The sequence below is a fragment of the Paracoccus jiaweipingae genome, from assembly GCF_044335505.1.
GTDB lineage: Bacteria > Pseudomonadota > Alphaproteobacteria > Rhodobacterales > Rhodobacteraceae > Paracoccus.
Map to the genome: position 1 here is coordinate 612187 of NZ_JBISBS010000001.1, position 55141 is coordinate 667327.

The 55141-nt window shown below is 65.9% G+C and carries 55 protein-coding genes and 1 pseudogene (2 of these 56 running past the window's edge); 36 read left to right on the forward strand and 20 right to left on the reverse strand.

Features of this window, described 5'->3' with window-relative positions:
• From ACFXP9_RS03075 to purN, 6 genes are all read left to right on the forward strand, one after another.
• Positions 1 to 746 carry the 3' portion of a Zn-dependent hydrolase gene (locus ACFXP9_RS03075; protein ID WP_397205785.1) on the forward strand. The gene continues 484 nt to the left of window position 1, outside the view, so 746 of the gene's 1230 nt are visible here — the last part of the coding sequence; the start codon falls outside the window, past its left edge; it ends in the stop codon at positions 744 to 746.
• Positions 747 to 761: 15 nt separating this feature from the next.
• On the forward strand, positions 762 to 2216 hold the full coding sequence (hydA, locus tag ACFXP9_RS03080; RefSeq protein WP_397209968.1) for a dihydropyrimidinase: 1455 nt from the start codon (positions 762 to 764) through the stop codon (positions 2214 to 2216).
• Positions 2217 to 2330: 114 nt separating this feature from the next.
• Positions 2331 to 3812, forward strand: a complete 1482-nt coding sequence (locus ACFXP9_RS03085; RefSeq protein WP_397205365.1) for an NCS1 family nucleobase:cation symporter-1 — start codon at positions 2331 to 2333, stop codon at positions 3810 to 3812.
• Positions 3813 to 3865: 53 nt separating this feature from the next.
• Positions 3866 to 4153 carry a DUF1330 domain-containing protein gene (locus ACFXP9_RS03090; RefSeq protein WP_397205363.1) on the forward strand — a complete coding sequence of 96 codons (288 nt, stop codon included), beginning with the start codon at positions 3866 to 3868 and terminating at the stop codon, positions 4151 to 4153.
• A 124-nt stretch (positions 4154 to 4277) separates the two neighbouring features.
• Positions 4278 to 5324 (forward strand): phosphoribosylformylglycinamidine cyclo-ligase, encoded by a 1047-nt coding sequence (purM, locus tag ACFXP9_RS03095; RefSeq protein ID WP_397205361.1) that lies wholly within the window; start codon positions 4278 to 4280, stop codon positions 5322 to 5324.
• A complete protein-coding gene (purN, locus tag ACFXP9_RS03100; protein WP_397205359.1) occupies positions 5321 to 5908 on the forward strand; it encodes a phosphoribosylglycinamide formyltransferase in 588 nt (195 codons plus the stop codon). Before purM ends, purN begins: the two co-directional genes overlap by 4 nt.
• Before the next feature lie 70 nt (positions 5909 to 5978).
• On the opposite strand, the gene ACFXP9_RS03105 is transcribed toward purN, so the two are convergent.
• Complete coding sequence (locus tag ACFXP9_RS03105) at positions 5979 to 6608, reverse strand: thiamine phosphate synthase (RefSeq protein WP_397205357.1); 630 nt, start codon at positions 6606 to 6608, stop codon at positions 5979 to 5981.
• 83 nt (positions 6609 to 6691) lie between these two features.
• Here ACFXP9_RS03105 and ACFXP9_RS03110 point away from each other — a divergent pair, with 83 nt between their 5' ends.
• From ACFXP9_RS03110 to ACFXP9_RS03120, 3 genes are read left to right on the forward strand one after another with little or no spacing between them, the layout of a single operon-like run.
• A complete protein-coding gene (locus ACFXP9_RS03110; protein WP_397205355.1) occupies positions 6692 to 7429 on the forward strand; it encodes an RNA methyltransferase in 738 nt (245 codons plus the stop codon).
• A 43-nt stretch (positions 7430 to 7472) separates the two neighbouring features.
• Entirely contained in the window at positions 7473 to 8621 is a 1149-nt protein-coding gene (ctaA, locus tag ACFXP9_RS03115; RefSeq protein WP_397205353.1) for a heme A synthase, read from the forward strand.
• Positions 8618 to 10102, forward strand: a complete 1485-nt coding sequence (locus ACFXP9_RS03120) for a carboxypeptidase M32 (protein ID WP_397205351.1) — start codon at positions 8618 to 8620, stop codon at positions 10100 to 10102. The genes ctaA and ACFXP9_RS03120 overlap by 4 nt, the downstream gene beginning before the upstream one ends.
• Positions 10103 to 10163: 61 nt before the next feature.
• On the opposite strand, the gene ACFXP9_RS03125 is transcribed toward ACFXP9_RS03120, so the two are convergent.
• From ACFXP9_RS03125 to ACFXP9_RS03155, 7 genes are read right to left on the reverse strand one after another with little or no spacing between them, the layout of a single operon-like run.
• Positions 10164 to 11519, reverse strand: coding sequence for a cytochrome P450 (locus ACFXP9_RS03125; RefSeq protein ID WP_397209970.1), 1356 nt, complete (start codon positions 11517 to 11519; stop codon positions 10164 to 10166).
• Positions 11516 to 12712: a hypothetical protein gene (locus ACFXP9_RS03130; RefSeq protein WP_397209972.1), complete on the reverse strand. Its 1197-nt coding sequence runs from the start codon at positions 12710 to 12712 to the stop codon at positions 11516 to 11518. The genes ACFXP9_RS03125 and ACFXP9_RS03130 overlap by 4 nt, the downstream gene beginning before the upstream one ends.
• Complete coding sequence (locus tag ACFXP9_RS03135) at positions 12697 to 13380, reverse strand: M48 family metallopeptidase (protein ID WP_397205783.1); 684 nt, start codon at positions 13378 to 13380, stop codon at positions 12697 to 12699. The genes ACFXP9_RS03130 and ACFXP9_RS03135 overlap by 16 nt, the downstream gene beginning before the upstream one ends.
• Positions 13380 to 13964 (reverse strand): DedA family protein, encoded by a 585-nt coding sequence (locus ACFXP9_RS03140; protein WP_397205345.1) that lies wholly within the window; start codon positions 13962 to 13964, stop codon positions 13380 to 13382. Before ACFXP9_RS03140 ends, ACFXP9_RS03135 begins: the two co-directional genes overlap by 1 nt.
• The gene (locus ACFXP9_RS03145) at positions 13955 to 14356 is read right to left on the reverse strand and encodes a hypothetical protein (RefSeq protein WP_397205343.1); all 402 of its coding nucleotides are present in this window, start codon (positions 14354 to 14356) and stop codon (positions 13955 to 13957) included. The genes ACFXP9_RS03140 and ACFXP9_RS03145 overlap by 10 nt, the downstream gene beginning before the upstream one ends.
• Positions 14353 to 15534, reverse strand: a complete 1182-nt coding sequence (locus ACFXP9_RS03150; RefSeq protein WP_397205341.1) for a vWA domain-containing protein — start codon at positions 15532 to 15534, stop codon at positions 14353 to 14355. The genes ACFXP9_RS03145 and ACFXP9_RS03150 overlap by 4 nt, the downstream gene beginning before the upstream one ends.
• 3 nt (positions 15535 to 15537) lie before the next feature.
• Positions 15538 to 15702: a hypothetical protein gene (locus ACFXP9_RS03155; RefSeq protein ID WP_397205339.1), complete on the reverse strand. Its 165-nt coding sequence runs from the start codon at positions 15700 to 15702 to the stop codon at positions 15538 to 15540.
• Between the two features lie 307 nt (positions 15703 to 16009).
• Here ACFXP9_RS03155 and ACFXP9_RS03160 point away from each other — a divergent pair, with 307 nt between their 5' ends.
• Positions 16010 to 17131, forward strand: a complete 1122-nt coding sequence (locus ACFXP9_RS03160; RefSeq protein WP_397205337.1) for a Ppx/GppA phosphatase family protein — start codon at positions 16010 to 16012, stop codon at positions 17129 to 17131.
• Positions 17131 to 17889: an RlmE family RNA methyltransferase gene (locus ACFXP9_RS03165; RefSeq protein WP_397205335.1), complete on the forward strand. Its 759-nt coding sequence runs from the start codon at positions 17131 to 17133 to the stop codon at positions 17887 to 17889. Before ACFXP9_RS03160 ends, ACFXP9_RS03165 begins: the two co-directional genes overlap by 1 nt.
• Here ACFXP9_RS03165 and ACFXP9_RS03170 read toward each other — a convergent pair.
• Both ACFXP9_RS03170 and miaA read right to left on the reverse strand, forming a co-directional pair.
• Positions 17850 to 18890: a helix-turn-helix transcriptional regulator gene (locus tag ACFXP9_RS03170; RefSeq protein ID WP_397205333.1), complete on the reverse strand. Its 1041-nt coding sequence runs from the start codon at positions 18888 to 18890 to the stop codon at positions 17850 to 17852. The genes ACFXP9_RS03165 and ACFXP9_RS03170 overlap by 40 nt on opposite strands.
• A gap of 200 nt (positions 18891 to 19090) precedes the next feature.
• Positions 19091 to 19987, reverse strand: a complete 897-nt coding sequence (miaA, locus tag ACFXP9_RS03175; RefSeq protein ID WP_397205331.1) for a tRNA (adenosine(37)-N6)-dimethylallyltransferase MiaA — start codon at positions 19985 to 19987, stop codon at positions 19091 to 19093.
• 88 nt (positions 19988 to 20075) lie between these two features.
• On the opposite strand from miaA, the gene pyrH reads away from it, so the two are divergent.
• From pyrH to ACFXP9_RS03220, 9 genes are all read left to right on the forward strand, one after another.
• Positions 20076 to 20825, forward strand: coding sequence for a UMP kinase (gene pyrH, locus ACFXP9_RS03180; protein WP_397205329.1), 750 nt, complete (start codon positions 20076 to 20078; stop codon positions 20823 to 20825).
• An 18-nt stretch (positions 20826 to 20843) separates the two neighbouring features.
• Complete coding sequence (locus tag ACFXP9_RS03185) at positions 20844 to 21638, forward strand: ion transporter (RefSeq protein WP_397205327.1); 795 nt, start codon at positions 20844 to 20846, stop codon at positions 21636 to 21638.
• Between the two features lie 120 nt (positions 21639 to 21758).
• Complete coding sequence (frr, locus tag ACFXP9_RS03190) at positions 21759 to 22322, forward strand: ribosome recycling factor (RefSeq protein ID WP_397205325.1); 564 nt, start codon at positions 21759 to 21761, stop codon at positions 22320 to 22322.
• An 83-nt stretch (positions 22323 to 22405) separates the two neighbouring features.
• Positions 22406 to 23071 (forward strand): polyprenyl diphosphate synthase, encoded by a 666-nt coding sequence (gene uppS / locus ACFXP9_RS03195; protein ID WP_397205781.1) that lies wholly within the window; start codon positions 22406 to 22408, stop codon positions 23069 to 23071.
• 2 nt (positions 23072 to 23073) lie between these two features.
• A complete protein-coding gene (locus ACFXP9_RS03200; protein WP_397205323.1) occupies positions 23074 to 23889 on the forward strand; it encodes a phosphatidate cytidylyltransferase in 816 nt (271 codons plus the stop codon).
• Positions 23890 to 23892: 3 nt separating this feature from the next.
• Entirely contained in the window at positions 23893 to 25065 is a 1173-nt protein-coding gene (gene dxr, locus ACFXP9_RS03205; protein ID WP_397205321.1) for a 1-deoxy-D-xylulose-5-phosphate reductoisomerase, read from the forward strand.
• Positions 25058 to 26392 (forward strand): RIP metalloprotease RseP, encoded by a 1335-nt coding sequence (gene rseP, locus ACFXP9_RS03210; protein ID WP_397205319.1) that lies wholly within the window; start codon positions 25058 to 25060, stop codon positions 26390 to 26392. Before dxr ends, rseP begins: the two co-directional genes overlap by 8 nt.
• 105 nt (positions 26393 to 26497) lie before the next feature.
• Positions 26498 to 28843, forward strand: a complete 2346-nt coding sequence (bamA, locus tag ACFXP9_RS03215; protein WP_397205317.1) for an outer membrane protein assembly factor BamA — start codon at positions 26498 to 26500, stop codon at positions 28841 to 28843.
• Positions 28844 to 28852: 9 nt separating this feature from the next.
• Positions 28853 to 29689 carry an OmpH/Skp family outer membrane protein gene (locus tag ACFXP9_RS03220; protein WP_397205315.1) on the forward strand — a complete coding sequence of 279 codons (837 nt, stop codon included), beginning with the start codon at positions 28853 to 28855 and terminating at the stop codon, positions 29687 to 29689.
• A gap of 153 nt (positions 29690 to 29842) precedes the next feature.
• Here the strand turns inward: ACFXP9_RS03220 and ACFXP9_RS03225 are convergent, their stop codons facing one another.
• Positions 29843 to 30793 carry a nucleoside hydrolase gene (locus tag ACFXP9_RS03225; RefSeq protein ID WP_397205313.1) on the reverse strand — a complete coding sequence of 317 codons (951 nt, stop codon included), beginning with the start codon at positions 30791 to 30793 and terminating at the stop codon, positions 29843 to 29845.
• Positions 30794 to 30902: 109 nt separating this feature from the next.
• Between ACFXP9_RS03225 and ACFXP9_RS03230 the strand changes: the two genes are divergently transcribed.
• The 4 genes from ACFXP9_RS03230 (at position 30903) to ACFXP9_RS03245 (ending at position 34527) form a co-directional block, all read left to right on the forward strand.
• Positions 30903 to 32726 carry an ABC-F family ATP-binding cassette domain-containing protein gene (locus ACFXP9_RS03230; RefSeq protein WP_397205311.1) on the forward strand — a complete coding sequence of 608 codons (1824 nt, stop codon included), beginning with the start codon at positions 30903 to 30905 and terminating at the stop codon, positions 32724 to 32726.
• Between the two features lie 207 nt (positions 32727 to 32933).
• Positions 32934 to 33611 carry a 50S ribosomal protein L21 gene (locus tag ACFXP9_RS03235; RefSeq protein WP_397205309.1) on the forward strand — a complete coding sequence of 226 codons (678 nt, stop codon included), beginning with the start codon at positions 32934 to 32936 and terminating at the stop codon, positions 33609 to 33611.
• A gap of 3 nt (positions 33612 to 33614) precedes the next feature.
• Complete coding sequence (gene rpmA / locus ACFXP9_RS03240) at positions 33615 to 33887, forward strand: 50S ribosomal protein L27 (protein ID WP_397205307.1); 273 nt, start codon at positions 33615 to 33617, stop codon at positions 33885 to 33887.
• A 97-nt stretch (positions 33888 to 33984) separates the two neighbouring features.
• Positions 33985 to 34527, forward strand: a complete 543-nt coding sequence (locus ACFXP9_RS03245) for a GNAT family N-acetyltransferase (RefSeq protein WP_397209975.1) — start codon at positions 33985 to 33987, stop codon at positions 34525 to 34527.
• 54 nt (positions 34528 to 34581) lie between these two features.
• Here ACFXP9_RS03245 and ACFXP9_RS03250 read toward each other — a convergent pair whose 3' ends face one another.
• Positions 34582 to 35094 (reverse strand): hypothetical protein, encoded by a 513-nt coding sequence (locus ACFXP9_RS03250; RefSeq protein WP_397205303.1) that lies wholly within the window; start codon positions 35092 to 35094, stop codon positions 34582 to 34584.
• 118 nt (positions 35095 to 35212) lie between these two features.
• Here ACFXP9_RS03250 and ACFXP9_RS03255 point away from each other — a divergent pair, with 118 nt between their 5' ends.
• Complete coding sequence (locus ACFXP9_RS03255) at positions 35213 to 35626, forward strand: SufE family protein (protein ID WP_397205301.1); 414 nt, start codon at positions 35213 to 35215, stop codon at positions 35624 to 35626.
• Here the strand turns inward: ACFXP9_RS03255 and mnmA are convergent.
• Positions 35623 to 36786 carry a tRNA 2-thiouridine(34) synthase MnmA gene (mnmA, locus tag ACFXP9_RS03260; RefSeq protein WP_397205300.1) on the reverse strand — a complete coding sequence of 388 codons (1164 nt, stop codon included), beginning with the start codon at positions 36784 to 36786 and terminating at the stop codon, positions 35623 to 35625. The two genes, ACFXP9_RS03255 and mnmA, sit on opposite strands and share 4 nt — an antisense overlap.
• A 161-nt stretch (positions 36787 to 36947) precedes the next feature.
• On the opposite strand from mnmA, the gene sciP reads away from it, so the two are divergent.
• The 4 genes and pseudogenes from sciP (at position 36948) to recG (ending at position 42493) form a co-directional block, all read left to right on the forward strand.
• The gene (gene sciP / locus ACFXP9_RS03265) at positions 36948 to 37235 is read left to right on the forward strand and encodes a CtrA inhibitor SciP (protein ID WP_397205298.1); all 288 of its coding nucleotides are present in this window, start codon (positions 36948 to 36950) and stop codon (positions 37233 to 37235) included.
• Between the two features lie 93 nt (positions 37236 to 37328).
• Positions 37329 to 38039 (forward strand): annotated as a pseudogene (ctrA, locus tag ACFXP9_RS03270) (response regulator transcription factor CtrA).
• 148 nt (positions 38040 to 38187) lie between these two features.
• Positions 38188 to 40392 carry an NAD-dependent DNA ligase LigA gene (gene ligA / locus ACFXP9_RS03275; protein ID WP_397205294.1) on the forward strand — a complete coding sequence of 735 codons (2205 nt, stop codon included), beginning with the start codon at positions 38188 to 38190 and terminating at the stop codon, positions 40390 to 40392.
• Positions 40385 to 42493, forward strand: a complete 2109-nt coding sequence (gene recG / locus ACFXP9_RS03280; RefSeq protein WP_397205292.1) for an ATP-dependent DNA helicase RecG — start codon at positions 40385 to 40387, stop codon at positions 42491 to 42493. Before ligA ends, recG begins: the two co-directional genes overlap by 8 nt.
• 368 nt (positions 42494 to 42861) lie before the next feature.
• Here the strand turns inward: recG and ACFXP9_RS03285 are convergent, their stop codons facing one another.
• On the reverse strand, positions 42862 to 43293 hold the full coding sequence (locus tag ACFXP9_RS03285; RefSeq protein ID WP_397205290.1) for an iron-sulfur cluster assembly scaffold protein: 432 nt from the start codon (positions 43291 to 43293) through the stop codon (positions 42862 to 42864).
• Between the two features lie 123 nt (positions 43294 to 43416).
• On the opposite strand from ACFXP9_RS03285, the gene hisI reads away from it, so the two are divergent.
• Positions 43417 to 43773 (forward strand): phosphoribosyl-AMP cyclohydrolase, encoded by a 357-nt coding sequence (gene hisI, locus ACFXP9_RS03290; RefSeq protein ID WP_397205288.1) that lies wholly within the window; start codon positions 43417 to 43419, stop codon positions 43771 to 43773.
• Positions 43774 to 43813: 40 nt separating this feature from the next.
• On the opposite strand, the gene gluQRS is transcribed toward hisI, so the two are convergent.
• Positions 43814 to 44650: a tRNA glutamyl-Q(34) synthetase GluQRS gene (gluQRS, locus tag ACFXP9_RS03295; protein ID WP_397205286.1), complete on the reverse strand. Its 837-nt coding sequence runs from the start codon at positions 44648 to 44650 to the stop codon at positions 43814 to 43816.
• Entirely contained in the window at positions 44632 to 45966 is a 1335-nt protein-coding gene (gene trmFO / locus ACFXP9_RS03300; protein ID WP_397205283.1) for a methylenetetrahydrofolate--tRNA-(uracil(54)-C(5))-methyltransferase (FADH(2)-oxidizing) TrmFO, read from the reverse strand. The genes gluQRS and trmFO overlap by 19 nt, the downstream gene beginning before the upstream one ends.
• A gap of 78 nt (positions 45967 to 46044) precedes the next feature.
• Between trmFO and ACFXP9_RS03305 the strand changes: the two genes are divergently transcribed.
• Positions 46045 to 46668, forward strand: coding sequence for a hypothetical protein (locus ACFXP9_RS03305; protein WP_397205281.1), 624 nt, complete (start codon positions 46045 to 46047; stop codon positions 46666 to 46668).
• Positions 46669 to 46722: 54 nt separating this feature from the next.
• Here the strand turns inward: ACFXP9_RS03305 and ACFXP9_RS03310 are convergent, their stop codons facing one another.
• The 3 genes from ACFXP9_RS03310 to ACFXP9_RS03320 all read right to left on the reverse strand — a co-directional run bounded on the left by ACFXP9_RS03310 (position 46723) and on the right by ACFXP9_RS03320 (position 49086).
• A complete protein-coding gene (locus tag ACFXP9_RS03310) occupies positions 46723 to 47355 on the reverse strand; it encodes a 50S ribosomal protein L25/general stress protein Ctc (RefSeq protein ID WP_397205279.1) in 633 nt (210 codons plus the stop codon).
• Positions 47356 to 47482: 127 nt separating this feature from the next.
• Complete coding sequence (locus tag ACFXP9_RS03315; RefSeq protein ID WP_397205277.1) at positions 47483 to 48646, reverse strand: alpha-hydroxy acid oxidase; 1164 nt, start codon at positions 48644 to 48646, stop codon at positions 47483 to 47485.
• 65 nt (positions 48647 to 48711) lie between these two features.
• A complete protein-coding gene (locus ACFXP9_RS03320) occupies positions 48712 to 49086 on the reverse strand; it encodes a hypothetical protein (RefSeq protein ID WP_397205275.1) in 375 nt (124 codons plus the stop codon).
• 103 nt (positions 49087 to 49189) lie between these two features.
• Between ACFXP9_RS03320 and ACFXP9_RS03325 the strand changes: the two genes are divergently transcribed.
• From ACFXP9_RS03325 to ACFXP9_RS03340, 4 genes are all read left to right on the forward strand, one after another.
• Entirely contained in the window at positions 49190 to 49774 is a 585-nt protein-coding gene (locus ACFXP9_RS03325) for a TetR/AcrR family transcriptional regulator (RefSeq protein ID WP_397205273.1), read from the forward strand.
• Between the two features lie 69 nt (positions 49775 to 49843).
• Positions 49844 to 51781 (forward strand): DNA primase, encoded by a 1938-nt coding sequence (gene dnaG / locus ACFXP9_RS03330; protein ID WP_397205271.1) that lies wholly within the window; start codon positions 49844 to 49846, stop codon positions 51779 to 51781.
• Between the two features lie 184 nt (positions 51782 to 51965).
• On the forward strand, positions 51966 to 53906 hold the full coding sequence (gene rpoD / locus ACFXP9_RS03335) for an RNA polymerase sigma factor RpoD (protein WP_397205269.1): 1941 nt from the start codon (positions 51966 to 51968) through the stop codon (positions 53904 to 53906).
• Complete coding sequence (locus ACFXP9_RS03340; RefSeq protein WP_397205267.1) at positions 53896 to 54339, forward strand: BLUF domain-containing protein; 444 nt, start codon at positions 53896 to 53898, stop codon at positions 54337 to 54339. Before rpoD ends, ACFXP9_RS03340 begins: the two co-directional genes overlap by 11 nt.
• Before the next feature lie 20 nt (positions 54340 to 54359).
• Here ACFXP9_RS03340 and ACFXP9_RS03345 read toward each other — a convergent pair whose 3' ends face one another.
• Positions 54360 to 54908, reverse strand: a complete 549-nt coding sequence (locus tag ACFXP9_RS03345; protein ID WP_397205265.1) for an NADPH-dependent FMN reductase — start codon at positions 54906 to 54908, stop codon at positions 54360 to 54362.
• A 123-nt stretch (positions 54909 to 55031) separates the two neighbouring features.
• Here ACFXP9_RS03345 and ACFXP9_RS03350 point away from each other — a divergent pair, with 123 nt between their 5' ends.
• Positions 55032 to 55141: the 5' end (the start) of a DNA recombination protein RmuC gene (locus ACFXP9_RS03350; protein ID WP_397205263.1), read on the forward strand. Its footprint extends 1372 nt past the window's final position; 110 of the gene's 1482 nt are visible here — the first part of the coding sequence; the start codon lies at positions 55032 to 55034; the stop codon falls past the right edge of the window.

Consider the following 55141-nt stretch of genomic DNA (forward strand, 5'->3'; position numbering starts at 1 on the left):
ATGAACTGGCGCGCATCGGCTATGCCGGCGACGAACCGGTCGGCCAGCGCAGGATGCACGCCATGTTCGAACTGCATATCGAACAAGGCCCCATCCTGGAAGCCGAGGGCAAGGATATCGGCATCGTCACCCATGGGCAGGGCTTGTGGTGGTTGCAGGTCACGCTGACCGGCAAGGACGCCCATACCGGCAGCACCCCCATGGGGATGCGGGTGAATGCGGGTCTTGGGCTGGCGCGCATCACCGAACTGGTGCATCGCGTGGCGATGGACAATCAGCCCGACGCGGTGGGTGCCATCGGGCATATCGACATCCTGCCCAACAGCCGCAATGTCATTCCCGGCAAGGCGGTCTTTACCATCGACATCCGGTCCCCGCATCGCGACAAGCTGGACGGCATGAAGGCCCGGATCGAAGCCGAGGCCCCCCGCATTGCCGCCGATCTGGGCCTGGGCTTCGAGATCGAGGCCGTCGGCCATTTCGACCCCGTCACCTTTGACGATGGCTGCGTTTCGGCGCTGCGTCAGGCGGCGCAGGATCTGGGATACAGCCATCGCGACATTGTTTCGGGGGCAGGTCATGACGCCTGCTGGATCAACCGCGTCGCGCCGACGGCAATGGTCATGTGCCCCTGCGTCGACGGCCTGTCCCATAACGAGGACGAGGAGATCACACCAGAATGGGCGCGCGCGGGGGCGGATGTGCTGATGCATGCCGTGCTGCGCAGTGCCGAAATCGTGGATTAAGCAAGGGGGAAAACCATGAGACAGGTCATCAGGGGCGGCACCATTGTCACCGCCGACCGAAGCTATGGCGCCGATATCGCGATCGAGGGTGAAAAGATCGTCGAAATCGGCCCGGATCTGCATGGCGATACGGTCATCGACGCCAGCGGCTGTTACGTCATGCCCGGCGGGATCGACCCGCATGTGCATCTGAAAATGCCGTTCATGGGCACGTTTTCCGCAGATGATTTCGAATCCGGCACCCGCGCCGCGCTGGCCGGTGGCACCACAATGGTGGTCGATTTCTGCCTGCCCGAACCCAACCAGTCGCTGCTGGATGCGCTTAAGGTGTGGCAGGATAAATCCGGCGATGCCTGCTGTGATTATTCCTATCACATGGCGGTCACCTGGTGGTCGAAACAGGTGTTCGACGAAATGGCGCAGATCGTTGACGCCGGGATCAACAGCTTCAAGCATTTCATGGCCTACAAGGGCGCGCTGATGGTCGATGATGACGAAATGTTCGCCTCGTTTCAGCGCTGCGCCGCGCTGGGGGCGCTGCCGCTGGTTCACGCCGAAAACGGCGATGTGGTCGCCACCATGCAGCAAAAGCTGCTGGCCGAGGGCAATACCGGCCCCGAGGCCCATGGCTATTCCCGCCCGCCCGAGGTCGAGGGCGAGGCCGCCAACCGCGCCATCATGATTGCAGATATGGCGGGGGTGCCGCTGTATATCGTGCATACCAGCTGCGAACAGGCACACGAGGCCATCCGCCGCGCGCGTCAGAAAGGAATGCGCGTCTACGGAGAGCCGCTGATCCAGCATCTGGTGCTGGATGAAAGCGAATACCAGCATGACGACTGGGACCATGCCGCGCAGCGGGTCATGTCGCCGCCCTTCCGCAACCGGTCGCATCAGGACAGCCTGTGGGCCGGGCTTCAGGCCGGATCGCTTCAGGTGGTGGCGACTGATCACTGCGCCTTTACCATTGACCAGAAACGCTTTGGCATCGGCGATTTCACCAAGATCCCCAATGGCACTGGCGGGCTCGAGGACCGGATGCCGGTTCTGTGGACCCGCGGCGTGGGCACGGGTCGGCTGACCATGAACGAATTTGTCGCCGTGACATCGACCAATATCGCCAAAATCCTGAACTGCTATCCGCAAAAGGGCGCGGTTCTGGAAGGGTCGGATGCCGATCTGGTGGTCTGGGACCCGCAGGCGCGCAAGACCATTACGGCGGCCCGCCAGCAATCGGTGGTGGAATATAACGTCTTCGAAGGGGTCGAACTGACCGGGCTGCCGCGTCATGTGCTGACCCGCGGCGCGCTGGCGGTGCGCGACGGGCAGGTTCAGGTTCGCCCCGGCCATGGCCGTTTCGTGCCGCGCCCGCCCAATGCGCCGGTCAGCGCCGCGCTGTCGGAATGGAAGGCGCTGACGGCCCCGCGTCAGGTTCAGCGCTACCCCGCCAATATGCCCGCCTGTGTCTGAAGGCGGCCCGCCCCGGCACCGCCCGTGCCGGGGCATTTCATTTGTTAAGACAAGGCGATAACACCAGCAACGATCCGGCCAACCGGACGTATCCAACACGGAGGGATTATTCCAATGGCACAGCCATCATATACGCCGGACGCGTCCGGCATCATTCATCAGGACATGACCGGGCTGGACCCTGACCTGTATAACCACGATCAGTTGCCGACCACGGCGGCTGAACGCAGCTGGGACTGGCTGGCGATCTCGGCGCTGTGGGTGGGGATGGTGGTCTGTATCCCGACTTATATGCTGGCCTCGTATCTGATCGGCGCCGGGATGAGCTGGGATCAGGCGGTCATGACCATCCTGATCGCCAACGCCATCGTTCTTGTGCCGATGATTCTGGTTGGCCATGCCGGCACCCGATACGGCATTCCGTTCCCGGTGCTGCTGCGGTCCTCTTTCGGGCCGGTTGGCGCGAAAATCCCCGCCGTTGCGCGCGGCGTGGTGGCCTGCGGCTGGTTCGGTATTCAGACCTGGGTTGGCGGTTCGGCCATTTTTGTGATCCTGAACACGCTGACGGGCGGGGCGCTGGCGGGTGATCCGCTGCCGGTGCTGGGGATCAGCTTTGGCGAATTTGCCTGTTTCATCGCCTTCTGGCTGCTGCATATCTGGTTCATCACCCATGGCACCGAATCCATCCGCTGGCTGGAAACATGGGCCGCGCCCTTCCTGCTGGCGATGGGGTTTGCGCTGCTGATCTGGGCCTATACCCGCGCCGGCGGCTTTGGCGAGATGCTGTCCACCCCCAGCCAGTTCGACCCCGGCCAGCCCAAAGAGGGCCAGTTCTGGGCCGTCTTCTGGCCCAGCCTGACCGGGATGATCGGCTATTGGGCGACGCTGGCGCTGAACATCCCCGATTTTACCCGCCATGCGCGCAGCCAGCGCGATCAGGTGCTGGGGCAGGTGATCGGGTTGCCGCTTCCGATGGCGCTGTTTGCCTTTATCGCCTCGGCGGTGACCTCGGCCACGGTGGTGATTTTCGGGCAGGCCATCTGGGATCCGATTCAACTGGCCGAAAAAATGGGCGGCTTTTCCATCATCATCGCGCTGTTTGCACTGATCGTGGCCACGCTGACCACCAATCTGGCGGCAAATGTCGTGGCCCCGGCGCATGGCTTTGCCAATCTGGCCCCCAGCAGGATCGACCTGAAAAAGGGCGGCTATATTACCGCCGGGATCGGACTGGCGATGTTCCCCTGGGTGCTGATCAACCATATCGTCGGCTGGCTTGTGGCCTATTCGGCGCTGCTGGGACCGATCGCGGGGATCATGCTGGCCGACTATTACCTGCTGCGCAAAATGCGGCTGAATGTGGCCGACCTGTTCCGCCATGACGGCATTTATCACGGCCATAATGGCATCAACTGGGCCGGGATGGGGGCACTGATCATCGGTATCCTGCCCAACCTGCCGGGCTTTCTGGCCGGGGTGGGCCTGACCAGCGGCACCACGCCTGTCTTTGCCGCCATCTATACCTATGCGTGGTTTGTGGGGCTGTTCGTGGCCGGGGCGGCCTATCTGTTGCTGTCGGCGGTGATGCGCAAATGACGCGGCGGGCGGCGTTCGCGCCGCCCTTTCCCCACACAGAAAGGACATCGGAAATGGCCAAAGCCTATTGGATTGCCCATGTTACCGTCACCGACCCCGCCCCCTATGCCCGCTATGCCGAGGGCGCGTCCGACGCCTTTCGCGCCTTCGGCGCGCGGGTGCTGGCCCGTGGCGGCCCTGCCCGCCAGCTGGAGGGGGACGGCCACCCCCGCAATGTGGTGATCGAATTCGACAGCATGGCCGATGCGCTGGCCTGCTATCACTCGGATCAGTATCAGGCCGCCAAGGCGCATCGTGCGGATGCGGGTATCGCCCAGATCGTGATCGTGGAAGGGGCCTGACCCTGCCTAAGGTCGCGCGCGCCGCATTCCGGTGCGTGCGATTTCCGCGCCGGAATGCGCCTTGCCGTTGCCTGATGCGCCGCGCGCTGCTATCGGGACGCAAAGCTGGCGGAAGGGGGCGAAAATGACGGATCGCAAGCAGGGCATGACCTATGCCGGGGCCGGGGTGGATATCGACGCGGGCAACGCGCTGGTCGAGCGGATCAAACCCGCCGCCGCCGCCACCACCCGCACCGGCGTGATGGAGGGGCTTGGCGGTTTCGGCGCGCTGTTCGACCCGCGCGCCGCAGGTTTCACCGACCCGGTACTGGTCGCCGCCACCGACGGGGTGGGCACCAAGCTGCGCATCGCCATCGACACCGGCGAACTGGACGGCGTCGGCATCGACCTGGTGGCGATGTGTGTCAACGATCTGGTTTGTCAGGGGGGCGAGCCGCTGTTTTTCCTTGATTATTTCGCCACCGGCAAGCTGTCGGTCGACGAGGCCGCCCGCGTTGTCACCGGCATTGCCGAAGGGTGCAAGCGGTCGGGCTGTGCGCTGATCGGCGGGGAAACTGCGGAAATGCCAGGCATGTATGGGCCGGGCGATTTCGACCTTGCGGGTTTTGCGGTGGGCGCGATGGAACGCGGCACCGCGCTGCCGCGCGATGTGGCGGCGGGCGATGTGCTGTTGGGTCTGGCCTCGGACGGGGTGCATTCCAATGGCTTCAGCCTTGTGCGCAAGGTGGCGGAACAGGCCGGGCTGGCATGGTCCGACCCGGCCCCCTTTGCCGAGGGGCCGCTGGGGGCGGCGCTGCTGGTGCCGACGCGGCTTTATGTCAAGCCGGTGCTGGCCGCGATCCGCGCCGGCGGCGTCCACGCGGCGGCCCATATTACCGGCGGCGGCATTACCGAAAACCTGCCCCGCGTCCTGCCCAAAGGGCTGGGGGCCGATATCGACCTTGGCGCATGGTCGCTGCCACCGGTCTTTGGCTGGATGGCCGAAACCGCCGGGATCGAGGTGACCGAGATGCTGAAAACCTTTAACGCGGGCATCGGCATGATCCTGTCGGTCGCGGCGGATCGCGCCGACGATCTGGCCGCGCTGCTGGCGCAGCAGGGCGAAACCGTCCACCGCCTTGGCACCGTGACCGAAGGCGCGGGCGTGCGCTATGCGGGCACGCTGCGGTGAAACGTGTCGCCATTCTGATCTCGGGTGGCGGCTCGAACATGGTCAGGCTGGTCGAAAGCATGACCGGCGATCATCCCGCCCGCGCCGTGATTGTCGGCTCGAACGACCCGCAGGCGGGGGGGCTTGCCAAGGCCCGCGCGCTGGGGGTCCAGACCTTCGCCGTCGATCACCGGGCCTTCAAGGGCGACCGCGCAGGGTTCGAAGCCGCGCTGCTGGACCCGCTGCTGGCGGCGCGGCCCGACATTCTGTGCCTTGCCGGTTTCATGCGCATCCTGACCCCGGATTTCGTGGCCCGCTTTCAGGGCCGGATGCTGAATATCCACCCTTCTCTGTTGCCCAAATACCCCGGTCTTCATACCCATGCCCGCGCCATCGCGGCCGGTGATGCCGAGGCCGGCGCGACCGTGCATCTGGTCACGCCGGAACTGGATGCGGGTCCGGTGCTGGGGCAGGCGCGGGTGCCGGTTCTGGCGGGCGACACGGAAGACAGCCTTGCGGCGCGGGTGCTGGTGCAGGAACACCGGCTGTATCCGGCGGTGTTGCGCCGTTTTGCCCAAGATCAGACCGCGCGGCTTGATCTGTAAGGCGTGACCGGGGGCGTTGCCCCCGGACCCCCAGGATATTTGGACCAGGATGAAGCCGCTGCCCGCTTTTTCAGCAGGGTGCCGTTTGTTTCAGCAATTCGCGCAGCGCGGCGGCGGGGTCGGGCTGTGACCAGATTTCGGGGCCGATGGCCAGAAAGTCGGTGATCGGGTTCAGCGTGGCAATCACATCGGCGGTCAGTGCGCCCTGGGCGACGACGGGCACCTCGACCACCTCGGACCACCATTGGAACAGGTCCAGCGATGCGGTTTCGCCCATCCCCAGCCCGGTTTCCCCCACCGGGCCGAAGCTGACGTAATCGGCCCCGGCCTCGCCCGCGTTCAGGCCCTCGTGACGGGACTGGCCGCAATCGGCGCCGACAATGGCGTCGGTGCCCAGTTCCTTGCGCGCGGCGCGCACGCCGCGGGCACCATTGGTCAGGTGCACCCCGTCCAGCCCGTGGCGCCCGGCCAGCAAAACATGGTCGTCAACGACCACGGCAATGTCGCGTTCATGGGCCAGATCGCGGGCGATATCGGCCAGACGGCCCAGTTCGGCCTCGTCCTGACCGCCGGCGGGCAGGCGCAGGCAGGCGACCGGGAAGGCGTCCAGAACCGGCGTCAGCAGATCGGCCAGCGCCGAGGCCGCGACCGAAGCCGGGGCGATCAGGTAAAGTTGCGGGCCTGTGGGTGCATCACTCATGGCGTTTCCCTTTGCGTTTGGGGCTGATTAGCGCAGCTTGGCGGCGCTTGCCAGTGCTTGCGGGGCGCGCTAGGGGGTGGCCTATGCAAGAACAGCCCAAACCCGCGATCATCCTTGTGCGCCCGCAGATGGGCGAAAATATCGGCGCCGCCGCCCGTGCGATGCTGAATTTCGGCCTGACCGATCTGCGGCTTGTCGACCCGCGCGATGGCTGGCCCAATGCGCGCGCCATTGCCATGGCCTCGGGGGCGGCGGGGCGGGTGCTGGACCGGGCGCGGATTTTCCCGACGCTGGCCGCCGCGATGGAGGGGATAGATTACGCCTTTGCCACCACCGCCCGAGGGCGCGAGCTGACCAAGCCGGTTCACACCCCCGCCACCGCCATGGCGCAGGCGCGGCAGATGGTGGCGGGCGGGCGCGGCGTGGCGCTGATGTTCGGGCCGGAACGCACGGGGCTGGAAAATGACGATGTGGCGCGGGCCAGCGCCATTGTGACGGTGCCGGTCAACCCGGATTTTCCGTCGCTGAATCTGGCGCAGGCGGTGTTGCTGATGGGCTATGAATGGGGGCGCGACAGCCTGCCTGCGCGGCCATCGGCCCATCCCGGCCGCCCCGAGATGGAAGACCCCGCCAGCCGCATCGAGATCGAGAAGCTGGCCGATACATACGAGGCGCGGCTGACCGAGGCGGGGTTCTTCTTCCCCGACACCAAAGCCGCCAGCATGAAGCTGACCCTGCGCAATATGTGGTCGCGTCTTGACATGACGCGCGGCGATATTCGTATTTTCCACGGCATCCTGCGGCAGTTGATCCGCCGCTGACCCGCCACGCGGTCCGCCCGCGCAGCCCGAGAGGAGAGTTCCGATGGCCAGACGTCCGGTTTTCGAGGAAGTCAGCACAAGCGGCCCTGCAACCCCGCCCGCCGCACCGGGGGGCATGATCGACGCCGCACCAAAGGGCGCGCGCCGGGCGATCCGCATCTGGCTGATGGTGATTTTCGCGCTGCTGGTGGCGATGATCGCGCTGGGTGGGGCCACCCGGCTGACCGGGTCGGGCCTGTCGATCACCGAATGGCGCCCGGTGACCGGGGCGCTGCCGCCGATGGATGCGGCCAGCTGGCAGGCCGAGTTCGCGAAATATCAGCAGATCCCGCAATTCAGCCTGGAAAACCCCGATATGGATCTGGCGGGGTTCAAGCAGATCTATTGGTGGGAATGGACCCATCGCCAGTTGGGCCGGGTGATCGGGCTGGTCTGGGCCCTGGGTTTCGCGGTCTTCTGGCTGGGTAAACGCATCCCCGCCGGATGGACAGGGCGGCTGCTGCTGCCGGGGCTGCTGGGTGGGCTGCAAGGCGCGATCGGCTGGTGGATGGTGTCGTCCGGGCTTGGCGAGGGCATGGTGCGGGTGGCCTCTTACCGGCTGGCGCTGCATCTGGGGCTGGCCTTTGCGATCCTGGGGCTGATCACCTGGTATGTGCTGTTGCTGGGGCGCACACAGGCAGAATTGCTGCGCGCCCGCCGCGCCGGCGAGGACAAGCTGTTTGGCATGTCCACCGGGCTGATGCATCTGGCCTTTGTGCAGATTTTGATCGGGGCGCTGGTCGCGGGCATTGATGCCGGGCGGCAGTATACCGGCTGGCCGACCATGGGCGGCGAATGGGTGCCTGCCGCGATCTGGGATGGTGCGCTTGGCTGGCGCAACCTGTTTGAAAACCCGGCGCTGGTGCAGTTCGTGCATCGCTGCGTGGGCTATCTGCTGGCGGTTTATGTGCTGGTGGTCTGGCTGCGGGCGCGGCGGTCGCCGCATCCGGTCACGCGCGGGGCGTTCAGCGTCATGGCCGTGGCGGCGCTGGTGCAGGTGGTGCTGGGGATCATGAATGTCATCCACGGCGCCCCGCTTGGCGAGGCGCTGGCGCATCAGCTTGGCGCGGTGGCGCTGTTTGCCTTTATCATCCGCGCGCGCCATCATGCGCGCTATCCTTATGAAACCTCGGTCAGGGGGGTGACCCGATGACGGCTTTTGACGATCTGATCCGTTTTCAGCGCGAGACCGAGGCCCTGTCCTCGATCGCCGAGCGTCTGGACTGGGACCGCGAAACCATGATGCCGCGCGGCGCCGCCGAACAGCGGGCCGAGGAACTGGCCGCGCTGGAAAGCGTCCTGCACGAGCGCCGCACCGATGCCCGGATCGGGGAATGGCTGGATCAGGCCGCTCCGCGCAGCGCGTCCGAAAGCCGGGCGGTAGCGCTGATTCAGCGGGAATATGCCCGGATGTCGCTGATCCCGGCGCGGCTGGCGACCGAACTGGCGCGGGTCACATCGCTGTCGCAGGGCGTCTGGGCCGAGGCCCGCGCCAATGACGCGCCGCAGGATTTCCTGCCGATGCTGAATGACGTGGTCATGCTGAAGCGCGAAGAGGCCGCGGCGCTGGCCGAGGGCGGTTTTGGCGGTGGTGATCTGTATGACGCGCTGCTGGACGATTACGAGCCGGGCGCGAAAGCCGCCGATCTGGAGGCGCTGTTTGACCAGATGCGCCCGCGTCTGGTGGCGCTGCGCGATGATGTGCTGGGGGCCGGTCACCAGCCCGCCGCGCTGGCCGGGCATTTCCCGCAAGAGGCGCAGATGCGGCTGGCGCGGCATTGCGCCAGCGCCTTTGGTTACGACTGGCTGCATGGGCGGCTGGATCTGGCGGTGCATCCGTTTTCCAGCGGGCGCTGGCAGGACAGCCGCATTACCACCCGCGTGGTCGAGACCGATCCGTTCAACTGCATCTATTCCACCATCCACGAGACCGGGCATTCGGTTTACGAGCAGGGGATCGACAGCGATTACGCCTTTACCCCGCTGGGGCGTGGCGTGTCGATGGGTGTCCATGAAAGCCAGAGCCGGATTTTCGAGAACCAGATGGGCCGCTCGCGCGCGTTCTGTGGCTGGCTGCATGACCGCATGGCCGATATGTTCGACGGGCTTGGGGTGGCGGATGCGGATGCGTTCTATGCCAGCGCCAACCGGGTCACGCCGGGCTTTATCCGCACCGAATCGGACGAGGTCCAGTATAACCTGCATGTGATGATGCGCTTTGACCTTGAGCGCGACCTGATGACCGGGCGGCTGGATGTCGAGGACCTGCCCGAGGCGTGGAACAGCCGTTTCCAAAGCGATTTCGGGGTGGCGGTCGACCGGCCCTCGAACGGGGTGTTGCAGGATGTGCATTGGGCGGTGGGGCTGTTCGGGTATTTCCCGACCTATGCGCTGGGGAATGTCTATGCCGGCTGTCTGGACAACGCGCTGCGCGCCGCGGTGCCCGATCTGGATGCGGCGCTGGCGCGCGGGGATGCCACGCCGGGTGTGGAATGGCTGCGCGAGAATGTGCATCGCCATGGCGGGCTGTTGCCCCCGCGCGATCTGATCGAACAGGCCAGCGGCGCCCCGGTCAGCCCGGCGCCGCTGCTGGATTATCTGGAGCAGAAATTCAGCGCGATCTATCGGCTGTAAGCCCGGCGCAGGGGTATTTGGGCAACGAAGACGCGGCCATCGCAGGGTTGCGGTGGCCGTTTCAGTCGCGCCGTGGGGTCAGGCACAGCCGGATACCATCGCGCCCGCGCACCGTCAGCCGCGCCACCGGGACCGGGGGGCAGGGACCGGGGCTGATATGCAGGGCGCGGGTGATCAGGGCCAGCATCAGCGGGCCTTCGGCCATGGCAAAGCCGGCACCGGGGCAGACGCGCGGACCGGCGGAAAACGGGATATAGGCGTTGCGCAGGCAGGATTTGCCATTTTCGGTCTGGAAGCGGTCCGGGTCGAAGCTGTCGGGGTCATCCCACAGCCGTTCGTGCCGGTGCAGATGCCAGGGCGAGACGATCAGCTGTGCGCCTGTGGGCACGGGGCGGTCGCGGAAGGTCTGGGGGCAGGCAGCCTGTCGCACCATCATCGGCACCGGGGGGTAAAGGCGCAGCGCCTCGCGGAAGACGGCTTTGGCCCGGGGCAGGCGTGACAGGTCGGCAAAGCCGGGGGTGTCGGGAAGGACCTTGGCCTCGGCCACAAGGCGGGTTTGCCAGTCGGGGTTTTCGGCCAGCAGATACAGCGCCCATGCCAAAGCGCTGGCGCTGGTTTCGTGCCCGGCCAGAAAGAAGATCGCCACCTGATCGACCATTTCCGCCCCGTCAAAGCACTGGCCGGTCAGCGGGTCGGGGGTGGTCATGATATTGGTGGCCAGATCGTCGGGCGCGGTGCCTTGCGCGATGCGCGACAGGCGCTGGTGGACCAAAGCCTTGATCAGCGCCCGGATCTGGCGGGCGGTGCGGCGGGTGCGGCGTGAATGCAGGCGCGGCAGCCAGCCCGGCAGGGGCGGCAGCGCGGCAAGGTTGACGATGGGCTGCGCGTCCTGATGCGCGCGGAAGGCGGCAAAGACCTGTGCCGCAGTGTCATCTTCGATCGGCAGTGAAAACAGGGTGCGAAAGATGACATCGGCGGCGGCATGGCTGGTTTCGGGTTCGATGTCGCGCGGGCGGCCATCGGCCTGCGCCAGCAGCCGGGTGACGGCGGCCTGACTGGCGGCCAGCATGGCGGGAAAGGCCTCGCGCAGGCGGCCGCCCTCGAAGGCGGGGTCGATGATGCGGCGCTGGCGTTCCCATTCCGCGCCGTTGGTGACAAAGACGGATCGCCCCAGCAGCGGGGCCAGCCCCTCGCGCAGGCGGTCAGATTTGGGAAAATCCTGCGGGCGGCGGCGCAGGATGGTGGCGACCAGTTCCGGGTCGTTGCACAGAAAGCTGTGCAGCAGGGGGGATCTGAATTCCGCCATCCATGCCCGATACAGCCGCGCCGGCAGCGCCGACAGCAGGTCGTGGCGAAAGCCGCGGATCATGCGCAGCAGGCCGGTTTTGCGCGCGGCGGCGGGTTTGGGCGGGATCATGGCGGCGCCTTTGCAAAGCGGTTGACCGGGCGCGCGATGCGGCCCGGCGAATGGCCGCGATGGCCAAACCTTTGCCGCAGGCTTGACGGTCCGGCGGTGATCGCGAAATAATCGTAGTCGCCGGGTCTGTCAAAGGCGCAAAGATACTGGAAATGCTTGCGAAACCAACGGCCTGACAGGGATTTCTGCTGTGCCGGCGACAAGGTCTGGCTGAAGGCCGCAGACAGCACCAGCGGCTGGGACTGGGGCGCGGGCGCATCGCGGCAGACCGCCATCGGGTCGCACAGCCCAAAGCAGCAGGCATCGCCCGGCGCGGTCACATCGACCCAGAATACCCGGTCCTGCTTGGCCATGACCTCCAGGTCGGCGCGCAGGGCGGTGGCGCGGGGCAGGAAAGCCGCCATCGGCACCACATGGCCGAGGCTGAGGAAAGACAGCCGCGCGTCGCCCGGCAGGCGGCCCGCGCGCAACAGCCCCGCCAGCACCGACACCCCCAGATAAGCGCCCGAGGAATGGCCGATGACCAGAACCTCGTCCCAGTCCTCGGTCATGGCGGCGGCGATGCGGTCTGCGAACTGGTCCAGACGGTCGCGCAGGGCGGGCGGGTAGGCGCCGCCATCGCGGGCGGTGAAGGCGTAATCATGCATCAGGTAATAGGCGAAAAACCGGCTGTCGAGGCGGCGAAACCCCATCAGCGCCGCCACCACCGCCCCCAGCCCCGCCACCAGCGCCAGCGGTGCGGGCAGCAGCGCCAGTGCCAGCCAGCCGATGGCGGCCCCGGTGGCCAGCGCCAGTGCCAGCTGCACCAGCAGCATGACGATAGGGTAAAGCGCCGCCAGCACCGGTGCCAGCCGCAGCCGCATCAGCCGCATCAGCGCGCCCGAGCCGATATAGGTCCACGCGGTGCGCAGCAGCTGGCCATAGGTCGCCGCGATCGACGCACCCATCGACCCGCGCACGAGGTCGGACCAGACCAGAACCTCGAACGCGGCATGGGTGTGGTCCGCGCCAAAGCGGCCATCGACGCCCCAGCCAAAGCCCTGATGTTCGCTGCGGGTCAGGGCCAGATGATAGCCGCTGACCTGTGCCTGACGGCGGCCCTCGCGGCGATATAATTCGCGATAGCGGCGCGGCGGGATCGGGTCATAGCCGGGGATATAGAACACGCGGCGGCGCATCAGGTCAGGCCCCATTTGCGTTCCAGCGCCTCAATCGCGGCAATGCGGCGGTCGGTGGCGGGGTGCGACATCAGCCAGGCCGGGGTGCCGCCCGCGGGGCCGGTCAGATGCCCCAGCTTGGCCAGCAGCGATTTCTGCGGCCCGGTGCCCAGACCGGCGCGCACCATCAGCGCGCTGGCAAAGGCGTCGGCCTGATATTCGTCGCCCCGCGACATCCGCGCCGCCACCGCCGAGTCCAGCAGATGCGCCACCCAGCCGCCGATAACCGGGATAAATCGCCCCAGCACCCCGGCCATGACACTGCGCAGCAGGTTCTGACCGGCAAAGTCGATCATCCGGCGGCGGGTATGGCCATGGGCGACATGCCCCAGTTCATGCGCGATGACCGAGGCCAGTTCGGCCTCGGTGACGCGACCGGCATCCAGCGCGTCCAGAAACCCACGGGTCAGGAAAATGCGGCCATCCGGCGCGGCCAGCCCGTTGATCGGCGCGACCTCACAGACATGGGCGCGGATCGGCGGCAGGTCCATCGCGGCGCCCAGATGGTGCAGCATCGGCACCAGCCGGGGATGGGTCAGCGGGCGCGCGTGGCGGTCCAGCATCTGTTTCATCCGCCAGGCCGAAAACAGCCACATCACCAGCGCATAGCCAAGGATCAGCACGAAAGGCAGCAGCCGCCAGATCATCGCCACGCCCCCCGGTGTCGCCACAGCCAGCGTCCCAGTGCCAGTGCAACCACGCCCGCCGCCAGAAAGCCCAGACCCGCGCCGACCAGATCGGCGGCCAGCTGGTATTGCGCGCCGAAGACATGACCAAGCCCGATATACAGCCCGACCCAGACCGCCTCGCCCGCGATCTGGGGCGGGAAAAAGCGGTGCGCCGCCATTCCCGAGGCCCCGGCTGCGACATTGACAGACGGCCCCAGCGGGCTGAACAGCCAGCGCGACAGAAAGACCGCCCAAAAGCCGCGCCGGTTCAGGAAAGCCGCCGCCTGATCCAGCAATGCCGCCGCGTGCCGGCGCCGCGCCAGCAAGGCGGACAGGCGCGCGCCCAGAATATAGCCGCAGCCATCGCCCAGTATCGCCCCGGCCAGCGCGGCGCCGGCGATGGCGGGCAGCGACAGATCGCCGGTGGCCGAAAAAGCGCCCGCGGCCATCATCACCAGCGAGGCCGGGATCGGGACCATCAGGCAGGACAGAAAGGTGACCACCGCGCAGAGCCACGGCCCCCAAGCTGGCAAAAGTTCCAGAAGCGCGGTTACGGACATGCGTCCCCACCCCCGTCCGGCGATGCCTGCGGGCCGCAGCGCAATTGCGGCAGGGCGTGGTTGACGCGGTCCAGCAACGCGGGCGTGGGCTGGCCAAGCGCGCGGGCAATGTCATCCAGCGACTGGTGGCGAAAGCGCTGCGGTTCGGCCCCGATCACCGGCGCCAGCGACTGGGGCGGCAGATCCCAGCTGCGTTCGACGAAGCCCGGTGTCATCCAGCCTTCGGCCGGCATGTTGCGATGGTCCGGGTTGGCCCAGAACAGCGCAAAGCCGATCAGCCGGGCCAGAAAGAACAGGCACAGGGCCAGGGCCAGCAGAAACGCCAGCGCCACCAGTCGCGGACGATGCCACGGCGGGCGCGGGCGGGCGCGATGTGGCGGTGGGCTGGTCACCCCAGCACCCGCATCGCCTGACTGAGGCCTTGCAGGGTCATTGGCATCATCCGGTTTTCAAAGATCTGGCCGATCATGCCGATGGACTGGGTATAGCGCCAATGTGCCTCGGGCAGCGGGTTCAGCCAGACATGGTTTGGCCAGGTCTCGGTGACGCGGCGCAGCCAGACCTCGCCTGCCTCGGGGTTCCAGTGCTCATTGGCGCCGCCGGGCATGGCGACCTCGTAAGGGGACATCGCGGCATCGCCCACGAAGATCACCTTATAGTCACGGCCAAAGCGGTGCATCACGTCCCATGTCGGTGTGGTCTGGTCCCAGCGGCGGCGGTTGTCCTTCCAGACCGATTCGTAGAGACAGTTGTGGAAATAGAAATGTTCCAGCTGCCGGAACTCGGCCCGCGCGGCGGAGAACAATTCGTCGACGATACGGATATGGTCGTCCATGCTGCCGCCCACATCCAGAAACAACAGCACCTTGACGGCATTGCGTCGTTCTGGCCGGGTCCGGACGTCGATATAGCCGTGATCGGCGGTGGCGCGGATGGTGCCGGGCAGGTCCAGTTCCTCGGCCGCGCCATGGCGGGCCCATTGCCGCAGCCGTTTCAGCGCGACCTTGATATTGCGTGTGCCCAATTCGACCGAATCGTCGAAATCGCGGAATTCGCGCTTGTCCCAGACCTTGACTGCGCGGCGATGGCGGCTTTCGTGCTGACCGATGCGCACACCTTCCGGGTTGTAGCCATAGGCGCCAAAGGGCGATGTCCCGGCTGTGCCGATCCATTTGTTGCCGCCCTGATGGCGCGATTGTTGTTCGGCCAGACGCTGGCGCAGCTTTTCCATCAGCTCCTCGAAGCTGCCCGTGCCCTGGATGGCGGCTTTTTCTTCGTCGGTCAGCAGCTTTTCGGCCAGCTTCTCCAGCCAGTCGCGGGGCAGGTCGATGGCATTGACCAGCGCCTCGACCGGGACCTGTTCCAGCCCCGCGAAACTTTCGGAAAAAGCCCGGTCGAAACGGTCGATATGGCGTTCGTCCTTGACCAGTGCCGCGCGGGCAAAATGATAGAACCCATCGACCGACCAGCCCGGCACCCCCGCTGCCATACCCCCCAGCAGGTCCAGATATTCGCGCAGCGATACCGGCACCCCGTGACGGCGCAGATTGCTGAGAAACCCTGTCAGCATCGTCTAGCCCCGCCGCTGCCAGAAAATACCCGCAAACAGTGTCGCCACCGCCAGAATCAGCCCATAGACGACGGCATATTGCACCCGGTCGCGGGTATCGCCGCCAAGCGCCGAGGCCCGCAGCCAGCCAGCGGTTGCGCCGATCGCGATTGCGGCCAGGATCACCATGTTCCGCCCCCTTTTGCCCGGAAGATCGTTGCCAAAGGGATAACGCCGCGCCCGCCCCCTGTCGAGACGATGCCCGCCGCAGGCGGGACAACAGCAGGAACAGCAAAAGGGTCAAAGCGGCGAACATGGCCTGATCAGATTACGGAAGAATGAAGAAATCGTTGATATCCGGCGCCTTGCGCAGATTTTTTCGCCATCGGGCGCCATTATGCGCGGGCAGGGCGGGGCTGCGGGCGCGGACAGGGCTTGAACCGGGGCGGGGGGCGGATTAACTTGAACCCAACTTGAAATCGGAGGGCGTAGTGTCATGACGCCCAAGCGTCCTGCGGGTGCGGGCGCGTTCCCGAAAAAACCGGTCGAGCCACCGTCCACCCGCCCCCCAAGGGAAGGGGAGCTGTATGCAGCCCTCGACCTTGGAACCAACAGTTGCCGGATGCTGATCGCCCGACCGTCGGGCCATCAGTTTCAGGTCATCGACAGCTTTTCCAAGCCGGTCCAGCTGGGGCATGGGCTTGAGGCCTCGGGCCGGCTGTCGCGCGGGTCGATGGCCCGGACCGTGCATGCCTTGCAGGTGTGCCGCCGGAAGCTGGACACCCATAATGTCAGCCGGATGCGCCTGGTCGCGACCGAGGCTTGCCGCCGCGCGCGCAACAGCCGCGATTTCCTGCGGGTGATCCGTCGCGAAACCGGCCTGCCGGTAGAGATCATCGACGCCGAGGAAGAGGCCCGGCTGGCCGTCATCAGCTGTGCCCCGCTGGTCAGCCAGCGCACCGATCATTTGTTGGTGGTCGATATCGGCGGCGGCTCGACCGAGCTGGTGTGGATTGACATCAGCCATGTCGACCCGCGCGAGCGCCCGCGCGCTATCATGCGCCTGTCCGACGGCTTTGCCCCGCGTGGCCCTGACGCGGCGCGGGTGGTCGACTGGATCAGCGTGCCGCTGGGGGTAGCGACGTTGCGCGACCAGTTCGCGGATGTGGCCGACGATCAGGGGCGTTTCGCGCTGATGAGCTGGTTTTTCGAGGAAAAACTGGCCGATTTCAGCCCCTATGCCGCCGGATCGCCGCCGGCCAATTTCCAGATCATCGGCACCTCGGGGACGGTGACGACGGTGGCGGCCAGCCATCTGGGGCTGAAGCGCTATGACCGCACCAAGGTTGACGGGCTGTCGATGACCAGCAGTCAGATCGACCGCGTGATTCTGGATTATCTGGCGCTGGGGCCGGATGGCCGGCGCAGCGACCCGCGCATCGGGCGCGAACGCCATGCGCTGATCATGTCGGGGGCGGCGATCTTGCAGACGCTGATGCGGGTCTGGCCGACGGAACGGCTGTCGGTTGCGGATCGCGGTCTGCGCGAAGGGCTGCTATATGCCCAGATGGTGCGCGATGGCGTGCTGACACCCGAAGCCGTGAACGGAGTAGCCTGATGGTCAAGAAACCCACCGACCGCGCCCGCAAATCGTCGGGGCGGGGGCAGCGTGATTTGCGGGTGCGGGTCAAGACCGCCAAGGGGCGCAAGCTGTCCAGCAAGCTGTGGCTGGAGCGGCAGTTGAACGACCCCTATGTCACCCGCGCAAAGCGCGAGGGGTATCGCGGGCGGGCGGCCTATAAGATACTGGAACTTGACGATAAATATCGCTTTCTGGTGCCGGGCGCGCGGGTGGTTGATCTGGGCTGCGCGCCGGGGGGCTGGTGTCAGGTGGCGGTCCGGCGGGTGAATGCGCTTGGCGAGGTTTCGGGCAAGGCGCAGGGCACGGTTCTGGGTGTTGACCTGCAAGAGGTCGACCCGATCGCGGGGGCCGATCTGCACCAGCTGGATTTCCTGTCAGAAGGTGCGGATGACAAGGTCAAGGACTGGCTTGGCGGTCCGGCAGATGTGGTGATGTCTGACATGGCGGCCGCGTCCTCGGGGCATAAGGGGACCGACCATCTGCGCATCGTGGCGCTGGTCGAGGCAGCGGCGCAGCTGGCCTTTGACGTTCTGGTGCCGGGGGGCACCTTCGTGGCCAAGGTGCTGGCAGGCGGCGCCGAGACCGAGATGCAGGCCATGCTGAAACGGAATTTCACCAAAGTGGTGAATGTCAAACCCCCTGCCAGCCGGTCGGATTCGTCGGAAAAATTTGTTGTGGCCACAGGCTTTCGCGGTCAGCCCGCGGGCGGGGCTGATGGTGCAGAGCTCACCTGAAACGCCCGTGGCCCGCGCCCGGTTGCGGCGGTAATGGCGCGGCAGAAATGCGCATGGCTGGCAAAGCCCAGTCGCGCGGCGATCTGTTGCGGGGTATCAAGGCTGTTGCGCAGCAGGGCCAGCGCCATTTCGATGCGCAGATCGTTCAGCACCTCGACCGCGCGGCGGCCCCGGCGCGCGCGGCAGGCATGGTCCAGCGCGGCGCTGTCGCAGCCAAGTTGCGCAGCCATGTCGGCCAGTGTCAGTCCGGCCCCCATCTGCGACCGGGCAAGGTCGCAAAACGCGGGGTAAAGGTCGTGATCGGCGCGCGGCAGGGGCAGGTGCGGTGCCACATGGGGCGGGCGTTCCGGCAGGGCGCCCAGATGCAGTGCGATCAGGTCGATATGCAACAGGGCAGCGCGGGGGTCGTCCTGCGATGCCATGGCCGCCGCATCCGCCCACAGCGCGGCAAACCGTCCGGGATCGGCCGAGGCCATGCGCGGCGCATCCGGCAGCGGACAATCCGGCACCGCCAGCCGCGACAACAGCAGCACCGCGCCGTCGCAACCCGGATGCGCGGGCAGGGCAAAGGCGGTGCCCGCTGGCAACCAGCAGATGTCACCGGCAGTCAGCCGTTCCTCGCGCCGGCCAATCAGCAGGCGCAGTACACCGTCGCGCAGCAGGATCAGCACATGATCGCCCCGGCTGCGCGGTGTGGGAAAGGAAATGGATGGCCCGCGCCCGCGCAACCCGCCCCATGCGAAAGCAGCCAGCGGCAGCCGCCTGACGGGTGGGCAGGATGGCAAGGGCGGGCTGGCATAGCCGCGCCCAAGGCCAAACGTGCTGTTGGCAGCGGCGGGGTGGCTGTCCGGGAAGGCGGGTCGCGCGATTCGGGCGTCGTTCACCCCCGCAGCGCCGGGTGTGGCGGCGGCTGTCTGACCTTTTTGCGGCGACGCATCACCCCGCGCCCCGCTGTCGGGGGGCTGTGTCGGGGCAGGCCTGTTCTGGTCGGCAAGTGACATGATCGTGATCGTGCCCATAGTGGAATCGGCAGATTTCAGCCGGTTAACCCTTCAAAACATGAATCGTTCCGTTCCGCTATACCCCCTGAAGTTGAAGAAAAGGTTAAGCCAACACCGATTTCGCGAAAAAACTGGCTGTTGTCCTGTATATGAAGCGTCTCGCTACAGCGGGCGCCGACGCTCTGCCTGAGGTCACGCGGTCAGCCCGGCAACTGGTCGATGCGCAGCGCCTGCCAGTGCTTCATGCGGTTGCGAAACCAGATGCGCTGGGATTTGGCATATTGGCGGGTGGCGATCACGGCGCGGTCGCGGGCCTGTTCCAGCGTGATCTGGCCGTGCAGATGGGCCACCAGCTCGGGTGCGCCGATGGCACGGGCCCATTGCGCGTCGGGGCGCCATTGCGGCAGCAGGGCGCGGACCTCGGCCAGGGCGCCCTGTTCCAGCATCAGATCGAAGCGCCGCGCAATGCGATCGGCCAGCCAGTCGCGGTCCGAGGTCAGCACCAGACAGGCGGCGCTGTCGGGCGCGATCAGCGGCGGCGGGGTTTGGGCCTGCCATGCCGCCAGACCGCGTCCGGTGGCGGTCAGAACCTCCCACGCGCGCTGGACGCGGACGGGGTTGTTAAGGTCGGTCTTGTCGCGCGTGGCAGGGTCCAGTTCCGCGATCATCCCGGCCAGACCGCCCGCCGCCAGACGGGCATCGGCGCGGGCGCGGATGGCGTCGGGGGTGGGCGGGATCTGCGCCAGCCCCTGCGTCAGCGCCGTCAGATACAGCCCGGTGCCGCCCGCCACGATCAGCCGCCCGCGCAGCCCCGCCACCTGGCGCAGCCAGTCACCCACGGAATAGGCCGCCCCCGGCGCCACATGCCCGTAAAGCGCGTGCGGCGCGGCGGCAAGATCGGCCGCCGGGGGGCGCGCGGTCAGCACCTGCCAGCAGGACCAGACCTGCAAGGCATCGGCATTGACGATGGTGCCGCCCTGCGCCCGCGCGATGGCCAGCGCCAGTGCCGATTTGCCGCTGGCGGTTGGACCGGCGATCAGCACATGGCGGTCCGGGTCCAGCGTTCGGATCAGGGGGGCAAAGGGATCGGCGGTCATGGGCCTCTGTCGAAAGCGGCAGTTGAATACATCGCCGTTTTGCGACATTTTGCGCGCCAAGGAAACACAAGCATGTCAGGGGTGTCGCATGGCCGATAACGCAAACAGTCAATCGGACGGGCAGGCCCCCGCCAGCTATCAGCGGGTGATGCTGAAAATCTCGGGCGAGGCGCTGATGGGCGATCAGGGCTATGGCCTGCACCCGCCCACCGTGGCGCGCATCGCAGACGAGGTCGAATCGGTCCACAAGCTGGGGGTCGAGATCTGCATGGTTATCGGCGGTGGCAATATCTTTCGCGGCCTTCAGGGCAGCGCGCAGGGCATGGAACGTGCCACCGCCGATTACATGGGCATGTTGGCAACCGTGATGAACGCGCTGGCCATGCAATCGGCGCTTGAGGCCAAGGGCCTGCATTGCCGCGTCATCAGCGCCATCCGCATGGACGAGGTCGCGGAACCCTATATCCGCCGCCGCGCCATCCGCCACCTTGAGAAAAAGCGCATCTGCATTTTCGCCGCCGGCACCGGCAACCCGTATTTCACCACCGACACCGCCGCCACGCTGCGCGCCAATGAAATGGGCTGCGAGGCGATCTTCAAGGGCACCAAGGTCGATGGCGTTTACGACAAAGACCCGGCCAGGCATTCGGATGCCAAGCGTTACGACAATGTCACCTATGACGAGGTGTTGCAAAAGCATCTTGGCGTGATGGATGCCAGCGCCATTGCCCTTGCGCGCGACAATCACCTGCCGATCATCGTGTTCTCGCTGGATGAACCGGGCGGGTTCCGTGGCATTCTGGCCGGGTCGGGCACCTATACCCGCGTGCACGGGTAAGGCGGGCGGATCGCGGGCATGGGCTTTCGGGCACGTCTTGGCGCTTGGGTCGAAGGCCCGGCGGTCAGCCGCTTTATTTCCGGGCTGATCCTGTTCAACGCCATCATTCTGGGGATGGAGACATCCGACCGGATGATGGCGCTGTGGGGCGATCTGCTGGTGGTGCTGGACAGCGCCTGTCTGGCGGTTTTCGTGGCCGAGATCGGCGCCAAGCTGGTGGCACGCGGCTGGCGGTTTTTCCGGTCGGGGTGGAATATCTTCGATTTCGTCGTGGTCGGCATTGCGCTGGTGCCGGCGGGGCAGGGGCTGGCGGTGCTGCGCACGCTGCGGGTGCTGCGGCTGCTGCGCGTGGTGTCGGTCACGCCGCGCCTGCGCCGCGTGGTCGAGGGCTTTCTGGCCGCGCTGCCGGGCATGGCCAGCGTGTTTTTGCTGCTGGGGATCATCTTTTACATCGCGGCGGTCATTGCCACCAAGCTGTTCGGGCGCGATTTTCCCGAATGGTTCGGCACACTGGGGGAATCGGCCTATTCGCTGTTTCAGGTGATGACACTGGAAAGCTGGTCGATGGGCATCGTGCGCCCCGTCAGCGAGGTGTTCCCGCTGGCCTGGATGTTCTTTGTGCCCTTCATTCTGGTGACCACCTTTGCGGTGATGAACCTTGTCGTCGGTCTGATCGTCAATTCCATGCAGGACGCCCATCACGCCGAGGAAAACACCGCAACCGAGGCCTATCGCGACGAGGTCATCGCCCGGCTGGACCGGCTTGACGCGCGCATGGCCCGGCTTGAGGGGCGCGACAGCGACCCGGACTGACGGCCCCGACCGGCCCGCCCGCGCCAGCGGCGAAGGATGGCTGGCCCGCAGAAAACCCCCTTTGCCCCACATGGCCTTTGCGGTTACAAGCGGGACAAAGCAGATATCAGGCAGATGACCATGGCAGATAATATCGAAATCGACACCGCAGATCTGGAACGCCGCATGAAAGGCGCGATGGAGGCCCTGCGCCACGAATTTTCCAGCCTGCGCACCGGGCGGGCCTCGGCCAGCATGGTGGACCCGGTCATGGTCGATGCCTATGGCAGCCCGACGCCGATCAACCAGGTCGGCACCGTCAACGTCCCTGAACCGCGGATGGTCACCATCAATGTCTGGGACAAGGCGCTGGTCGGCAAGGTGGAAAAGGCGATCCGCGAATCCGGGCTGGGGATCAACCCGCAGCTGAACGGCACCATCATCATGCTGCCCATCCCCGAGCTGAACGAGGAACGCCGCCGCGAACTGACCAAGGTCGCCGCGCAATATGCCGAACATGCCCGCGTCGCCGTGCGCAATGTGCGCCGCGACGGTATGGATCAGGTCAAGAAGGCCAAGAATGACGGCATGTCCGAAGATGACCAGAAATTCTGGGAATCCGAGGTGCAGGACCTGACCGACCGCTTCATCGCCGAGGTCGACAAGGCGCTTGAGGCCAAACAAGCCGAGATCATGCAGGTCTGATGCGGATGAATGCTGCCCCGGCCCCGAAAGATGACGCCGTCGTGGCGGATGGCACCGCCGCCCGCCGGCATGTCGCGATCATCATGGATGGCAATGGCCGGTGGGCGACGGATCGCGGCTGGCCACGGCTGGTCGGCCACCGTCGCGGCGCCGAGCGCGTCAAACAGATCGTCCGCGCCTGCCCCGATCTGGGGGTGAACTGGCTGACCGTCTATGCGTTCTCGACCGAGAACTGGAAACGCTCGACCGAGGAAGTGCTGGGTCTGATGGGCATTTTCGCCCGCTATATCGAGGGCGAGGCCGAGCGCATGTCCGCCGAAGGGGTGCGCCTGCGCTTTATCGGCGGTCGCGACAAGCTGACCCCGAAATTGCAGGCGCTGATGGCCGGGATCGAGGCCCGCACCGCGGCCAATACCCGGCTGAACCTGACCATCGCCATCAATTACGGCGGCCGCGATGAGCTGACCCGCGCCGCCAACCGTCTGGCCGCGCGGCTGGCCGAGGGCCGTGTGCAGGCCCCCGCGACCGAGGCCGATTTCACCGACTGCCTTGATACCGCAGGCATTCCCGACCCGGATCTGGTGATCCGCACCTCGGGCGAGACCCGCGTGTCGAACTTCCTGCCCTGGCAGGCGGCCTATGCGGAATACGAGTTTACCGAAACCCTGTGGCCCGATTTCACCCCCCTGCATCTGGCCGAGGCGCTGGGGCGTTTCGACCAGCGGCATCGTCGTTTCGGGGGCGTGTGAGCATGGCCGGGACGGCCCAACGCTGGTCCGACCTGTCGGCGCGGCTGGTCTCGGGCGTGGTGCTGGCGGTGGCGGGCGTGGCGATGATCGTCGCCGCGGGAATGTGGCTGCGCGTCGGCGTGTCCGTCCTGTGCGGGGTGATGGTGTGGGAACTGGCGCGGCTGACCGCGTGGCGCCATGCCGAATTTCACGCCCCGCGCCGGCCCGAATTGCTGGGGCTGATCGCCGGGGTGACGCTGTTTGCCATGCTGAGCATGCCCGGCGACTGGCCTGCCTTGCTGGTGGTGGTGCCGGTGCTGTTCGGCTGGCGCGGCACCCATATCAATGAACGCGCCCCCTGGGTGTTCTTTACCATCGCCATTCTGTCGGCGGGCTATGCCGTGGTGGTCATCCGCGAGGTGATGGGCCTGCCCACCGCCGCATGGGTGGCGGGGACGGTGGTGCTGACCGATGTGCTGGGGTATTTCGCGGGCCGGACCTTCGGGGGGCCGAAATTCTGGCCCTCGCTCAGCCCGAAAAAGACATGGTCTGGCACGGTTGCGGGCTGGGTCGGGGCCTTTGTGCTGGCGCTGGTTGTGGTGCTGATCGGCTGGGGCGATCTGCGCCTGCTGATTTTGGGGCCGCTGCTGTCCTTTGCCGGGCAGATGGGCGACATCATCGAAAGCGCGCTGAAGCGGCGGGTGGGGGTCAAGGACAGCTCGGCCATCCTGCCGGGGCATGGCGGGCTGATGGACCGGTTCGACGCCATGTGTGCGGCGTTCCTGCTGCTGATGATGCTGGGGATCGTGATGGATCTGCCGGTGGTGGGGGCGCTGTAAGTCATGCGCCGGATCTCGATTTTCGGGGCGACCGGCTCGATCGGGGAAAGCGCCTTTGACCTGATCACCCGTGCCGGCGGGGCGGGGGCGTTTCACACCGTCGCCCTGACCGGGGGCCGCAATATCGCCCGGCTGGCCGAACAGGCCCGCGCCCTGCGGGCCGAGGTCGCGGTGACCGCGTTTCCCGACTGTCTGCCCGATCTGCGCGACGCGCTGGCGGGGTCAGGCGTGCAGGCCGCCGCCGGACCCGAGGCCATGACCGAGGCCGCCGCCCGTGACAGCGATTGGGCGCTGTCGGCCATTGTCGGGGCGGCGGGGCTGGCGCCGGGTTTGCAGGTGCTGGAACGTGGCGGCACGCTGGCGCTGGCGAACAAGGAATCGCTGGTCTGTGCCGGGCCGCTGGTCATGGCGCGTGCCCGCGAAAACGGTGCCCGTATCCTGCCGGTCGATTCCGAACATTCCGCCATTTTTCAAGCCCTTGGTGGTGAAAACCTTGAATCTGTGTCAAGTGTGACCATCACGGCATCGGGCGGGGCGTTTCGGGACTGGCCGCTTGAGGATCTGGCCGGGGCGACGGTGGCGCAGGCCTCGACCCACCCAAACTGGGATATGGGTCAGCGGATCACCATCGACAGTGCCAGCATGTTTAACAAGGCGCTGGAAATCATTGAAGCGCGGGAATTTTTTGGCATTGATCCTGACCGGATCAAGGTGCTGGTGCATCCTGAATCCATCATTCACGCGCTGGTGGCCCATGTCGATGGCGGCACGCTGGCGCATCTGGGTGCGCCGGATATGCGCCATGCCATCGGTTTCGCGCTGAACTGGCCCCGGCGGCAGGCGCTGCCGGTGGCGCCGCTGGATCTGGCGGCTTTGGGTGGCCTGACCTTCCGCGCCCCGGACGAACGCCGCTGGCCGGCGCTGCGCCTTGCGCGCGAGGTGATGGCCGCCGGCGGCGCGGCGGGGGCGGTGTTCAACGCCGCCAAGGAACAGGCGCTGGATGCGTTTCTGGCACAGCAGGTGCGGTTTACCGACATGGCCGACCTTGTCGCGGCGGCGCTGGATCATATCTCGGGCAGGGCGGGGTTTGCCGACAGCCCGCGTGATCTGGAAACGGTGATGCACTGGGACGCGCTGGCGCGTGCCACGGTGCGCGAAAGGGTGCAGGATGGGTGATGTGCTGGCCGGAATCGGCGGCTCGGTCTGGACGTTGCTGTCATTTGTGGTGGCGCTGTCGGTGATCGTGACGATCCATGAATATGGCCATTACATCGTCGCGCGCTGGTGTGGCATCCGGGCCGAGACCTTTTCCCTTGGCATGGGACCGCGCCTGTGGGGGCGCCGGGACCGGCGCGGCACCATGTGGCAGGTCGCGGCGCTGCCGATCGGGGGCTATGTCCGGTTTCTGGGGGATGCTGATGCCGCCAGTGCGGGGCGGTCGGGCGATGTGGCACAGATGGATGCCAGCACCCGGCGCCAGACGCTGGACGGCGCGCCGCTTTGGGCGCGGGTGGCGACGGTCGCGGCGGGTCCGGTTTTCAACTTTATCCTGTCGATCCTTGTTTTTGCAGGATTTATGCTGTCGCAAGGCGTGGCGCGCGAACAGGTGGTGATTGGTCAGCCGGTGGCGCTGCCCGGTGCCGAAAGCGGCCTGCGGCCCGGTGATCAGGTGCTGGCGCTGGATGGCCGGCGCTTTGACGACTGGCCGGGGTTTTTCGCCGTCGCGCAACAGACCGCGGCGGCTGCGCGCCATGACTGGACGGTGCTGCGTGATGGGCGCGAAACCACGGTGAGCGGGCCGGACCCGATGCCGCCGCTGATCGGCGCCATCACCCCGCGCAGCGCCGCCGCCCGTGCCGGTCTGCGCAGCGGGCAGGTCATCACCCGCATCAATGACCAGCCGGTGCATCGCTTTTCCCAGCTGTCGCCGGTGGTAACGGCGGCGCAGGGCCAGCCGGTCACGCTGACGGTCTGGTCGCCGGACGGGCAGTTGCGGCAGGTCAGCCTTGCCCCCAAACAGCAGGATCTGCCCCGGCCCGGCGGCGGGTTCGAGCGCCGCTGGCTGATTGGCATTACCGGCGGTCAGGCCTTTGTGCCGCAAATCCGCGCCGTCGGCCCGGTCGAGGCGCTGAAGGGCGGTGTGCAACAGACCTGGGGGGTGATTGCGGCCTCGGTCACAGGGATGGCGGCCATGATCGGCGGGCAGATTTCATCGTGCAATCTTGGCGGCGCGATCAGCATTGCCGAAAGCACCGGTCAGGCGGCCAGCGCCGGGGGCGGCCAGTTCCTGTGGTGGATCGCCATCCTGTCCGCCGCCATCGGCTTTCTGAACCTGCTGCCGATCCCGGTTCTGGATGGCGGGCATCTGGCATTTTACGCGTGGGAGGCCGTGACCGGCCGCAAGCCATCCGACCGGGTGATGAACGCGCTGACGGCGCTGGGGCTGGCGGCGGTGATCACTTTGATGATTTTCGGCCTCACGAACGATCTTTTCTGCCCTTGAAGGCGCGCAATGTTTTGACAGCATGGCCCTGTTGGGGGTAGGTCAGTCGCCATAAGCGGGGCCGTGAATGCCCCTGTCCGGACAGGCGAAAACCGAGGGGCGGCCATGACGACCAGCATTTTCAACGACAAACGGTTCCTGCGCGGCGGCGTGGCCATGGCGCTGGCGCTGGCCGTGGCGGCACCGGTGATCACCGCCCCGCAACCGGCGGCGGCCTATGTGTTCAACAATCTGCGCATCGAAGGCGCGCAGCGCATCGAGGCGGCGACCATCCTGTCCTATGCTAATGTGGCGCGGGGCGCGCAGGTCAGCGCAGGCGATCTGAACGACGCCGTGCAGCGGCTGCTGGGGTCGGGCCTGTTCGAAAGCGTCGATGTGGTGCCGCAGGGCGGGACGCTGGTCATCAAGGTGGTGGAATACCCGACCATCAACATCATCAATTTCGAAGGCAACCGCCGCGTCAAGGACGATATCCTGTCGCAGGTGGTCAAAAGCAAATCCCGCCGCGTCTATTCCCCCGCGCAGGCCGAGGCCGACGCCGTCGAGATCAGCAAGCTTTACGCCGCGCAGGGCCGGCTGGCGGCGCGGGTCGACCCGCGCATCATCCGCCGCGAGGGCAACCGCGTCGATCTGGTCTTCGAGGTGCGCGAAGGCGACGTGACCGAGATTGAGCGCATCGGCTTTACCGGCAACCGCGCCTTTTCCGACCGCAAGCTGCGCAATGTGCTGCAAACCAAGCAGGCGGGCATCCTGCGCACCTTCATCAAGCGCGACACCTTCGCCCCCGAGCGTATCCCGCTGGATGAAAAGCTGCTGACCGATTTCTATCGCGCGCAGGGCTATGCCGATTTCAAGGTTCAGGCCGTCTCGCCCGAGATTGCGCGCGAACGCGATGCCTTCTTCATCACCTTCGCAATCGAGGAGGGGCCGCGCTATCGCTTTGCCCATGTCGACACGATCAGCGAAATCGCCGGTGTCGATGTGGCGCCCTTCGCGGCGCAGAACCGGGTGCGGCGCGGGGCGGTCTATAACCCCGCCGATATCGACAACACCATCCGCCGGATGGAAACCGTCGCCATTCAGCAGGGGCTGGATTTCGTCAATATCGAACCGCGCATCACCCGCAACAAGCGTGGCCAGACGCTGGATCTGACCTTCGCGCTGACCCGCGGGCCGCGCGTCTTTGTCGAACGCATCGACATCGAGGGCAACACCACCACGCTGGACCGGGTGATCCGGCGCCAGTTCCGCAGCGTCGAGGGCGACCCGTTCAACCCGCGCGAGATCCGCAATGCCGCCGAACGCATCCGCGCGCTGGGGTATTTCGCGGATGTGCAGGCCGAAAGCCGCGAGGGCAGCGGCCCGCAACAGGTCGTGGTCGACGTCAATGTCGAGGAACAGCCCACCGGCAGCCTGTCTTTCGGGGCCAGCTATGGCGCCAATTCGGGCGTGGGCTTTAACGCGGCGCTGTCGGAAAAGAACTTTCTGGGTCGCGGCCAGGAGGTGAACCTGGCCGTGTCGACCGCCAAGGGCGACCAGAACAGCAACTTTACCTTTGTCGAGCCGTTCTTCCTGGGCCGCGATCTGCGGTTCCGCAGCTCGATCTGGTATAACACCACCGACTCGCTTTATGCGGCGTATAATACCCGCAGTGTCGGGCTGTCGCTGGGGGTGGAATTCCCGGTGTCGGAAAATGGCCGGTTCGAGCTGCGCTATAAGCTGGCCGAACAGACCATTTCCGATGTCAAAAAGGGCGAGGTTTCGGACATTATCCTGTCCGAAGAGGGCAGCCTGCTGACCTCGGCCATCGGGTATACCTATAATTACGACACCCGGCGCACCGGGCTGAACCCCAATACCAGCTATAAGCTGCGCTTTGGGCAGGACTATGCCGGGGTGGGGGGCGATGTAAAATCGGTGACCACCTCGCTGTTGGCCGGGGTGCAAAGCACCGCCTGGCGCGAGGATGTGGTCCTGACCGCCGAGCTGGAGGCCGGTGCCATCCACATGCTGAGCGATCAGAACAGCCGCATCATCGACCGTTTCAACAACGGCTCGAAGATCCGGGGGTTCAAGCCCGACGGGATCGGCCCGCGCGATTTCGCGACCGAGGATCAGGACGGGCTTGGCGGCAATATGTATTGGGTCGCCCGCGCCGAGGCACGCTTTCCCATCGGCCTGCCCGAGGAATATGGCATTCAGGGCGGGTTGTTCGCGGATGTCGGTTCGGTCTGGGGGCTGAATGACGCCACCAGGGCGGTGACCGGGGCCAATCTGTTTGATGCCGATGGCAATGATACCTCGGACATGAATGTCCGCGCCGCCATCGGGGCCTCGATCTTCTGGAGCACGCCAATCGGGCCGCTGCGCCTGAACTATGCCAAGGCGCTGAAAAAAGAAGATTACGACGAGGAACAGAAGTTCGACCTGACCATCTCGACCCAGTTCTGAGGACGGGCAATGCGGGCAGCGGGCGGTTTCTGGACGTGGATCGGGTCGCTGGCGGTGATGCTGCCGCTGGCCGGTCAGGCGCAGACCGCCGAGGCCCCGGCCACGCCCGGCCTGTCGGCGCCGGTTTCCACCCTGCCGATGACCGCCGGTGCCGCCGATACCGGGGCGGACGCGGCACAGCGGCCAGCGGCTGGCGATGACCGGGCGGCCACGGATGGCGCGGCGGCTGGCCTTGCGGCCCCCGCGCCGATCCCCGGAAACCTGCCCGATGGCCAGCATGTCCCGGTGCTGACCGTCGATCAGGAGGTTTTATACGCCCGTTCGGACTGGGGTCTGCGCGCGCAGGCCGAGTTCGAGCGTGACGGACGCGCGCTGGCGGCGGAAAACGACCGTCTGGCCGCGCAACTGGCCCAGGAAGAGGCCGAACTGACCGAGCGTCGCAAAACCCTGTCACCCACCGATTTTCGCCAGCAGGCCGAGGCGTTCGACCAGCGTGCCACGCGCATCCGGGCCGAACGCGCCGCGGCGCTGCGCGATCTGAACCAGCGGGCCGAAACCGACAGGGCGGCGTTTTTCCGCGCCGTGATCCCGATTATCGGCACCGAAATGCAGGCCCGTGGCGCCGTTGCGGTGCTGGATCAGCGCACGGTGTTTCTGTCTTTGCAGGGCATCGACATTACCGCCGTGCTGATTGCCCGCATCAATGATCAGCTTGGCGATGGCAGCGATCTGCGCGCGCCGGTCCCGGCGGATCAGGGCGATGCGGGTGCAGGCCCGGATGATGCGTCACAACCGTCCGGGGCCAGGCCGTCCAGCGACACAGCCGACGGCCGGTCGCAGAACTGACCGTCTGATCGGGGCATCCGCGTTGGCCGCCCCCCTGCGTGGGGATGCAGGACGGGGCGGTCTGGTCCATCTGTCGCCATTGCGCGCGGGGGTGCGCATCGGCGTGGCGGCTGCCCGGCGGCAGGCCCGCCGGTCCCGTCGGGCCGTGGTGGCTCAGGCCGGGGCTTGCGCGGCCAGCGCTTTCAGACGCCCGGACAGCAGCGCGAAAAAGGCGGTCGCGTCCAGATCGCGCATGAAATGACAATTCGGCGCGCGCCCCGACACCCCCCACCAGTCAGCCACGGTCATGCCGGTGGTAAAACGGCCCTCGGTCTCGACCTCAAGGTTGATGTGGCGGCCAAAGAACATTTGCGGCGCGATCAGCCAGGCGATGGTGCAGGGGTCATGCAGCGGCCCGCCCGAACTGCCGTATTTGTCGCGGTCGAAGCGTTCGTAAAACCCCATCCAGCCCGCGACCGCCCGCCCCAGCCGGCCATGCGGGGCCATGGCGTCTGACCAGCCCTGCGGGATCAGGGCGCGGTGGGTGACATCCAGCGGCATCACCGTCAGCCTGACGCCACTGGCAAAGATCTCGGCGGCGGCCTCGGGGTCGACATAGATGTTGAACTCGGCGGCGGGGGTGATGTTGCCGACCTCGAAATAGGCGCCGCCCATCAGCACGATCCCGGCCACGCGGGGGATGATGTCGGGGGCCTTGCGAAAAGCGGTGGCGATATTGGTCAGCGGCCCGATCGGGACCAGTGTCACAGTGCCGCTGTCATGGCGGCGCAGCGTGTCGATGATGAAATCGACCGCGTGGACCGGCTGCACCGGCATGGCCGGATCGGGCAGGTCAAACCCGTCCAGCCCGGATTTGCCATGCACATGTTCAGCGGTGACCAGATCGCGGCGCAGGGGCCGGTCGCAACCCGCGAAAACCGGGATGTCGGTGCGCCCGGCCAGTTCACAGATGACGCGGGCATTGCGGGTGGTCAGGGGCAGGGGCACATTGCCGGCCACGGTGGTCAGGCCCAGAAGCTGTAATTCCGGGCTGGCCAGCGCCAGCAGGATGGCAATGGCATCGTCCTGTCCGGGATCAGTATCGATAATGATCTTGCGCGTCATGTGAAAACCCCCAAGGCAGGCCCTGCTTGTGGCCCAAAGCGGCGGCGCCGTGCAAGCCCCGGCGCGGCTGCCCATTGACGCAGGCCGCGCCCGGCATTAGCTGCGGCGCATGGCACGCGCACCTTTGCTTCAACTGACCGATCTGTCGCTGACCTTTGGCGGCCCCCCCGTTTTCGACGGCTTGTCCCTGACCGTGCAGGCCGGGGACCGGGTGGCGCTGGTGGGGCGCAACGGGTCGGGGAAATCGACGCTGATGAAGGTCATGGCCGGGCTGGTCGAGCCTGACCGCGGCGAGGTGGTGATGCCCGCCGGCACCAGCGTCGGCTATATGGAACAAGAGCCCGAGATGGCGGGATACGCCACGCTTGGCGATTTTGCGCGCGGCGGGCTGGAACCGGCCGAGGAATATCTGGTCGATATCGCCGCCGAGGGGCTGAAATTCGACCCCGCACGCCCGGTCGCCACCGCCTCGGGCGGGGAACGGCGGCGGGCGGCGCTGGCGCGGCTGCTGGCGCAGGCCCCTGACCTGATGCTGCTGGACGAGCCGACGAACCATCTGGATATTCAGGCCATCGGCTGGCTTGAGGATCACCTGTCCAGCACCCGCGCGGCCTTTGTGCTGATCAGCCATGACCGCGCCTTTTTGCGGCATCTGACCCGTGCCACGCTGTGGATCGACCGTGGTGCGGTGCGGCGGCAGGAACGCGGGTTCGAGCATTTCGAGGATTGGCGCGAAACCACCTGGGCCGCCGAGGACGAGGCCCGCCACAAGCTGGACCGCAAGATCAAGGCCGAGGCGCGTTGGGCGGTCGAGGGCATCAGCGCCCGCCGCAAGCGCAATATGGGCCGGGTCCGCGCGCTTGCCGATCTGCGCGCCGAACGCGCCGCACAGATCCGCCGTCAGGGTGCCGCCGCGATGGCGTTTGAGGCCGGGCCGCAATCGGGCAAGCGGGTGATCGAGGCCAAAGGCATTGCGAAAACCTTTGGCGACCGGGTGATCCTGCGGCCCTTTGACCTGCGGGTGCTGCGCGGCGACCGCATTGCCTTTGTCGGCCCCAACGGTGCGGGCAAGACCACGCTGATCAAGATGCTGACCGGAGAGTTGGCGCCAGATCAGGGCAGCATTCAGCTTGGCACGAATATTGACATGGCGGTGTTCGATCAGGCCCGTTCGGCCATCGACCCCGAGGTCAGCCTGTGGGACGCGCTGACCGCCGACCCGGATATGCGGGTTTCGGGGCGGGCCGATCAGGTGATGGTGCGCGGCCAGCCCCGCCATGTGGTCGGATACCTCAAGGATTTCCTGTTCGACGAGGCACAGGCCCGCGCCCCGGTCGGCAGCCTGTCAGGCGGCGAAAAGGCGCGGCTTTTGCTGGCGCGGATCATGGCCAGACCCTCGAACCTGCTGGTTCTGGACGAGCCGACCAACGATCTGGATGTCGAAACGCTGGACCTGTTGCAGGATATCCTGGGCGAATATGACGGCACCGTGCTGCTGGTCAGCCATGACCGCGATTTCATCGACCGCGTGGCCACCGCAACCGTTGCGATGGAAGGGGATGGCCGGGCGGTGATCTATCCCGGCGGCTGGGGCGATTATCAGGCTCAGCGCGGCGATCAGGCCCCCGCGCCCGAGGTCAAGCCCGCCAAGCCGACCCCGAAAGCCGAGGATAAGACCGAGGTCAGGGCAAAGCCCGCCAAACCGGGGCTGAGCTTTACCGAAAAGCACCGTTTGGAAGAGCTGCCAACCGTCATCGAACGGCTGGAGGCCGAGATCGCCAGACTGACAGAATTCATGGCGCAGCCCGATCTGTTCCAGACCGCGCCGGCGAAATTCGCCAAGGCGTCCGAGGCGCTGGCCGAACGGCAGGCCGCACTTGCCGCCGCCGAGGATGAATGGCTGGCGCTTGAGGAAAAATCCGTCCAGGGCTGAGGCGTGGCCCGCATCTGGCCGGGCCACAACGGCATTGGGCGTTGACTTGGGCGGGCGAATCCACTAGGGAAAGCGCACCCGGCCTTGGCATTTGCCTTTGGCCGGTGTGTTATTTTTCACGATCCCCGCAAACGGGGCGCTGTCCGACGGCAACCAACGCCGGTGCAAAACCGGGGCCACAGGATGCGGAAAAGCAAGGAAGAACAGATGTTCGCAGTTCTGAAAACGGGCGGCAAGCAATACCGCGTTCAGGCAGGTGACGTGCTGCGCGTTGAAAAGCTGGCCGCTTCGGCCGGTGAAAAGGTGCAGTTCAACGATATCCTGATGGTTGGCGGCACGATCGGTGCGCCGCTGGTCGATGGCGCCTGCGTGCAGGCCGAAGTGATCGAGCAGATCAAAGGCGACAAGGTCATCACCTTTGTCAAACGCCGCCGCAAACATTCCAGCCAGCGCACCCGCGGCCACCGTCAGCAGCTGACCCTGCTGCGCGTGACCGACGTGCTGGACAATGGGGCCGACAAGACCGGCGTGAAAGCCGCCATTGGTGCCCGCACCGCCGGCGCGTCCTATGCCGCCGAGGCCCCCGCTGCCAAAGCCCCGGCTGCCACGAAAGCCGCCAAATCCGGCACCGTCGGCACCCGTCCTGCCAACCTGCTGGACGCCGCGCGCGACGGTCAGGCCGATGATCTGAAGCTGATCTCGGGTGTTGGACCCAAGCTGGAAGATCTGCTGCACGAAAACGGCGTCTATCATTTCGACCAGATCGCCGCTTGGAAAAAGGCCGAGATCGAATATATGGACGACAAGCTGTCGTTCCATGGCCGGATCGAGCGCGAAGATTGGATCAAGCAGGCCAAAGAGCTTGCCAAAGCGAAAAAGGACTAATCCATGGCACATAAGAAAGCAGGCGGTTCGTCCCGCAACGGTCGCGATTCGGCTGGTCGTCGCCTTGGCGTCAAGCTGTATGGCGGTCAGGAAGCCATCGCCGGTAACATCATCGTTCGCCAGCGCGGCACCAAGTGGTGGCCGGGTCAGAATGTCGGCATGGGTCGCGATCATACCCTGTTCGCCCTGACCGACGGTCAGGTGACCTTCCGCAAAGGCCTGAAAGGCCGGACCTTCATTTCGGTCCTGCCCGCCGAACTGGAAGCTGCCGAATAAGCCCGGCGTCACATTTCGATGTTGAACAGGGGGGATCGGCGCAGGCCGGTCCCCTTTTGCGTTCCGGCAGCCATCTGCCGGAGGGGAGGGGGAAAGAATGACCGATACGCAGACCACCGTCGCGCAGCCCGTGATCACAGCGGGCCGCGTTACCCTGCGTCCGCTGCGTCTGTCCGATGCCGGGCTGATCGCGCATTACACCGCCGATCGCCGGGTCGCCGAGGGCACCCGCGCCATTCCGCATCCGCTGCCGCCCGGCGCGGCCGAGGCCTATGTCGCCCGCGCCTTGCAGGATGGCCGGGCCGAAGATGTCTGGGCCATTGACGGGTCCGAACATCAGCTTGCCGAATTGCTGGGGGTGGTGTCGCTGACACATATGGATGACAACCAGTCCGAACTGGGTTTCTGGGTTGGGGCCGGGTTCTGGAATACCGGTTTCGCCACCGAGGCGGTCGAGGCGCTGGTGCGCGCCAATCTGCATGGCGCGCGCACCCTGTTTGCCGAGGCGTTTCAGGACAATCCCGGCTCTGCGCGGGTGCTGACGAACAGCGGCTTTGAATATCTGGGTGATGCCGAAAGCTGGTCAGTGGCGCGCAATGCCCGCGTGCCGACATGGACCTATCTGCGCAAGATGGGCTAAGCGGGCCTGCCCCGCGCGGGCGGGTGGGGAAGCTGTCCCGCCCTGCCGCGCCGGTCAGCGCCGGATGGTGATGACTTGCGTCGCCCCGGAAACGGTGATGCCGCGCAGCCCGGCCATGGTGATGCGGCTGATCGGCAGGGCGGTGGTGATCATGTCGACATTGGGATTGGCCGGCACCCGCGCATCGGGCGAATCGGCATAGGGCGCCTGTGCCACGAAACGCAGCCGCAGGATGCCGTCCTGATCGCCGCGCAGCCGGCCCGCGACCTGCGGCAGTTCCGGCACCAGTTCGGCATCCCACCAGCCCCTGGTCGGCGCCATCCCGGTGACCACCAGCAGCTTGCCATCGGGCACATCCTTCAGCACGGCGCTGGCGATATGGGCGATGGGCTGGCGCGCGTCCGCAGTCGTGGTGGGATAGCCGCCTTTCGGGGCCAGCGTCTCCGGTCCGCGATCACGCCCGCTGAACCAGCCAAGCGGGTTCAGGCCGCTGTCGCCGCTGAAACTGCCACAGCCCGACAGCAGCAGGGTCAGGGCAAGGGCGGGGGTCAGGGGGTGGATGCGCATCATCGGCCTCGGCAAGCTGGGGCATTTTTTCCGTCTTATGCCATCGGTTGCCGCGATGAAAGCCACTTTGACCCCGCGGCCTGCCCGCGCTATGCCAAGCCCGCAAAAGGAGAACGCCATGGCCAGCCCCGCCTTCGAAGATATTGTCGAGACGTTTGACTTTCTGGACGACTGGGAGGACCGCTATCGTCACCTGATCGAGCTGGGAAAAGCCATGCCGGCCATGGACCCGGCGTTGCAAAGCCCGGCTACCAGGGTTGATGGCTGTGCCAGTCAGGTCTGGATCCTGCCCCTGCCCGAAGGCGAGGGGCCGGATGCGCGGTTCGATTTTCAGGGCGACAGCGACGCGCTGATCGTGCGCGGGCTGATCGCGGTGTTACACGCGCTGTATGCGGGCGTGCGCCGTGGCCAGATCGCGGCAATTGACGCGCAGGCGGAACTGGCGCGTCTGGGGCTGGCCGAACATCTGTCGGCGCAGCGCTCGAACGGGGTGCGGGCGATGATTGCGCGAATCCGCGAATCGGCGGCTTAAGCCCGGCGGGTGATCCAGCCGCCACCAAGCACGCGGCTGCTGTCGGCCTGATAGAAGACGCAGGCCTGACCGGGGCTGACGCCCTCTTCCGGGGTCAGCAACTCGACCTCGGCGCGGCGGGGACCGGTGGGGCGCAGGATCGCCGGGCGTGGCGGCCGGGTTGATCGGATGCGGCAGGTGATCTCGATCTCGCCGTCGAAGGGCACATCCCCCAGCCAGTTGACCTCGGCCACCGGCACGATCCTGGTGGCCAGCGCGGTTTTCGGACCGACGATGACATGGCGCTTGTCGGGGTCCAGCCCCACCACATAAAGCGGCGTGTCCAGCCCGCCGATCCCCAGCCCCCGGCGCTGGCCGATGGTATAGTGGATCACCCCGCGATGCTGACCCAGCACCTGACCGTCCGGATCGACAATATCGCCGGGATCGGCCGCGCCGGGGCGCAGTTTTTCGATCACGCTGGCATAATCGCCATTGGGGACAAAGCAGATATCCTGACTGTCGGGCTTGTCGGCCACGGTCAGCCCGTATTGCGCGGCCATGGCGCGGGTTTCGGCCTTGCTGGTCAGGTGCCCCAGCGGGAAGCGCAGGAAATCAAGCTGTTCCTGCGTGGTCGAGAACAGGAAATAGCTTTGATCGCGATTCGGGTCGGCAGCCATGTGCAGCTCGGCCCGCGACGGCCCTTGACGGCGCTGGATGTAATGCCCCGTCGCCATGCAATCGGCATCCAGATCGCGGGCGGTTTGCAGCAGATCGCGGAACTTGACCCGTTCATTGCAGCGGATGCAGGGCACCGGCGTTGCCCCGGCCAGATAGGCATCGGCAAACTCCTCGATCACCGATTCGCGGAATTTATTTTCATAATCAAGCACATAATGCGGAATGCCAATGCGTTCCGCGACCCGGCGCGCGTCGTGAATATCCTGCCCGGCACAGCAGGCGCCCTTTTTGGCCAGCGCCGCGCCGTGGTCATACAACTGCAAGGTGACGCCGATGACGTCATAGCCCTGTTCTTTCAGATGCGCCGCCACGACGGAACTGTCGACACCGCCCGACATCGCCACGACCACACGGGTCCGGGACGGGGGCTTGGCGAAACCAAGGCTGTTGATCGGCGCATCCGCAGGGGCTGCGGGGCGGGCAGGGGCTGGTGCTGTCATGGATACCTTTGGGCGCACAGGCGCCGGATCAGTCGCATTTGAAGCAAAATATAAGGAAAAAGCCGGGGTTCTCAAGTCACGGGGCAGTGAAAATCGGGTCACGTTCACCGGATGTTAAGGGGCTTGCGCCATAGTGAACCCGTTAACAAGTGAGGTGTTCGATGTATCTGAAGAAATGCGAGGGGCCGCGAACCGTGATCCTCGACGGCGGCGAGGTGTTAAGCCTCGCCGACCTGCCGCAACCGGGAATGCGCTGGGTGGCCAGCCGCAAGGCCTGTGTGGTGCGTGCGGTGACCCACGGCCTGATCGCGCGCGAACAGGCGCTGGCGCGCTATGACCTCTCGGAAGAGGAATTTGACAGCTGGCTTGCAGCGGTGCGCAAGCATGGTCCCAAAGGGCTGCGCGTCACGGCCATTCAGCGTCACCGGCAAATCGGGCAACAACTATAGGTTGCATTATGATCAAAAAGACGCGAGTAACGGGATATTAACCTTTTCCCTTTACCTCTGGTGGCAAGAGGACCGAATCAAGGAACAGCCGTCATGCGTATTCTTTTGATCGAAGATGATGCAACCACCGCCCGCAGCATCGAGATGATGCTGACCAATGCGGCCTATAACGTCTTTCTGACCGATATGGGCGAAGAGGGGATCGACCTTGCCAAACTGTATGATTACGACCTGATCCTGCTGGATCTGGACCTGCCCGACATGAACGGGATGGAGGTTTTGCGCCAGATCAGGCTGTCACGGATCGACACCCCGATCCTGATACTGACCGGGTCGGACGACACGGAAAGCAAGCTGCGCGGCTTTGGCTTCGGCGCTGACGATTACATGACCAAGCCCTTCCACCGCGAGGAACTGGTGGCGCGGATTCAGGCGATTATCCGGCGCTCGAAGGGGCACAGCCACGCTGTTATCCGCACCGGCGATCTGGTGGTCGACCTCGATGCCCGCTCGGTCGAGGTGCGGGGGCGACCGATCAACCTGACCGGCAAGGAATATCAGATCCTTGAACTGCTTAGCCTGCGCAAGGGCACCACCCTGACCAAGGAAATGTTCCTCAACCACCTCTATGGCGGTATGGACGAGCCAGAGTTGAAGATCATCGACGTCTTCGTCTGCAAATTGCGCAAGAAGCTGGCCCAGGCGATGGATGGGGTCAGCCATATCGAAACCGTCTGAGGCAGGGGCTATGTCTTGCGCGACCCGGAACCGGCGATGGATGAACGTCTGGCCATTGGCGCCTGAACGGCTTCTCCTTTCGGTGCTGGACAAGCAGGGCCTGCGCTGGCTAACCCCGGAACGACAGTGATGTTCGGTTCAGGGGGTCTGCAAGGTGACGCGACAGGACGGTGAAAACAGGGTTGGGCAGGACCGCAATGGGGTTCAGGCACGGATGCGGAATCTGGCCGATCAGATCGCGCGTGCCAATCTGGCCTATCATCGCGACGACGCACCCGAGATCAGCGACGCCGCCTATGACGCCCTGAAGGCCGAGCTGCTGGCGCTGGAGGCGCGGTATCCGCAACTGGCCGCAATGGACAGCCCCACCGGGCAGGTGGGGGCGGCCCCGGCCGAAGGTTTTGCCAAGGTCCGGCACCGCAAACCGATGCTGTCGTTGGCGAACGCGTTCTCGGATGACGAGGTGGCCGATTTCCTGCGCCGTTGCCGCGATTTTCTGGGCCTGTCGGCCTCGCGCCCGCTGGCCTTCACCGCCGAGCCAAAGATCGACGGTCTGTCGCTGTCGCTGCGATACGAGCATGGTCAACTGATCGAGGCCGCAACCCGTGGCGATGGCGAAACCGGCGAAAACGTGACCGCCAATGCCCGCCATATTCCCGACATCCCCCAGACTCTGCCCGCCGGTGCCCCCGATATTCTGGAGGTGCGCGGCGAGGTTTACATGACCCATGACGATTTTGCCCGTCTGAACGCCAGCGGCGACGGGCGCGTTTTTGCCAACCCGCGCAATGCCGCGGCGGGGTCGTTACGGCAACTGGACCCGTCGGTGACCGCCAGCCGCCCGCTGCGCTATTTTGCCTATGCCTGGGGGCAGATCAGCGCGCCACTGGCCGAAACGCAATTCGACGCGGTGCGGCGGTTGGGGGATTTCGGCTTTCAGATCAACCCCTTGATGCAGCGTTGCAACAATCTGGATCAGATGCTGGACACATGGGCCGCGATTGAATCGCAACGTGCCACGCTTGGCTATGACATTGACGGCGTGGTTTATAAGGTTGACGATCTGGCTTTGCAGGATCGTCTGGGCTTTCGGGCAACCACACCGCGTTGGGCCCTGGCGCATAAATTTCCCGCCGAACTGGCCTGGACCCGCCTGCGCGCGATCGAGATTCAGGTTGGCCGCACCGGGGCGCTGTCGCCGGTGGCGCGGCTTGACCCGGTGACCGTTGGCGGGGTCGTCGTGTCCAACGCCACCCTGCATAACGAGGATTATATCGCCGGCATTGACAGTCAGGGCGCGCCCATTCGCGATGGCGTCGATATTCGCGCAGGCGACTGGGTGCAGGTTTATCGCGCCGGTGATGTCATCCCCAAGATCGCCGCGGTCGATCTGGCGCGACGCCCTGCTGACACGCCGGTTTTTGTTTTCCCCGACCACTGCCCCGAATGCGGCTCGGAAGCGGTGCGCGAGCCGGGTGATTCCGTGCGCCGCTGCACGGGGGGGCTGGCCTGCCCGGCGCAAGCGATTGAGAAATTGAAGCATTTCGTGTCGCGCGCCGCGTTCGATATTGACGGGCTTGGGGCAAAGCAGATCGAAGCCTTTTACCACGACCCGGTGCTGCCGATCCGTGAACCGGCCGATATTTTCACCCTGCGCCAGCGCGACAGCGAACAGCTGGCCCGGCTTAAGAACCGTGATGGCTGGGGTGAACGCTCGGTTCAAAAGCTGTTCGATGCCATCGAGGACCGGCGCAGCATCGCCCTGTCGCGGCTGATTTTCGCCCTTGGTATCCGCCATGTTGGCGAGGTCGCATCCGGCATTCTGGCGCGTCATTTCGGCGGGCTGGAACAGATGATCGCCGCCCTTGACGCCGCTTTCCCCGCCGCCGAACGGCATATGCAGGCCGAAGAGGCCGCGACCCATGAACGCAACCGCGCCGCACGCGATGGCCGCCGCGCCCGGCTGGCCGAGGCCCGCAATGCGGTGTGGCAGGCCGATCCGACGGTCGCGTCGGATGCGCGGGCCGCCTGGGACGACCTTGTCAGCATTGACGGCATTGGCGCTGTGCTGGCGGAATCGCTGGTTCTGGCCTTTGCCCAACCAGCCGAGCGTGGCGTCATCGACCGGCTGATCGCGCAGTTACAACAGGTCACACCGCCCGAGGCCCCGGCGTCAAGCGACAGCGAAATCGCTGGTCTGACCTTGGTTTTTACCGGCACGCTGGAACAGATGACCCGCGCCGAAGCCAAGGCCCGTGCCGAGGCGCTGGGGGCCAAGGTCGCGGGTTCGGTTTCGGCCCGCACCGATCTGGTGGTGGCGGGGCCGGGTGCGGGCAGCAAGGCCGCGAAGGCAGCCGATCTGGGGGTGCGGGTGATCGACGAAGCCGCGTGGATGCGGCTGGCCGGGCGTGATGGCTGAGGCCGCCCCCCCCGTCAAGGGCCGCCCCCCGGTCCTGTTTCCGCTGTTCGCTGAGGTCGAGACCCTGCCCGGAACCGGCCCGCGCGGTGCCGCAGCACTGGCGCAGATGGGCATTACCCGACCGCGCGACCTGATCCTGACCCTGCCCACCGGCGGCATCAGCCGTCGCCGGCTGGACCGGCTGGCCGATCTGCGCGCGCCGGAAACGGTGATTGTCACCGTGACCGTTCACCGCCACGCCCCGCCCTCGGCGCGGGGGCGGCCATGGCGGGTGTTTTGCGGCGATGACAGTGGCGAGCTGCAACTGGTTTTCTTCCACCCCCGCCGCGACTGGCTTGAGGCGCAATTACCGGTCGGGCAGCGTCGCGTGGTCTCGGGCAAGGCGGAAATCTTTGACGGGATGCCCCAGATTGTTCATCCCGATCACATCCAGCCCGAATCCGCCCCCCCGCCCGAGGGGTTCGAGCCGGTCTATCCGCTGACCGCCGGGTTAAGCGCGCGGCAAATGGCCAAGGCCGTGACGGCGGCTTTGGCGCGGGCGCCCGATCTGGCGGAATGGGTCGATGCGGGGGTGCTGGCCGAACGCGGCTGGCCGTCCTGGCGTGGCGCGCTGGAACAGGCCCATGCCCCGCAGGCCGTGGCCGATCTGTCCCCCGATGCGCCGGCGCGCGCGCGTCTGGCCTATGACGAATTGCTGGCCCGTCAGATGACACTGGCACTGGCGCGGCGTGCGGCGCGGCGCAAGCCGGGACGGGCCAGTCAGGGCGATGGCCGCTTGCGCCAGCGGGTTCTGTCGTCGCTGCCATGGCCGCTGACGGGGGCGCAGCAGCGCGTGCTGGACGATATTGCCGCCGATATGGCAACGCCGCAGCGGATGAACCGGCTGGTGCAGGGCGATGTCGGGTCCGGCAAGACGGTGGTGGCGCTGCTGGCGCTGCTGATCGCGGTCGAGGCTGGCGGGCAGGGCGTGATGATGGCGCCGACCGACATTCTGGCCCGCCAACATGCCCGCGCCCTTACCCCGCTGGCGCAGGCGGCGGGGGTGCGGCTGGCGCTGCTGACCGGGCGCGACAAGGCCGAGGCGCGCCAGCAGGTGCTGGCCGATCTGGCCGCCGGGCGGGTCGATATTCTGGTCGGCACCCATGCCGTTTTTCAGGACCGGGTCCAGTTTGCCGATCTGCGGCTGGCGGTGATCGACGAGCAGCACCGCTTTGGCGTGGCGCAGCGCATGGCGCTGGCGGCCAAGGGGGCGCTGCCGGTGGATATGCTGATCATGACCGCGACACCGATTCCGCGCACGCTGGCGCTGTCGCATTACGGCGATCTGGATGTTTCGGTGATCGACGAAAAGCCGCCCGGACGCCTGCCTGTGACGACGGTCAGCCTGCCCGACACCCGCCTGCCCGAGGTGGTGGCCCGCCTGCATTCGGCGCTGGAGGGGGGGGCGCGGGCCTATTGGGTGTGCCCGCTGGTCGACGAATCGGAACGTGTCGATCTGACAGCGGCCGAGGAACGCGCCAAGGGTCTGCGCCGCCATTTCGGTGAATCGGTGCGGCTGGTGCATGGCCAGATGTCCGCCGAGGAACGCGATGCCGCCATGGCCGATTTCGCCAGCGGTGCGGCGCGCATTCTTGTGGCGACCACAGTGATCGAGGTCGGTGTCGATGTGCCCGAAGCCACGATCATGGTGATTGAACGCGCCGAATCCTTTGGTCTGGCCCAGTTGCACCAGCTGCGCGGGCGGGTGGGGCGCGGGCGCGGGGCCTCGACCTGTCTGCTGCTGTATCGGGCGCCGCTCAGCGAAACCGGTCAGCGGCGTCTGGCCATTATGCGCCAGACCGAGGACGGCTTTCGCATTGCCGAGGAAGATTTGGCGATTCGCGGCGCTGGCGATGTGATTGGCACCGCGCAATCGGGTCTGCCACGGTTTCGCATTGCGGATCTGGAACATCAGGCCGGTCTGATGGCCTTGGCGCAGCGCGATGCGCGCGCGTTTCTGGAACGCGACCCCGGTATGGAAACCGCGCGCGGTCAGGCCATGCGCAGCCTGCTGTGGCTGATGGAACAGGACAAGGCGATCAGGATGTTGTCCGCCGGTTAACCACGATGTTCGCAAAAAGTTCTTTACAGCCGCTTGCGGATATGAGAACAAAGTAGCAACACAATCAGGGGTGCTGACCATGACCAAGGAATTCCTGTCTGACATCGCCGGGATCGCCGCCATTTCCATCACCACCGGCGTCATGCTGTGGTTGCCGGCCTTGCTGAACGGCTGATCCATTTGCCATCTGCCCCGCGTTTGATCGCGACGTTTCTGTCGGCGTCGTCCGCCTGTCCGGCCCTGTGAGAACGCGCAACTTGACCGGCCCTTCACGGGCCGGTTTTTTCCTGTTCGCTGTTCGCTGTTCGCTGTTCGCTGTTCGCTGTTCGCTGTTCGCTGTTCGCTGTTCGCTGTTCGCTGTTCGCTGGTCAGGCGGCGTCCATGGCCTGCACCGTGGCATTCCAGGCCAGCAGGATCGAGGCATGGCGATTGGCGAATTCGCGGGCGGGCAGCAGCACCTCCAGCCCGTCAAAGGGGGCGTCGGGCACCGGGCCGCCGCTGGTCAGCATGGCCTGCAACTGATCGCGGCCCTTGCGGATGCTGTCCAGCGATTGTCCGGGGGCGGCGGCCCCCAGCACCGCGGCTGAAGCCTGCCCAAGGGCGCAGGCGCGGACCTCCATCCCCAGCCGGGTCAGGCGGGCATCGGTCACGCCCACATCCACCGTCACCGTCGAGCCGCATTGCGGCGAGCGCACCGAGGCCGTCGCATCCGGCGCGTCAAGCCGCCCCAGATGCGGAATATCAGCCGCCAGCGCCAGAATGCGGCGCGAATAAAGCTGCATCAGATCGCTGTCGGACATTGGCTTTCCTTTTGGGCTTTCCGTTTGGGGCTTTCTTTGGGCCTTGGTGGCGGCTGTGCGTGGGGCTTTCCCCGGTGGGCGCGGGGGGCTATCTAAGCCCGGACAAGCCCGAAAGGAAAGCCGATGTTTGACCCTGCCAGCCTGAAATACGACGCCAACGGCCTGATCCCGGTGATCGCGCAGGATCATGTAACGGGTGATGTGCTGATGATGGCGTGGATGAATGCCGAAGCCGTTGCGCGGACACTGGACAGCGGGCGGGTGACCTATTGGTCGCGCTCGCGTCAATCCTTCTGGATCAAGGGCGAGACCAGCGGCCACATTCAGAAGCTGGTCGATTTTCGCGTCGATTGTGACCGCGACTGTGTGCTGGTGCTGATCGAACAGACCGGCCCGGCCTGTCACACCAACCGCCGCAGCTGTTTTTACACCGCCATCCGTGCCGATGACGAGGTCGAGATCATGACCCCCATGGTCTGAGGCGGGGTGGTTTGGGGTATTTGGGCAACGAAGATGCCTGTTACCCCAGCATCCGGCGGATGTCGGCGGGGGTGGCGCCCCCGGCCCGTAACTGGCGCAGGGCGCGGGCATTGTCGCGCTTGGCCAGCCGCTTGCCCGCCGGGTCGCGGATCAGCCGGTGGTGGTGATAGGCGGGGATGGGCAGGTCCAGCAGGCGTTGCAGCAGAACGTGTATCCAGGTCGAGGCAAACAGGTCGCGCCCGCGCGTGACCAGCGTGACGCCCTGCGCGGCATCGTCGATGACCACCGCCAGATGATAGGATGTGCCCATGCCGCGCCGCGACAGGATGACATCGCCAATGCCCGCCAGAAAACCCGCGCGGTCCAGCCGCTGTGGCTGGCCCTGTTCGTCAAAGCCAAGCTGATCACAGGCCAGCCTGTCGAACGCCGCCGCCGCGTTCAGGCGGATCACGTCATCCGGTCCGGCATCGGCCATCGGGCGTATGCGGCAGGTGCCGGGATAGATCAGCCCGTCCGGCCCATGTGGCAGACAGCCCTCTTGCGGGGCGGACAGGGCGGCGCGGATATCGCCGCGGCGGCAGCGGCAGGGATAGGTCAGCCCCATCGCCGTCAGCCGGTCGATCGCCTGCTGATAGGCGGGCAGGCGGTCGGACTGGCGCATGACCGGTTCGGGCCAGTCCAGCCCCAGCCAGTGCAGATCCTGAAAAATCGCGGTTTCATAGGCGGGGCGGCAACGGTCGCGGTCGATATCCTCGATCCGCAGCAGGAACCCGCCGGGGCTGGCCAGCCGCGCCGCCGTCAGGGCGGCCAGCGCGTGACCCAGATGCAAATACCCGGTGGGCGAAGGGGCAAAGCGGGTTACTGTGCCGCCAGCCATGTCGTGAAATCCTGCTTGGCGCGGGCGGTATAGGCCGGATAGCGCTGTTTGCGGCCCCGGCGCCCGCCCTTGGCGTCGACCGGCGGGAACAGCCCGAAATTGACATTCATCGGCTGAAACGTCCTGGCCTCGGCGCCGCCGGTGATGTGGTTGATCAGCGCGCCCATCGCGGTGGTCAGGGGTGGCGGCGCCAGATCCTGTCCCAGCGCCTGTGCCGCCGCCATGCGCCCGGCCAGCAGGCCCATCGCGGCCGATTCGACATAACCCTCGACCCCGGTGACCTGACCGGCAAAGCGCAGGTTGGGCCGCGCGCGCAGCCGCATCCGGTCGTCCAGCAGGGTGGGGCTGTTCAGAAAGCTGTTGCGGTGAATGCCGCCAAGCCGGGCGAAGGCGGCATTTTGCAGCCCCGGAATGCGGCGAAACACCCCGGTCTGCGCGCCATATTTCATCTTGGTCTGGAAGCCCACAATATTATACAGTGTTCCCAGTGCGTTATCGCGGCGCAGCTGAACCACGGCATAGGGCTTTTCGGTGGGATTATGGGGGTTGGTCAGGCCGACCGGCTTCATCGGACCAAAGCGCAGCGTGTCGCGGCCACGTTCGGCCATGACCTCGATCGGCAGGCAACCGTCGAAATAGCCTGCGGTCTCGCCCTCGTGAAATTCGGTCTTTTCGGCGGCCAGCAGGGCGTCGATGAAGCCCTCGTAATCGTCGCGGGTCATCGGGCAGTTGATATAGGCGGTGCGTTCGGCCTCGGTCTCGCCCTTGTCATAGCGGGACTGGCGCCAGCAGATCCCCATGTCGATGCTGTCGGCATGGACGATGGGGGCGATGGCGTCGAAAAACGCCAGCGAATCCGTGCCCGTCTGTGCCCGGATCGCCCCGGCCAGCGCGTCCGAGGTCAGCGGCCCGGTGGCGATGATCCAGTTGCCGTCATCGGGCAGGGCGGTGATTTCGCCGGGCTGAAGGCTGATCAGCGGGTCGTCGCGCAAAGCCTGCGTCACGGCGGCGGAAAAGGCATCGCGGTCAACGGCCAGCGCCCCCCCGGCGGGCAGGCGGTGGCGGTCGGCCATGGCCATGATCAGCCCGCCAGCCTGACGCATTTCCCAATGCAACAGCCCGACCGCGTTGTTTTCATCATCATCGCTGCGAAAGCTGTTGGAACAGACCATTTCGGCGCAATCGCCGGTGCGATGGGCAAAGGTTTCCACCTGCGGGCGCATTTCGTGCAGCACCACGGGCACGCCCGCGCGGGCCACTTGCCAGGCGGCCTCGGACCCGGCAAGTCCCGCGCCGATGATGTGAACCGGTTCCATGGCTGACCCCTTTGCAAGCTGGTTCGTAGCAAGCCGGTCTGGTATCAGTCACGGCGCCTTCGCTCAAGGGGACAGCTGATGGATCAGTCCGAAAACACCGCTGGCGACCCGGCGGCCCTGTCCGCCCCCAAGGGGGTGAACCCGGTCGCGCCTCATGCCGTTCGGATGGCCGAACTGCTGCGCCGGGTGCTGCGCCCCGGCGATAAAGTGCTGGATCTGGGGGCCGGGTTGGGGCTGACCAGTATTGCCGCCGGTCAGGTGGTCGGGGTTGGCAATGTCACCCCGGTCGAGCCTGACCCGGCGCTGGTCCTGCATCTGCGCCGCAACCTGCGCGCGGCATTCGGGCAGGGGGTGCATGTGATGCCGGTGCGGCTGCGCCCCGAGACCGACAGCGATAGTGGCAGCGATGCCGCGCCGGACGCCGCCCCGACGCGGCGCCTGTCGCGGTTGCTGCGCCGGTCGGGGGCGAATGTGCTGGTGCTGAATATCGGCGGGGCTGAACAGGCACTGCTGGAACAGCCGATCCCCGCCGAACTGCGCGCCATTGTCGTGCGCCTGCATCCCTGGATTTATGGCCGCATTGCCTTTCACCGCATCCTGTCACGGTTCGAGCGCAGTGGCTGGCACATTCTGGGCGAGGCACAGGAAACGGCCGAAGTCGCGCTGATCCGGGGCGATGCGGCACAGGGGGCGGGCGCATGAAAAAGGGGCAGCGCCGACTGGCACTGCCCCGGAATGTGACGCGCAGGGCGTGACTTATTCGGCGGCCTCTTCGGCAGCGGCCTCTTCACCGGCTTCCTCGGCTTCCGAGGACATCAGCGCCGACGGGGCGGTGATGTTGGCGATCACGAAGTTGCGATCGACCAGTTTGCGGGTGCCTTCGGGCAGCACGATGTCGTCGATATGGATGGTGTCACCGATCTGCTTGCCGTCCAGATCCACGGTCAGGTGGTCGGGGATGTCACCGGCGGTGACTTTCAGTTCGACCTCGTTGCGCACAACGACCATGGTGCCGCCTTTTTTCAGGCCGGGGCACTTGTCTTCGTTGATGAACTCGACCGGGATGAACAGGTTCACACGGCTGGTGCGGCGCAGGCGCATAAAGTCGATATGCGTCGGCAGGTCCTTGACCACGTCTTTCTGAACCGCACGGCAGATGACGCGAACGTCTTCCTGACCTTCGACCTGAAGGTTCCACAGGGTCGACATGAAGCGGCCCTGACGCAGCTTGGTCAGCAGATAGTTAAAGTCGAACGCGATGGGTTGCGCGTCCTTGTGGTCACCATAAACGATGCCGGGCACTTTGCCTTCGCGGCGGGATTGACGAGCGGCCCCCTTGCCTGTCCCCGTCCGTGCCTCGGCCACCAGATTCGGAATCTCTTTGGCCATAGTTTGGTCCTTCATGTTAAAAACGGCGGCCATCCTCCAAGGGTGTCGGGCCGCAAGGCTGCGCCCTTAGCATGGATCGCGGCGGAAGGAAAGCCGCGATCCGTGCGATGGCGCCGAAGGCCGGGGGTCAGGAATAGCAGGTGGTAAACCCCTCGGGCAGCAGCACGTTATGCCGCCCGACATTGCGGATGTCGCGTTCGCCGCACAGCGCCATGGTGGTGTCCAGCTCTTTGCGGATCACCTCAAGCGCCGTGGTGACGCCGGCCTGACCCATCGCCCCAAGCCCATAGACGAAGGCCCGCCCGATATAGGTGCCGGTGGCGCCAAGGGCCAGCGCCTTCAGCACGTCCTGTCCGCTGCGGATGCCGCTGTCCATGTGGATTTCCACCTGATCGCCCACCGCCTGCACGATGCGCGGCAACATGCGGATAGAGGACAGCGCCCCGTCCAGCTGGCGCCCGCCATGGTTGGACACCACAATCGCATCGGCCCCGAAATCGGCGGCCATGCGGGCATCGTCTTCGTCCAGAATACCTTTCAGGATCAGCTTGCCGCCCCACAGGTCGCGGATGCGGGCGATCTTGTCCCAGTCAAGGCGCGGGTCGAACTGTTCCGCCGTCCAGCTGGACAGGTTGGCCGCGTCGGTCACCCCCTTGGCATGGCCGACGATATTGCCAAAGAAGCGCCGCTTCGTTTGCAACATTCCCATCCCCCAGCGCCATTTCGTCGCCAGGTTCAGCAGCGTGGGCAGGGTCAGCCTGGGCGGGGCGGACAGGCCGTTTTTCAGGTCCTTGTGGCGCTGGCCAAGGATTTGCAGATCCAGCGTCAGCACCAGCGCCGAACAGCCCGCGACCTTGGCGCGGTTGATGATCGCTTCCAGAAAATCCTGATCGCGCATGACGTAAAGCTGGAACCAGAAGGGCCGGGTGGTCTGCGCGGCGACATCCTCGATCGAGCAGATGGACATGGTCGACAGGGTGAAGGGGACGCCGAAATCCTCGGCGGCGCGGGCGGCCAGAATTTCGCCATCGGCGTGCTGCATACCGGTCAGGCCGACCGGGGCCAGCGCCACCGGCATGGCGACGCGCTGGCCGATCATGGCGCTTTCGGTGCTGCGGTCGGACATATCGACCGCAACCTTCTGGCGCAGCCGGATCTGTGCGAAATCGCTGGTGTTTTCGGCAAAGGTCTGGCCGGTATAGCTGCCCGATTCCGCATAGTCATAGAACATGCGCGGCGCGCGCCGGCGATAGATCTGTTTCAGATCGTCAATGCAGGTGATCACGGGCATCGCGGTTTCCTTCCCCCAGAACGCAGGCCGCAAACCTAGCAGCGGCGGCTTTGCCAGCGCAACGGCTATTGTGCCGCAGGCGCGGCAGGGGGGGCGGGTGCGGGGCTCGGCGGGCAGGGGGGCTGGCCGGCGGCGCCGCAATCGCCGCCCGCGCCGCGCAGCGCATCGGCCCGTGCCGTCAGGGCGCGGGCGCGCGCGGCAAGGTCGGTCGGCGCCGGGGTGGCCTGACGGGTGCGTTCGGCACTGGACTGCACGCGCTGGCGCTGCGCAGCCAGTTCGGCCCTGACGGTGTCGGGACTGTCGGCGGACCCGGTGGCCATGTGTGGCTCGGCCAGCAGCTGTTCCATCGGCAAAAGCCGCGGGTAATCGCCGGCCTGTGGCGTGCCGCCGCATCCGCCAAGCGCTGTCAGCACCAGCACCGTCACCCCCAGACCCCGCATCCGCGCATCCTTTCCGTTACCCTGCGCGCCAGATTAGGGGCGCGCGCCGCCAAGGGCAATGTGACGGCTTTCCCCCGCCCGCAATCCACCCTAGATTGCGGGCATGGCACGCACGACAGGTTCCCGCGCTGACATCACCGGTCCCCTGATCCGCGAACAGGCGCGCAAGCTGTTCGCGCGTCACGGTTTTGCCGCTGTCACCATGCGCCAGATCGCGGCGGCGGTGGGGGTGCAGGCAGGCACGCTTTACGCCTATACCGCCGATAAAGAGGCACTGCTGTTCGACCTGTTGCGCAGCCATATGCAGGACCTGCTGGCGCAATGGCGCGACCCGGTTCAGGACGGCCCGGTGGCGCGGCTACAGGCGTTTTCGCGCTTTCACATCGCCACCAGCCTTGACCACCCCGAGGCGGTGTTTCTGTCCTATATGGAGCTGCGCAACCTGTCGCCCGCCAATCACACCGCCATCGCCCGGCTGCGCCGCGATTACGAGGACGCGCTGGAGGTGATCCTGCGCGACGGCGCGCAGGCCGGGGTAATGCGCATCGACGATGCGCGGCTGACGACCATGGCGCTGATCGCGATGCTGACCGGGGTGACGAACTGGTATCGCGAGGGCGGGCGCCTGGACCGCGCCGCCGTGCAGGCGCATTACTGGACGCTGGTGCGCGGGGCCGTCGGCGCCTGAGGCAAGCGCTTTGCACCACGTTACCGCGCCCCCTTTTCTTTGCCGCCCGCAGCACCGATATTGCGGGGCATGAGCCTGCCACCGTCCTTCCTTGATGAACTGCGCGCCCGTGTCCCGATCAGCCGGATCATCGGGCGCAAGGTGGTGTGGGATCAGCGCAAATCCAATCAGGCGCGCGGCGACTGGTGGGCGCCATGCCCGTTCCATCAGGAAAAGACCGCCAGCTTTCACTGTGACGACCAGAAGGGCTTTTATTACTGCTTTGGCTGTCACGCCAAGGGCGATGCGCTGACCTTCCTGCGCGAGGCCGAGGGCATGGATTTCATGGAAGCCGTGCGCGTCATGGCCGCCGAGGCCGGGATGAGCCTGCCCGAACGCGACCCGCGCGCGGCACAGCGCGCCGATCACCGCACGCAACTGGCCGAGGTGATGGAGCAGGCGGTGCGCTGGTTCCGGCTGCAACTGAACACCGGCGCTGCCGCCGGGGCGCGCGATTATCTGACCCGGCGGGGCTTGGATGCGGCGGCACTTGATCGGTTCGAAATCGGTTTTGCGCCCAATGACCGGCAGGCGCTGTTGCGGGCGCTGCGCGACAAGGGCACCCCCGAGGCGCTGATCGTCGAGGCCGGTCTGGCCGCACGCCCCGATGATGGCGGCGCGCTTTACGACCGTTTCCGGCACCGCATCATTTACCCGATCCGCGACGGGCGGGGCCGGGCCATCGCCTTTGGGGGCCGGGCGATGGACGCGAATGCGCGGGCCAAATACCTTAACAGCCCGGAAACCGCGCTGTTCGACAAGGGCCGCAATCTGTATAACATCGCCCCGGCGCGGGCGGCGGTGGCCAAGGGTCAGCCGCTGATCGTGGCCGAGGGCTATATGGATGTGATCGCCCTGGTCCGCGCCGGGTTCGGGGGCGCGGTGGCCCCGCTTGGCACCGCCATCACCGAGGATCAGCTGCGGCTGATGTGGCGCATCGCCCCCGAGCCGGTGATCATGCTGGATGGCGACGCCGCCGGCCAGCGCGCGGCCATGCGGCTGGTCGATCTGGCGCTGCCAATGACCGGGCCGGGGCAGGCGCTGCGCTTTGTCACCCTGCCGGCGGGGCAGGACCCGGACGACCTGATCCGCGCGCAGGGTGCGGCGGCGATGGCCGGTCTGCTGGCGCAGGCGCGGCCACTGGTTGACCTGTTGTGGCAGCGCGAAACCGAAAACCGGGTTTTCGACAGCCCGGAACGCCGCGCGGCGCTGGACAAGGCGCTGCTGGACGCCACCGCGCGGATCCCCGACGAGATGACGCGCAGCCATTACGCGCAGGAACTGAAGCGCAAGAAATGGGAATTCTTTGCCGCCACACGCGGCGCTGACGGTGCGGGCTGGCGGGGCGGGGCCGGGCGGCAGGGTGCGCTGGCGGCGCGCGGTGCCGGGGCGCGCGGGCCGCGGCACCTTGCGCAGGGCGGGCCGCTGGCACAGACGCGGGCCTCGGCGCTGGTGGCGGCGGGCGATGGCGGCGACGCCCTGCTGGAGGCCGTGGTGCTGGGGCTGTGCGCGCGCTGGCCCGATCTGGCGGCGGAACTGGAGGCCCGGCTGGAACGACTGGACCCGGCTGACCCGGATCGCGGGGCGCTGGTTTACGACCTGCTGACCGGGGGCGACAGCGCGGCGGGGCGGCGTGCCCTTGAACGGATCGGGGGTGATCCCCATGTCGCCTCCAGCCAGATGATCGCGCGCAGCGCCGATGTGGCGCGGCCACTGGTCATCAACGCGCTGGACAAGCTGGAGGCCCGCCGCGCCACCCGCCGCGAAATGTCCCGCGCCGAGGCCGAGATCGCCGGCATGGCCGATGAGGGGCTGACATGGCGGGCACAGCAACTGGCCCGTGCCCGGCAAAATGCCGAGCATCCCGAACTGGCCGATACCAGCGATCTTGGCGAGGATCACGACGCGCTGGCCGACGCGCTGCGCCAAAAGCTGGAGGCGCAGATCTGGCGCAAGCCGGGACGCTGAGGGGCGGGGCCGCGAATCACCATGGCCGGTCGCGCGCGGCACTTGCCCGAATCACCCCCGTATCGTGCGGGGGCTGGAAAAAACCGCGCTTTGGCGGGTTTGACCCCGCCGCGCTTTGGTCTAAAAACCGGCAAATGCGCCCATATGATTCGCGATTCGCGAATCACCCACGAAGGAATCGCTGATGGCCTCGAAGGACGACGATACCAAGCCCGAATCGCAGGACGACGCGCACAGCCTGGACATGAGCCAGGCCGCGGTGAAAAAGATGATCGCCGAGGCACGCGAACGGGGCTTTATCACCTATGATCAGCTCAACAAGGTGATGCCCTCGGACAAGGTCGGCAGCGAGCAGATCGAGGACATCATGTCGATGCTGTCCGAAATGGGCATCAATGTCGTCGAGGAAGAAGAAGCCGAGGATCAGGGCGGCGAGGTCGCGACAACCGATTCCGGCTCGCGCGAGGTGGCGATCGCGCAGACCCAGACCGAAAAGCTGGACCGCACCGATGACCCGGTGCGCATGTATCTGCGCGAAATGGGCAGTGTCGAACTGTTGTCCCGCGAGGGCGAGATCGCCATCGCCAAGCGCATCGAGGCCGGTCGTAACACGATGATCCTGGGGCTGTGCGAAAGCCCGCTGACCTTCAAGGCCATCACCATGTGGCGTCAGGAATTGCTGGACGAAGAGATCCTGCTGCGCGACGTGATCGACCTTGAAACCACCTTCGGCCAGTCGATGGACGACGAAGAGGGCAGCGACGAGGAGGAGCTTGAGGAACAGGACAGCAGCGTCGCCACCCCCGCCGCACCGGCAGCAGAAGCCGATGATGAGGACGAGGACGACGCCGGCAACCTGTCGCTGGCCGCGATGGAAGCGGCGCTGAAGCCCAAGGTTCTGGAAACGCTGGAAGCGATTGCGCTGGGTTACGAAGACCTGGCCGATATGCAGGACCAGCGCATGTCCGCAACCCTGAACGAGGATGACAGCTTCTCGGTCAAGGATGAAACCGCCTATCAGCAGCTGCGCCAGAAAATCGTCAATCTGGTTAACGAACTGCACCTGCATAACAACCGGATCGAGGCGCTGGTCGATCAGTTATATGGTATCAACCGCAGCATCGTCAGCATTGACAGCGCCATGGTCAAACTGGCCGATGCCGCCCGCATCAACCGGCGCGAATTCATCGACGCCTATCGCGGCAGCGAACTGGACCCGACCTGGGTCGACCGCATGTCGGAAAACAAGGGCCGTGGCTGGCAGACCCTGCTGGACAAAACCCGCGAGCAGGTCGAAAAACAGCGTCACGACATGGCCCGGATCGGTCAGCATGTCGGCGTCGATATCGAGGAATTCCGCCGCATCGTGAACCAGGTCCAGCGCGGCGAACGTGAGGCCCGTCAGGCCAAGAAGGAAATGGTCGAGGCGAACCTGCGGCTGGTGATCAGCATCGCCAAGAAATACACCAACCGTGGCCTGCAATTCCTTGATCTTATTCAGGAAGGCAATATCGGCCTGATGAAGGCGGTGGACAAGTTCGAATATCGCCGCGGCTATAAGTTCAGCACCTATGCGACCTGGTGGATCCGTCAGGCGATCACCCGGTCCATCGCGGATCAGGCCCGCACCATCCGCATCCCGGTCCACATGATCGAGACGATCAACAAGCTGGTGCGCACCGGGCGCCAGATGCTGCATGAAATCGGCCGCGAACCCACGCCCGAGGAACTGGCCGAAAAGCTGCAAATGCCGCTTGAAAAGGTTCGCAAGGTGATGAAAATCGCCAAGGAACCGATCAGTCTGGAAACCCCCATCGGGGACGAAGAGGACAGCCAGCTTGGCGATTTCATCGAGGACAAGAACGCCGTCCTGCCGCTGGACAGCGCCATTCAGGAAAACCTGAAAGAAACCACGACGCGGGTTCTGGCCAGCCTGACCCCGCGCGAGGAACGGGTGCTGCGGATGCGCTTTGGCATCGGCATGAACACCGACCACACGCTGGAAGAGGTCGGTCAGCAGTTCAGCGTCACCCGCGAACGCATCCGCCAGATCGAGGCCAAGGCCCTGCGCAAGCTGAAACACCCCTCGCGCAGTCGGAAGCTGCGGTCCTTCCTTGACCAGTAACGCCCCCGATCTGGCCGGTAACGGGCTGGCCTTCCTTGTCTATCGCAGCGAAACCGACATGCCGGTCGGGGGCGAAGCGGTGCGCGCCCTTCTGGAAACCGCGCGCCGCGAAAACCTGCGGCTTGGTCTGACCGGCATCCTGCACCACGAAGAGGGCATCTTCCTGCAATGGCTCGAGGGGCCCGAAGACGCGGTGCGGCAGGTGACGCGGCGGATTTGCGACGATAATCGTCACAGCGGCATGACAGTGCTGATGAAAGGGCCGCTGGACCACCGGCGTTTCTGCGACTGGCGCATGGCCTATTCGACGCAGGAACAGGATTCGATCCTGCAATGGCTGGCGGATCGCAGCGTCTCGACGCTGGCCGGGGACGACCGCCGTCAGGCCATTGCTGACTTTTTGCTGGCCTGTGGGAATGCCGCGACCCGTTAAGGGGCCGTGGCGGTCGGGGCTTATCCGACACGGTCGATATGGTCGGTAAAACGGGTCACGAACCCGTCCAGAAACGATCTGGTCGAATCGCTGCGCAGCTTGCCATCGGCACCCAGCATATCGTCTTTCCACTGCACATAAGCCTCGGGCTGGTGCATCACCAGCATATCCAGATTGACCATCTGGCCGCGCAGATGCGCCTGTGCCACCGCCGTGCCAATGACACCGGGCGAGGTGCCGGTGCAGGCCGCAGGCTTGCCGGACCACGAATTTTCGCCATAGGGCCGGCTGGCCCAGTCAAACGCATCCTTCAGCACCCCCGGAAAACTGCGATTATATTCGGGGCTGACGACCAGAACGCCGTCACTGTTTTCGATTTCGTCTTTCAGGCGCAGGACGGCGGATGGCGGGTTGTCCCACAGATCCTCGTTATAATGCGGCAGATCGGACAGGTCACAGTGGCGAAAGGCCAGCCGGTCCCCGGCCAGATGTTCCAGCACCCCGGCCAGTTTGCGGTTCAGCGACCCCTTGCGCAGCGATCCGACAAGAACAGCGACAGTCTTGACCATTTTTTAACTCCTCGGGCGTATAAGCGATTCCTGAACAGGTAACGCATGGGCGGGAAAGGGGTTTCACGGGTTGCGCCGGACGCACAAAAAGGGAACATTGTCGCCAGCAGGGAAAGGCGATGCATGACGGAACTTGGGCAGGATTGGCGGGCCTTGCTGGCCAATGCCGGTTTTTTACAGGCGGGGCTGGTGGTTCTGGCACTGCTGGCACTGGTGCTGGCGCTGCTGTGGTG

Coding starts and splice junctions, on each gene's coding strand:
- recG (WP_397205292.1), top strand. CDS start 40,385: ATGGCTGAGGCCGCCCCCCCCGTCAAGGGCCGCCCCCCGGTCCTGTTT.
- ACFXP9_RS03140 (WP_397205345.1), bottom strand. CDS start 13,964: ATGTCCGTAACCGCGCTTCTGGAACTTTTGCCAGCTTGGGGGCCGTGG.
- rpoD (WP_397205269.1), top strand. CDS start 51,966: ATGGCCTCGAAGGACGACGATACCAAGCCCGAATCGCAGGACGACGCG.
- ACFXP9_RS03170 (WP_397205333.1), bottom strand. CDS start 18,890: ATGTCACTTGCCGACCAGAACAGGCCTGCCCCGACACAGCCCCCCGAC.
- ACFXP9_RS03200 (WP_397205323.1), top strand. CDS start 23,074: ATGGCCGGGACGGCCCAACGCTGGTCCGACCTGTCGGCGCGGCTGGTC.
- uppS (WP_397205781.1), top strand. CDS start 22,406: ATGGATGGCAATGGCCGGTGGGCGACGGATCGCGGCTGGCCACGGCTG.
- ACFXP9_RS03125 (WP_397209970.1), bottom strand. CDS start 11,519: ATGATCCCGCCCAAACCCGCCGCCGCGCGCAAAACCGGCCTGCTGCGC.
- ACFXP9_RS03315 (WP_397205277.1), bottom strand. CDS start 48,646: ATGCCCGTGATCACCTGCATTGACGATCTGAAACAGATCTATCGCCGG.
- purM (WP_397205361.1), top strand. CDS start 4,278: ATGACGGATCGCAAGCAGGGCATGACCTATGCCGGGGCCGGGGTGGAT.
- ACFXP9_RS03325 (WP_397205273.1), top strand. CDS start 49,190: ATGGCACGCACGACAGGTTCCCGCGCTGACATCACCGGTCCCCTGATC.
- trmFO (WP_397205283.1), bottom strand. CDS start 45,966: ATGGAACCGGTTCACATCATCGGCGCGGGACTTGCCGGGTCCGAGGCC.
- ACFXP9_RS03225 (WP_397205313.1), bottom strand. CDS start 30,793: ATGACGCGCAAGATCATTATCGATACTGATCCCGGACAGGACGATGCC.
- dnaG (WP_397205271.1), top strand. CDS start 49,844: ATGAGCCTGCCACCGTCCTTCCTTGATGAACTGCGCGCCCGTGTCCCG.
- sciP (WP_397205298.1), top strand. CDS start 36,948: ATGTATCTGAAGAAATGCGAGGGGCCGCGAACCGTGATCCTCGACGGC.
- ACFXP9_RS03250 (WP_397205303.1), bottom strand. CDS start 35,094: ATGCGCATCCACCCCCTGACCCCCGCCCTTGCCCTGACCCTGCTGCTG.
- ligA (WP_397205294.1), top strand. CDS start 38,188: ATGCGGAATCTGGCCGATCAGATCGCGCGTGCCAATCTGGCCTATCAT.
- ACFXP9_RS03230 (WP_397205311.1), top strand. CDS start 30,903: ATGGCACGCGCACCTTTGCTTCAACTGACCGATCTGTCGCTGACCTTT.
- ACFXP9_RS03110 (WP_397205355.1), top strand. CDS start 6,692: ATGCAAGAACAGCCCAAACCCGCGATCATCCTTGTGCGCCCGCAGATG.
- hisI (WP_397205288.1), top strand. CDS start 43,417: ATGTTTGACCCTGCCAGCCTGAAATACGACGCCAACGGCCTGATCCCG.
- ACFXP9_RS03185 (WP_397205327.1), top strand. CDS start 20,844: ATGGGCTTTCGGGCACGTCTTGGCGCTTGGGTCGAAGGCCCGGCGGTC.
- ACFXP9_RS03090 (WP_397205363.1), top strand. CDS start 3,866: ATGGCCAAAGCCTATTGGATTGCCCATGTTACCGTCACCGACCCCGCC.
- pyrH (WP_397205329.1), top strand. CDS start 20,076: ATGGCCGATAACGCAAACAGTCAATCGGACGGGCAGGCCCCCGCCAGC.
- gluQRS (WP_397205286.1), bottom strand. CDS start 44,650: ATGGCTGGCGGCACAGTAACCCGCTTTGCCCCTTCGCCCACCGGGTAT.
- dxr (WP_397205321.1), top strand. CDS start 23,893: ATGCGCCGGATCTCGATTTTCGGGGCGACCGGCTCGATCGGGGAAAGC.
- ACFXP9_RS03255 (WP_397205301.1), top strand. CDS start 35,213: ATGGCCAGCCCCGCCTTCGAAGATATTGTCGAGACGTTTGACTTTCTG.
- ACFXP9_RS03305 (WP_397205281.1), top strand. CDS start 46,045: ATGGATCAGTCCGAAAACACCGCTGGCGACCCGGCGGCCCTGTCCGCC.
- hydA (WP_397209968.1), top strand. CDS start 762: ATGAGACAGGTCATCAGGGGCGGCACCATTGTCACCGCCGACCGAAGC.
- ACFXP9_RS03220 (WP_397205315.1), top strand. CDS start 28,853: ATGCGGGCAGCGGGCGGTTTCTGGACGTGGATCGGGTCGCTGGCGGTG.
- rpmA (WP_397205307.1), top strand. CDS start 33,615: ATGGCACATAAGAAAGCAGGCGGTTCGTCCCGCAACGGTCGCGATTCG.
- frr (WP_397205325.1), top strand. CDS start 21,759: ATGGCAGATAATATCGAAATCGACACCGCAGATCTGGAACGCCGCATG.
- ACFXP9_RS03120 (WP_397205351.1), top strand. CDS start 8,618: ATGACGGCTTTTGACGATCTGATCCGTTTTCAGCGCGAGACCGAGGCC.
- ACFXP9_RS03105 (WP_397205357.1), bottom strand. CDS start 6,608: ATGAGTGATGCACCCACAGGCCCGCAACTTTACCTGATCGCCCCGGCT.
- ACFXP9_RS03150 (WP_397205341.1), bottom strand. CDS start 15,534: ATGCTGACAGGGTTTCTCAGCAATCTGCGCCGTCACGGGGTGCCGGTA.
- miaA (WP_397205331.1), bottom strand. CDS start 19,987: ATGACCGCCGATCCCTTTGCCCCCCTGATCCGAACGCTGGACCCGGAC.
- ACFXP9_RS03165 (WP_397205335.1), top strand. CDS start 17,131: ATGGTCAAGAAACCCACCGACCGCGCCCGCAAATCGTCGGGGCGGGGG.
- ACFXP9_RS03320 (WP_397205275.1), bottom strand. CDS start 49,086: ATGCGGGGTCTGGGGGTGACGGTGCTGGTGCTGACAGCGCTTGGCGGA.
- ACFXP9_RS03160 (WP_397205337.1), top strand. CDS start 16,010: ATGACGCCCAAGCGTCCTGCGGGTGCGGGCGCGTTCCCGAAAAAACCG.
- bamA (WP_397205317.1), top strand. CDS start 26,498: ATGACGACCAGCATTTTCAACGACAAACGGTTCCTGCGCGGCGGCGTG.
- ctaA (WP_397205353.1), top strand. CDS start 7,473: ATGGCCAGACGTCCGGTTTTCGAGGAAGTCAGCACAAGCGGCCCTGCA.
- ACFXP9_RS03285 (WP_397205290.1), bottom strand. CDS start 43,293: ATGTCCGACAGCGATCTGATGCAGCTTTATTCGCGCCGCATTCTGGCG.
- ACFXP9_RS03130 (WP_397209972.1), bottom strand. CDS start 12,712: ATGGGGCCTGACCTGATGCGCCGCCGCGTGTTCTATATCCCCGGCTAT.
- ACFXP9_RS03085 (WP_397205365.1), top strand. CDS start 2,331: ATGGCACAGCCATCATATACGCCGGACGCGTCCGGCATCATTCATCAG.
- ACFXP9_RS03245 (WP_397209975.1), top strand. CDS start 33,985: ATGACCGATACGCAGACCACCGTCGCGCAGCCCGTGATCACAGCGGGC.
- mnmA (WP_397205300.1), bottom strand. CDS start 36,786: ATGACAGCACCAGCCCCTGCCCGCCCCGCAGCCCCTGCGGATGCGCCG.
- ACFXP9_RS03310 (WP_397205279.1), bottom strand. CDS start 47,355: ATGGCCAAAGAGATTCCGAATCTGGTGGCCGAGGCACGGACGGGGACA.
- ACFXP9_RS03155 (WP_397205339.1), bottom strand. CDS start 15,702: ATGGTGATCCTGGCCGCAATCGCGATCGGCGCAACCGCTGGCTGGCTG.
- ACFXP9_RS03345 (WP_397205265.1), bottom strand. CDS start 54,908: ATGGTCAAGACTGTCGCTGTTCTTGTCGGATCGCTGCGCAAGGGGTCG.
- rseP (WP_397205319.1), top strand. CDS start 25,058: ATGGGTGATGTGCTGGCCGGAATCGGCGGCTCGGTCTGGACGTTGCTG.
- ACFXP9_RS03235 (WP_397205309.1), top strand. CDS start 32,934: ATGTTCGCAGTTCTGAAAACGGGCGGCAAGCAATACCGCGTTCAGGCA.